The organism is Phocaeicola coprocola, from assembly GCF_041333015.1.
Taxonomy (GTDB): Bacteria; Bacteroidota; Bacteroidia; order Bacteroidales; family Bacteroidaceae; genus Phocaeicola; species Phocaeicola coprocola.
In genome coordinates this window covers 346,028-403,698 of the sequence record NZ_JBGKGM010000004.1, presented here as the reverse complement: position 1 = coordinate 403,698, position 57,671 = coordinate 346,028, and the positions used below count along the sequence as shown (strand labels likewise).

The 57,671-nt window shown below is 40.8% G+C and carries 51 protein-coding genes and 3 pseudogenes (2 of these 54 running past the window's edge); 30 read left to right on the top strand and 24 right to left on the bottom strand.

The features are described 5' to 3' along the window. A protein-coding gene (gene erm(F) / locus ACDG22_RS12405) for a 23S rRNA (adenine(2058)-N(6))-methyltransferase Erm(F) (RefSeq protein ID WP_004295323.1) crosses the window boundary here: on the top strand, positions 1-585 show its 3' portion. The gene continues 216 nt to the left of window position 1, outside the view; the window shows 585 of its 801 coding nt (coding positions 217-801); its start codon lies off the left edge, out of view; the stop codon is at positions 583-585. 202 nt (positions 586-787) lie between these two features. Here erm(F) and ACDG22_RS12400 read toward each other — a convergent pair whose 3' ends face one another. Further along, positions 788-1,612 carry a class D beta-lactamase OXA-347 gene (locus ACDG22_RS12400; RefSeq protein ID WP_004295324.1) on the bottom strand — a complete coding sequence of 275 codons (825 nt, stop codon included), beginning with the start codon at positions 1,610-1,612 and terminating at the stop codon, positions 788-790. Between the two features lie 240 nt (positions 1,613-1,852). Here ACDG22_RS12400 and ACDG22_RS12395 point away from each other — a divergent pair, with 240 nt between their 5' ends. Together ACDG22_RS12395 and ACDG22_RS12390 are read left to right on the top strand one after the other, a co-directional pair. Continuing rightward, on the top strand, positions 1,853-3,199 hold the full coding sequence (locus ACDG22_RS12395) for an IS1380-like element IS616 family transposase (protein WP_004295325.1): 1,347 nt from the start codon (positions 1,853-1,855) through the stop codon (positions 3,197-3,199). 271 nt (positions 3,200-3,470) lie between these two features. Then, a complete protein-coding gene (locus ACDG22_RS12390) occupies positions 3,471-5,207 on the top strand; it encodes a YqiA/YcfP family alpha/beta fold hydrolase (protein ID WP_022124928.1) in 1,737 nt (578 codons plus the stop codon). Positions 5,208-5,388: 181 nt separating this feature from the next. On the opposite strand, the gene ACDG22_RS12385 is transcribed toward ACDG22_RS12390, so the two are convergent. The 4 genes from ACDG22_RS12385 to ACDG22_RS12370 form a co-directional block, all read right to left on the bottom strand. Next, positions 5,389-5,820, bottom strand: coding sequence for a hypothetical protein (locus tag ACDG22_RS12385; RefSeq protein ID WP_022124929.1), 432 nt, complete (start codon positions 5,818-5,820; stop codon positions 5,389-5,391). A gap of 112 nt (positions 5,821-5,932) precedes the next feature. Then, positions 5,933-7,270, bottom strand: a complete 1,338-nt coding sequence (locus ACDG22_RS12380; RefSeq protein ID WP_118484550.1) for an MATE family efflux transporter — start codon at positions 7,268-7,270, stop codon at positions 5,933-5,935. Positions 7,271-7,285: 15 nt separating this feature from the next. Further along, on the bottom strand, positions 7,286-7,774 hold the full coding sequence (locus tag ACDG22_RS12375) for a pyridoxamine 5'-phosphate oxidase family protein (protein ID WP_007571796.1): 489 nt from the start codon (positions 7,772-7,774) through the stop codon (positions 7,286-7,288). 145 nt (positions 7,775-7,919) lie between these two features. Next, positions 7,920-9,092 (bottom strand): iron-containing alcohol dehydrogenase, encoded by a 1,173-nt coding sequence (locus ACDG22_RS12370; protein WP_022124931.1) that lies wholly within the window; start codon positions 9,090-9,092, stop codon positions 7,920-7,922. A 124-nt stretch (positions 9,093-9,216) separates the two neighbouring features. On the opposite strand from ACDG22_RS12370, the gene ACDG22_RS12365 reads away from it, so the two are divergent. Both ACDG22_RS12365 and ACDG22_RS12360 read left to right on the top strand, forming a co-directional pair. Continuing rightward, positions 9,217-10,884, top strand: coding sequence for a formate--tetrahydrofolate ligase (locus ACDG22_RS12365; protein WP_022124932.1), 1,668 nt, complete (start codon positions 9,217-9,219; stop codon positions 10,882-10,884). 67 nt (positions 10,885-10,951) lie between these two features. After that, a pseudogene (locus ACDG22_RS12360) lies at positions 10,952-11,927 on the top strand (IS982 family transposase). A gap of 86 nt (positions 11,928-12,013) precedes the next feature. Here ACDG22_RS12360 and ACDG22_RS12355 read toward each other — a convergent pair. The 4 genes from ACDG22_RS12355 to ACDG22_RS12340 form a co-directional block, all read right to left on the bottom strand. Continuing rightward, the gene (locus ACDG22_RS12355) at positions 12,014-14,887 is read right to left on the bottom strand and encodes a PD-(D/E)XK nuclease family protein (RefSeq protein WP_178269824.1); all 2,874 of its coding nucleotides are present in this window, start codon (positions 14,885-14,887) and stop codon (positions 12,014-12,016) included. Positions 14,888-14,909: 22 nt separating this feature from the next. Continuing rightward, positions 14,910-18,152 carry a UvrD-helicase domain-containing protein gene (locus ACDG22_RS12350; protein WP_370858902.1) on the bottom strand — a complete coding sequence of 1,081 codons (3,243 nt, stop codon included), beginning with the start codon at positions 18,150-18,152 and terminating at the stop codon, positions 14,910-14,912. A 376-nt stretch (positions 18,153-18,528) separates the two neighbouring features. Continuing rightward, positions 18,529-19,158, bottom strand: a complete 630-nt coding sequence (locus ACDG22_RS12345; protein WP_270213128.1) for a hypothetical protein — start codon at positions 19,156-19,158, stop codon at positions 18,529-18,531. Between the two features lie 52 nt (positions 19,159-19,210). Continuing rightward, the gene (locus ACDG22_RS12340; RefSeq protein WP_007566541.1) at positions 19,211-19,840 is read right to left on the bottom strand and encodes a hypothetical protein; all 630 of its coding nucleotides are present in this window, start codon (positions 19,838-19,840) and stop codon (positions 19,211-19,213) included. 48 nt (positions 19,841-19,888) lie between these two features. Between ACDG22_RS12340 and ACDG22_RS12335 the strand changes: the two are divergent. Next, positions 19,889-20,744: pseudogene (locus tag ACDG22_RS12335) on the top strand (IS982 family transposase); the annotation flags it as partial. Positions 20,745-20,773: 29 nt separating this feature from the next. On the opposite strand, the gene ACDG22_RS12330 reads toward ACDG22_RS12335, so the two are convergent. Then, the gene (locus ACDG22_RS12330; RefSeq protein ID WP_270245051.1) at positions 20,774-20,974 is read right to left on the bottom strand and encodes a hypothetical protein; all 201 of its coding nucleotides are present in this window, start codon (positions 20,972-20,974) and stop codon (positions 20,774-20,776) included. A 55-nt stretch (positions 20,975-21,029) separates the two neighbouring features. Here ACDG22_RS12330 and ACDG22_RS12325 point away from each other — a divergent pair, with 55 nt between their 5' ends. Then, positions 21,030-21,767: a restriction endonuclease subunit S domain-containing protein gene (locus tag ACDG22_RS12325; protein ID WP_270213111.1), complete on the top strand. Its 738-nt coding sequence runs from the start codon at positions 21,030-21,032 to the stop codon at positions 21,765-21,767. On the opposite strand, the gene ACDG22_RS12320 is transcribed toward ACDG22_RS12325, so the two are convergent. After that, positions 21,760-22,323 carry a restriction endonuclease subunit S gene (locus ACDG22_RS12320; protein ID WP_270230974.1) on the bottom strand — a complete coding sequence of 188 codons (564 nt, stop codon included), beginning with the start codon at positions 22,321-22,323 and terminating at the stop codon, positions 21,760-21,762. The two genes, ACDG22_RS12325 and ACDG22_RS12320, sit on opposite strands and share 8 nt — an antisense overlap. Positions 22,324-22,385: 62 nt before the next feature. Between ACDG22_RS12320 and ACDG22_RS12315 the strand changes: the two are divergent. Together ACDG22_RS12315 and ACDG22_RS12310 are read left to right on the top strand one after the other, a co-directional pair. Beyond that, positions 22,386-23,304 (top strand): annotated as a pseudogene (locus tag ACDG22_RS12315) (tyrosine-type recombinase/integrase). 196 nt (positions 23,305-23,500) lie between these two features. Continuing rightward, on the top strand, positions 23,501-23,695 hold the full coding sequence (locus ACDG22_RS12310; RefSeq protein ID WP_270230975.1) for a hypothetical protein: 195 nt from the start codon (positions 23,501-23,503) through the stop codon (positions 23,693-23,695). Positions 23,696-23,922: 227 nt separating this feature from the next. On the opposite strand, the gene ACDG22_RS12305 is transcribed toward ACDG22_RS12310, so the two are convergent. From ACDG22_RS12305 to ACDG22_RS12255, 11 genes are all read right to left on the bottom strand, one after another. Next, positions 23,923-24,336, bottom strand: a complete 414-nt coding sequence (locus ACDG22_RS12305) for a hypothetical protein (RefSeq protein ID WP_270213109.1) — start codon at positions 24,334-24,336, stop codon at positions 23,923-23,925. Next, entirely contained in the window at positions 24,320-25,309 is a 990-nt protein-coding gene (locus tag ACDG22_RS12300) for a hypothetical protein (RefSeq protein WP_270230976.1), read from the bottom strand. Before ACDG22_RS12300 ends, ACDG22_RS12305 begins: the two co-directional genes overlap by 17 nt. 89 nt (positions 25,310-25,398) lie before the next feature. Next, positions 25,399-26,001 carry a hypothetical protein gene (locus tag ACDG22_RS12295; protein ID WP_270230977.1) on the bottom strand — a complete coding sequence of 201 codons (603 nt, stop codon included), beginning with the start codon at positions 25,999-26,001 and terminating at the stop codon, positions 25,399-25,401. Between the two features lie 211 nt (positions 26,002-26,212). After that, the gene (locus ACDG22_RS12290) at positions 26,213-26,761 is read right to left on the bottom strand and encodes a hypothetical protein (RefSeq protein ID WP_270213106.1); all 549 of its coding nucleotides are present in this window, start codon (positions 26,759-26,761) and stop codon (positions 26,213-26,215) included. Continuing rightward, the gene (locus ACDG22_RS12285) at positions 26,761-27,402 is read right to left on the bottom strand and encodes a hypothetical protein (RefSeq protein WP_270230978.1); all 642 of its coding nucleotides are present in this window, start codon (positions 27,400-27,402) and stop codon (positions 26,761-26,763) included. The genes ACDG22_RS12290 and ACDG22_RS12285 overlap by 1 nt, the downstream gene beginning before the upstream one ends. Next, on the bottom strand, positions 27,399-28,106 hold the full coding sequence (locus ACDG22_RS12280; RefSeq protein WP_270230979.1) for a hypothetical protein: 708 nt from the start codon (positions 28,104-28,106) through the stop codon (positions 27,399-27,401). Before ACDG22_RS12280 ends, ACDG22_RS12285 begins: the two co-directional genes overlap by 4 nt. 105 nt (positions 28,107-28,211) lie before the next feature. Continuing rightward, positions 28,212-28,634, bottom strand: coding sequence for a hypothetical protein (locus ACDG22_RS12275; protein WP_270230980.1), 423 nt, complete (start codon positions 28,632-28,634; stop codon positions 28,212-28,214). A gap of 316 nt (positions 28,635-28,950) precedes the next feature. Further along, positions 28,951-29,385 carry a hypothetical protein gene (locus ACDG22_RS12270; RefSeq protein WP_270213186.1) on the bottom strand — a complete coding sequence of 145 codons (435 nt, stop codon included), beginning with the start codon at positions 29,383-29,385 and terminating at the stop codon, positions 28,951-28,953. A gap of 1,078 nt (positions 29,386-30,463) precedes the next feature. After that, complete coding sequence (locus ACDG22_RS12265) at positions 30,464-31,540, bottom strand: transposase (protein ID WP_370858901.1); 1,077 nt, start codon at positions 31,538-31,540, stop codon at positions 30,464-30,466. Further along, on the bottom strand, positions 31,479-31,925 hold the full coding sequence (locus ACDG22_RS12260; protein ID WP_370858900.1) for an ISAon1 family transposase N-terminal region protein: 447 nt from the start codon (positions 31,923-31,925) through the stop codon (positions 31,479-31,481). The genes ACDG22_RS12265 and ACDG22_RS12260 overlap by 62 nt, the downstream gene beginning before the upstream one ends. Positions 31,926-32,080: 155 nt before the next feature. Continuing rightward, complete coding sequence (locus tag ACDG22_RS12255) at positions 32,081-32,251, bottom strand: glycosyltransferase family 2 protein (RefSeq protein ID WP_270212210.1); 171 nt, start codon at positions 32,249-32,251, stop codon at positions 32,081-32,083. Between the two features lie 415 nt (positions 32,252-32,666). On the opposite strand from ACDG22_RS12255, the gene ACDG22_RS12250 reads away from it, so the two are divergent. Further along, positions 32,667-32,819, top strand: a complete 153-nt coding sequence (locus ACDG22_RS12250) for a hypothetical protein (RefSeq protein ID WP_370858899.1) — start codon at positions 32,667-32,669, stop codon at positions 32,817-32,819. Positions 32,820-32,921: 102 nt separating this feature from the next. Then, positions 32,922-34,268, top strand: a complete 1,347-nt coding sequence (locus ACDG22_RS12245; protein ID WP_004295325.1) for an IS1380-like element IS616 family transposase — start codon at positions 32,922-32,924, stop codon at positions 34,266-34,268. Between the two features lie 374 nt (positions 34,269-34,642). On the opposite strand, the gene ACDG22_RS12240 is transcribed toward ACDG22_RS12245, so the two are convergent. Beyond that, entirely contained in the window at positions 34,643-36,307 is a 1,665-nt protein-coding gene (locus ACDG22_RS12240; protein ID WP_370858898.1) for an AMP-binding protein, read from the bottom strand. Between the two features lie 154 nt (positions 36,308-36,461). On the opposite strand from ACDG22_RS12240, the gene ACDG22_RS12235 reads away from it, so the two are divergent. The 19 genes from ACDG22_RS12235 to ACDG22_RS12145 all read left to right on the top strand — a co-directional run bounded on the left by ACDG22_RS12235 (position 36,462) and on the right by ACDG22_RS12145 (position 54,933). After that, entirely contained in the window at positions 36,462-36,767 is a 306-nt protein-coding gene (locus tag ACDG22_RS12235; protein ID WP_022125360.1) for a DUF4286 family protein, read from the top strand. Next, positions 36,764-37,333: a crossover junction endodeoxyribonuclease RuvC gene (gene ruvC, locus ACDG22_RS12230; RefSeq protein ID WP_007569012.1), complete on the top strand. Its 570-nt coding sequence runs from the start codon at positions 36,764-36,766 to the stop codon at positions 37,331-37,333. The genes ACDG22_RS12235 and ruvC overlap by 4 nt, the downstream gene beginning before the upstream one ends. Before the next feature lie 31 nt (positions 37,334-37,364). After that, positions 37,365-39,341: a type I pullulanase gene (gene pulA, locus ACDG22_RS12225; RefSeq protein WP_370858897.1), complete on the top strand. Its 1,977-nt coding sequence runs from the start codon at positions 37,365-37,367 to the stop codon at positions 39,339-39,341. Between the two features lie 12 nt (positions 39,342-39,353). After that, positions 39,354-40,805 carry an ATP-binding cassette domain-containing protein gene (locus ACDG22_RS12220; protein ID WP_007569010.1) on the top strand — a complete coding sequence of 484 codons (1,452 nt, stop codon included), beginning with the start codon at positions 39,354-39,356 and terminating at the stop codon, positions 40,803-40,805. Between the two features lie 164 nt (positions 40,806-40,969). Continuing rightward, complete coding sequence (locus ACDG22_RS12215) at positions 40,970-42,238, top strand: MFS transporter (protein WP_040312037.1); 1,269 nt, start codon at positions 40,970-40,972, stop codon at positions 42,236-42,238. Continuing rightward, entirely contained in the window at positions 42,235-42,810 is a 576-nt protein-coding gene (locus tag ACDG22_RS12210) for a bifunctional nuclease family protein (protein WP_270212213.1), read from the top strand. The genes ACDG22_RS12215 and ACDG22_RS12210 overlap by 4 nt, the downstream gene beginning before the upstream one ends. Before the next feature lie 19 nt (positions 42,811-42,829). Further along, positions 42,830-43,528, top strand: a complete 699-nt coding sequence (locus tag ACDG22_RS12205; RefSeq protein ID WP_007569007.1) for a 16S rRNA (uracil(1498)-N(3))-methyltransferase — start codon at positions 42,830-42,832, stop codon at positions 43,526-43,528. An 11-nt stretch (positions 43,529-43,539) separates the two neighbouring features. Continuing rightward, the gene (locus tag ACDG22_RS12200) at positions 43,540-45,078 is read left to right on the top strand and encodes a DUF4836 family protein (protein WP_270212214.1); all 1,539 of its coding nucleotides are present in this window, start codon (positions 43,540-43,542) and stop codon (positions 45,076-45,078) included. 6 nt (positions 45,079-45,084) lie between these two features. Continuing rightward, complete coding sequence (locus ACDG22_RS12195; RefSeq protein WP_370858896.1) at positions 45,085-45,729, top strand: ATP-binding cassette domain-containing protein; 645 nt, start codon at positions 45,085-45,087, stop codon at positions 45,727-45,729. 11 nt (positions 45,730-45,740) lie between these two features. Next, a complete protein-coding gene (locus ACDG22_RS12190) occupies positions 45,741-46,928 on the top strand; it encodes an ABC transporter permease (RefSeq protein ID WP_370858895.1) in 1,188 nt (395 codons plus the stop codon). A gap of 14 nt (positions 46,929-46,942) precedes the next feature. Beyond that, positions 46,943-47,353 (top strand): secondary thiamine-phosphate synthase enzyme YjbQ, encoded by a 411-nt coding sequence (locus ACDG22_RS12185; protein WP_022125368.1) that lies wholly within the window; start codon positions 46,943-46,945, stop codon positions 47,351-47,353. A gap of 313 nt (positions 47,354-47,666) precedes the next feature. Then, a complete protein-coding gene (atpD, locus tag ACDG22_RS12180) occupies positions 47,667-49,193 on the top strand; it encodes a F0F1 ATP synthase subunit beta (RefSeq protein ID WP_007570482.1) in 1,527 nt (508 codons plus the stop codon). Between the two features lie 17 nt (positions 49,194-49,210). Next, the gene (gene atpC / locus ACDG22_RS12175) at positions 49,211-49,456 is read left to right on the top strand and encodes an ATP synthase F1 subunit epsilon (RefSeq protein WP_007570480.1); all 246 of its coding nucleotides are present in this window, start codon (positions 49,211-49,213) and stop codon (positions 49,454-49,456) included. Positions 49,457-49,930: 474 nt separating this feature from the next. Beyond that, positions 49,931-51,022 (top strand): F0F1 ATP synthase subunit A, encoded by a 1,092-nt coding sequence (atpB, locus tag ACDG22_RS12170; RefSeq protein WP_370858894.1) that lies wholly within the window; start codon positions 49,931-49,933, stop codon positions 51,020-51,022. A 51-nt stretch (positions 51,023-51,073) separates the two neighbouring features. After that, entirely contained in the window at positions 51,074-51,328 is a 255-nt protein-coding gene (atpE, locus tag ACDG22_RS12165) for an ATP synthase F0 subunit C (RefSeq protein WP_007558852.1), read from the top strand. A gap of 12 nt (positions 51,329-51,340) precedes the next feature. Next, positions 51,341-51,844, top strand: a complete 504-nt coding sequence (atpF, locus tag ACDG22_RS12160) for a F0F1 ATP synthase subunit B (protein ID WP_022125370.1) — start codon at positions 51,341-51,343, stop codon at positions 51,842-51,844. A gap of 6 nt (positions 51,845-51,850) precedes the next feature. Further along, a complete protein-coding gene (locus ACDG22_RS12155) occupies positions 51,851-52,405 on the top strand; it encodes a F0F1 ATP synthase subunit delta (RefSeq protein WP_118484718.1) in 555 nt (184 codons plus the stop codon). Between the two features lie 51 nt (positions 52,406-52,456). Beyond that, positions 52,457-54,049, top strand: a complete 1,593-nt coding sequence (atpA, locus tag ACDG22_RS12150; RefSeq protein ID WP_007570470.1) for a F0F1 ATP synthase subunit alpha — start codon at positions 52,457-52,459, stop codon at positions 54,047-54,049. A gap of 5 nt (positions 54,050-54,054) precedes the next feature. After that, positions 54,055-54,933 (top strand): F0F1 ATP synthase subunit gamma, encoded by an 879-nt coding sequence (locus ACDG22_RS12145; RefSeq protein ID WP_118484716.1) that lies wholly within the window; start codon positions 54,055-54,057, stop codon positions 54,931-54,933. 73 nt (positions 54,934-55,006) lie between these two features. Here the strand turns inward: ACDG22_RS12145 and gcvP are convergent, their stop codons facing one another. Continuing rightward, positions 55,007-57,671: the 3' portion of an aminomethyl-transferring glycine dehydrogenase gene (gene gcvP, locus ACDG22_RS12140; RefSeq protein WP_270243205.1), read on the bottom strand. Its footprint extends 185 nt past the window's final position; only the last 2,665 of its 2,850 coding nucleotides appear in the window; the start codon falls outside the window, past its right edge — the gene reads right to left on this strand; its stop codon occupies positions 55,007-55,009.

Sequence of the window (57,671 nt, the reverse complement as noted above, 5' to 3'; positions counted from 1 at the left end):
AAATTATTTTCTGATGCCCGAAATGTTCAAGTTGTCGGTTGTGATTTTAGGAATTTTGCAGTTCCGAAATTTCCTTTCAAAGTGGTGTCAAATATTCCTTATGGCATTACTTCCGATATTTTCAAAATCCTGATGTTTGAGAGTCTTGGAAATTTTCTGGGAGGTTCCATTGTCCTTCAGTTAGAACCTACACAAAAGTTATTTTCGAGGAAGCTTTACAATCCATATACCGTTTTCTATCATACTTTTTTTGATTTGAAACTTGTCTATGAGGTAGGTCCTGAAAGTTTCTTTCCACCGCCAACTGTCAAATCAGCCCTGTTAAACATTAAAAGAAAACAGTTATTTTTTGATTTTAAGTTTAAAGCCAAATACTTAGCATTTATTTCCTGTCTGTTAGAGAAACCTGATTTATCTGTAAAAACAGCTTTAAAGTCGATTTTCAGGAAAAGTCAGGTCAGGTCAATTTCGGAAAAATTCGGTTTAAACCTTAATGCTCAAATTGTTTGTTTGTCTCCAAGTCAATGGGTAAACTGTTTTTTGGAAATGCTGGAAGTTGTCCCTGAAAAATTTCATCCTTCGTAGTTCAAAGTCGGGTGGTTGTCAAGATGATTTTTCTGGTTTGGTGTCGTCTTTTAAGCTGCCGCATAACGAAAAATGGTAGCCGTAGTTGCCGGATTTACAGCACTTTCGTATCAATTTAGCACTTCGGTTCGTTAAAAGCACCAAAGTATCAAGTTGGCACGAAAGCCGGCAATTATCGGCTACCATATGTTAGTGGCATTTATCATTTCATTATATTCATTTGCTTTAACGCATTTTTTGTTACATTAATTCTCGATGAAATAAAATCATCAACATTCAATCCGTCTGTCGGAATTACATTTGTTGCAAAAAAATAAACATTAGATTTTGTTTCAACATAACCAACAAACCAACCATTATATTTTTCTTCTATCGAACTTAATCCAGTCTTACCGCTTAAAATGTAATTTTCAGTTCGCTCAATTTCCATAATATTTTTGACAATCTTTATTGTCCTATCAGAAATTGGAAATTTTGAAAAATAGAATTTCCTTAAAAAGTCGATTTGTTGTTTTTGAGATATTTTTGAATTTCCTTCAAGCCAAAAATTGTCAATCGTTAAACTGTCAAAAATCATATTTTTATACTCAAATTTTTCTAAATATTCTTTCATTTTAATTGTTCCGATTTTCCTTGCAATTTCCTGATAGCAAGGAACACAGGAAATTCTAAAAGCATCTTTAAATGATAAATCTTTTTCCCAAATATCCATTTTTCTCTGCTCGCCATTCCATTTTAAAATAGTTGTATCATTTTCAATAATGCCTAATTCAACAGCAATTATAGAATTTGGAATTTTGAATGTTGATGCAGGTAATTTTCCGTTTTTAGCCCAATCAAAGTCATTTGAGTAAAAAGTATTCTTGTCGTTATCATAAATTAGAATTGAACCATTTACTTGAAAACTATCTAAAATTTTGTCAAAATCAGAAATTTCTGTTTCAATTATGTTTTTATTCGTTGTTGTGTTACAGCAAACAAATAAAAATATCATTGAAATAAAAACTACAAATAAAATATTTTTCATTTATTGTCTAATTATCGTTTGTTTTTGTTGCCACTAACGGGAAACGCATTGGCGAAGTGGCGGATAAATTGGACAAAAAGTTCAATTTAGCAGTGACGTAGCCGATGTGTTTCCACAGAAGCTAAATTATTAACCTGAATAATTCATAGTCTCCACAAAAAAGAGAACGCCCTTCTTGTATATTTGCAAGAAAAGCATTAACTTTAAGGTGTTAAAAATAAACTTAATACCGGCGTTCTCATGTGCAAAGATACAACAAATAACGGAGTCAGTCAAGAGAAAAATCTTTTTTCTTTTCAAGACGTGCTTCCTGACAGGAAAATTCAGGTCGATTTCAATGCCCCGGACATCTCGTCCAATGGAGGACTGGTGCTTGTCGGTCTAATGAAAGACAGCATAGCGCGAAAGATAGCGCGCCTAATTCCGGATTATCGAAATCAACTTTTCGTACAGCATTCCTACGAAGAGATGGTCTGCCAGCGTGTCGGACAGATAATGTGCGGCTACGAGGATGCCAACGACTGCGACCGCCTGCGCCACGACAGTGCCCTTAAGATGAGCGTGGGCCGCAAGGCATCGGATCCCGGCCTGTGCTCACAACCGACGATGACACGGCTTGAGAATCATATTGACAAAAGGACCTTATGGAAAATAGCAGAACTGTTTGTCAAGGACTACATCTCATCCTTCGACAAAGCTCCGCGTAAGATTATTCTTGACGTTGACGATACAAATGCCAACACATACGGGGCGCAGCAGCTGTCGCTGTTCAATGATTACTATGACGAATACTGCTACATGCCGATGGTTATTTTCGACGGTATGAACGGCAAGCTGATACTTCCTCTACTGAGACCGGGACGACGCAACAAGTCGCTGAACATCTTCGGTATACTGCGCAGAGTCATTGAATACATCCATAAGGAATGGCCTCACACAATAATAGAACTCCGCGGGGACAGTCATTTCTGCAGCCATGAGTTTATGGACTGGGTCAAGACACATCTTTATGTGAGATTTATCACAGGGCTGTCGGGCAATCCTGCGCTTATGAAGAAAATCGACAAGCAATTGCGCCGTGCCAAGGGGGATTTCGAACTTCACCATGAGGATGTACGCCGTTACTACAGCTTTGAGTACAAAGCCAAATCATGGAAATACAGACAGAGGGTGATTGCAAAAATCGAAGTCTCCGACAAGGGTGTAAACGTCCGCTTCATAGTCACAAGCAACCGTAACAACAAGCCCGAGACAGTATATCGACGTTACTGTAAGCGCGGCACAATGGAGCTATGGATAAAAGACCTGAAGTATTTTCGAGCCGACAGGATGTCGTGCAGTTCTTTCAGAGCCAATATGTTCCGGCTGTTTCTATATGGCGCGGCATATGTGACCGCATACCGTCTCAGGTCGAAGGCTTTCTCCAATACAGAGGTCGGCGCCTTCACGATGGACAGCTTCATGAAGCGGATTATGCTGAGTGCCGTCTTCATAGTCGAAAAAAAGACTTTTATAAGGTTCAGCTTTTCCCCACACCATCGACACCTTGAAGCTTTGTCGCAAGCCTTGACGAGACTCTCTGCCTGACAAGTGGAATAATCTGAAATCAACCTGAGTCCGATTCTGTAATCGGACTTATAAGTCATATCCGCTCCATAAAAATGGACGTGATAATCAGACCTGAGCATGCCGAAATCAAGGCTTCGGACAGGATTATAACTCTACATCAAGCGGTCATTCGATGATAGACATTAGTTGGAGGCTTCAGATTGTCCCCATATCTGTTTTGATAACCTGAAATGAATCCACTATGAATAATGTAGGTTAGATAAAGTTATATTAAAAAAATCAGCGAAATATGAGAAATAAAATTCTATACATACACGGACTTTCATCTTCCGGTTCTTCTTCTACGACAAGAAACTTGCAGGCTCTTTTGCCCGATTATAGTGTGCTGTCACCCGATTTGCCTGTTGCTCCTCAGGAAGCTTTGGACATGCTGTGGCATTTATGTGAGCTAGAACAGCCTCAACTTATTATTGGAACCTCCATGGGAGGTATGTTTGCCCAGCAACTTAGAGGATATAAAAAGATCTTAGTGAACCCGGCTTTTCATGTATCCGAATTTATGCGTACACAGATTGGGGTACATGAGTTTCTGAATCCTCGTCGGAACGGTGAAACTCATTATGAGATAACTTCTGACTTGTGTGATGCTTACCAAAAGGTAGAGAAGGGACAGTTTTCGGACATTACGGAGTTCGATAAAGAAAATACTTATGCTCTGTTTGGCACAAAAGACACATTGGTGCATGGATATGACGAGTTTATGTCGCATTATGAAAAGGCTTCATGGTTTGAAGGGGAACATAGGCTGAATCTTGAGGTTATGCGGAGTAGTGTTATACCATTAATAGAAAAGATTATGGCGAAGGGTTTCAAAGAAGCCCTTAGGACTTCACCACTATTTAATTTGTCCTTGTGTTCAAAGGAGTTATTCCACAGTAATTTTTTATATTGGTTAGGAACAACACATTGTGCTCTATTTGTTGCTGTATGCAAAGAACTAGGATGTAAGGTTAATTGGAATGCTTCTCCGGAAAATATTAAAAGAGAATATTGTAACCTTGATCTTTGTGCATGTTGTGATGGACAGATAACATTTATTTTAGAGAATAAAGTAAAAAGTATTCCTCAGAAAAGTCAGCTGGACAGGTATGTGAGGGAAAACAACCCACAGACAGACGATTTGATTTTATTATCATTGGCTACAGAATTTCCTGATAAAGAAAATATTCTTAACGATGGGTTGTGGAAAATACGCAGTTATAAAGATTTATGTGAGGCTATAAGTAAACATAAAAACCTACTTGAGGGTGATTCTTATGCATTAGCATTGGTAGAAGATTATTGTTCGTTCATCAATAATCTGCATCAGCTGTCACAGACTTGGCTTTTGAAAAAGGAAAGTTATTTTTTATTGCCAAAGGATGAAAAAAAGGAAATTGAAGAATTGCGTATAGGAGATTTGATGGATAAAATATGGTATTCCCAACTTTGTGCTAGTCTGAATAAATATATAATGGATAAATTTCATCTTGAAACTGTATCGGGATATGGAATTGAGGCTATTGCTAAAACAGGAGGAAATATACTGAATACGGTATATACTAATTGGGGATTTACTCATGGACAAGGTCTGTTGGAGGCTAAATTGAAAATAAATAATGACTATGTATTGCTTATACAAATTCAAGGGAATAGATACGAACATGGTATAGAGTGGATTTGTGAAAGAAACTGCTCACACTCTGAATTCTGGAATAGAACTCAAAGTCTTGATTTGACTTGCGAGCTATCCTTCTTGCAATTTAGTGAAGCTGAAACAGCCTCGTTTCCATCAGTCTGCGTAAATGAGCCTATTACAGCCCGGAAAAAGAAGGGAGAAGTAGAGAAGCGTATTTATAATAAGTATAGCGACAGATTTTTATATCAGTCCAAAAAGATAAAAGAAAATGCCTTTGCTATAGATGTATTATATGCTATATCGGAAGAAATAGGGTATATAGTTGAAAAAGCAAATAATGTAAAATGATAACCGTCTGAAAAGATGCTGAAGAACCAGTGTTTTTTTGTACAAAATTTTAGAAAAGATGCTGATGCTTTACTAAAAACATGCTGAATTTTTTCATAAAAATTCCCCTTTTCCGTATTTCGTGCTTCTCACAGCATGAAAATACGTAAAAGGGGATGTGAGAGAGAGAATGAAAAGTTTCTTATTTTCCAATGAAATAAGCGGGATAGCCATCCAGCAGGCAGTTCAGCTGGTTTCCTCCCATTGCAATATTTTCCATGTACGAATATCTGTTGCCGTAATTGAGACGGATGCTTGTGTAGTTGCTGTCCCACCAGTCCCATCCGAAATTAAGGCTTGATTCTTGCCGGTTCCCGTAGCGGTCTTGTGAATATAAATAGTCTACTCCCGTATTGTTCGGGTAAAAACAAATTTCCTGATAGTAGTAAACACCATATTCATCTGTCCATTCATCAGTCCAGATACGGCTGCATAAATAATCGGTACTTTCGTGATAACTGTTCGTGCCGTTTCCGATTTCTATTCCCAGACCTACATATTCGCATGAACTCAATGTAAAGATTAAAGACAGCACTGCTGCTATATAATAGAATTTACGTTTTATTGTCTTCATAACTACCTCCTTTGTTTTTTGATATGACAAAGATAGGCCGGGAGTCTGATACCCACAATTAATTTCTCCTAATCGTAAAGGGGAATATTCCTACTTATGATAGGGAAATTCCTCAAATACGCTTATGTTGCCAGTTTGCCTTCCTGATATACAGATAACTGGCTATACCGATACAGATAGCATATAAGTGCTCGGCAGTCCAACATATGGCAACGTCGGCTTTCAAACCTGTAATTACGATGAGGATGTATATGGTATACAGTGCCAGGGCAATGATCTCAAGAATGAAAGCAGCACGTGTGTTACCCGTTCCTGATACCGACTGAAAATAAATAAAGCCTGGAATACTGACGATATAGGTAGAACATAATACCCATAAAGTAGGAATACTTGCTGTTATCAAGTCGGGTATATTGGTATATATACGCAAGACTGTCGAGGGGAACAACGCGATAAGTCCTATCAGTGGAATGACAAAGAAAGAACATAGGCGTATATGTTGGTTGATTAATGCCGGAACTTCTTTGCTGTGTCCGGCACCAATCTGGTTGCTTACCAGTGAACTGCAAGTTGATGCGAAAGCCATGACCGTCATAAACGGTATGCTCGATACACTTCGTATGATATTGGAAATGGCGAGCGGACGTTCTCCCAGATGTTCGATAAATATGAAGAACAGGAACCATGTAGACAGTGATATAAAGTTTTGTATCATTGTCCATAGTGAAATATGCATGATTTGTGACAATGCTTTTGTACGGATGCCGGGAATGCGGTTTAATCCATACTTGCGATAGTCTATTTTCCGGTATGTATAACTTATAAAGAATAATACGGATACCAGTTCGGCCAGCGACGAGCCTATAGCTGCTCCGGCAATTCCCATGGCAGGAAATCCGAATTTACCGAAAATAAGTGTATAGTTGAATATTACATTGGCAGCTACCATCACGATGGAATTCAGGGTGAGGGTACGTGTCTGCGTAGTTCCTACAAAAAAGGCTCTGAACATGGCTCCTATAAAGGAGAAGAAGAAACCATACACACGCCAGCGTATATAGTCAGTTGCTGCACCTACTATACGGTCCGAACTGACTAACATTCCCAGTATTTGTTCGGAAAAAACTTGTGAAAGGATAAAAATAACCAGACTCATCAGCATCAGGAAATAGATACCCTGATAGAAGATGTTCCCTATAGCACGGTAGTTCCCTTCACCGTTTCTTCGGGCTATCAGTATTTGCGAACCGACTGTAAAGCCGAATCCGATCATGAAGATTGCCAGATAATATACACCGGCTATGGCAGATGCTCCTAGTTCTATCTCACCTACATGCCCAAGAAATGCAGTATCGGTGATACCGATCATTTGCTCCATAATCAGGCTGATGAGAATGGGATAGGCAATGAGCCAGATATCTTTATAGGTATAACTTGTAGTTGACTTCATACTTTGGTAGAAAGATTAGAAACGGTTCTTGCTTTTTGCACTGATTTCTTCTATGTCCAACCGGATGATTTCTGTACGGTGAAAGGATTTTTGTGCATATTCCAGCCCTTTTATTTTGTCGTTGGGGCAGTATTTGCTTAAAAACAGTGACAGGGCAGACATACGTTCTGCTTCGTGCAGACTGTGATGTGCCGTACAGCGAAGTACGATGCTTTCGTATGCAGTGGTAAATTCTCCGGGAATGACTTTTGTGCGTCCTACTACGCAGAAGGAAACATTTGTGCATGCGTCTATGCAATTCAGTTTTCTGCCTACTGGGGCGCAATGGATATAAATAGAGTTTCCTCTGTCCCATACATAACTTAGTGGAATGCCATAGGCTCCTTCACCGTCTTCTGTACGCATGGAGAGTACGCCGTATTCTCCTTCTTTCAGGATTTCGTAAGCACGAGCTTCGCTGAGCAGTCTGTCTTGTCTGCGGATTTGATTGTTATTGAATTCCATAATGAATGTATCGTTGATGTGGTTGGTTTATTATTATTTTCTGGAATGTTTGAGGACAAAACAGGCGGACTAACATTGGTCTTTGTATGTACGCAATGTTAATCCGTCTGCGTGGTATGTAAGTAATCGGTTATGTGAGGTTGATTTATCTGGCTAATTCGTATATCTCACGGCTTGCCTGGCTGTCAAGATGGACATAATTGCCTGCCACTTTTCCTTTATCTTCGTGGAATTTTCTGACCAGTAAGTCAATGTCCGGGTTTTCTATTCCTAATTCTCTGAGGGTAACAGGCATACCTATGCTGTGCAGGAAAGCCTTAAATCTTGCTATTCCTTCCATAGCTACGGCTTGCAGGTCGTCTGACTCCGGTACGTCCCATACGCGTACTGCATATTGGGCAACCTTACCTACATTATGTTTGGCTGCGTAGGTCAGCCATGCAGGGAATATAACGGCAAGTCCTGCTCCGTGAGTTACGTCATAAATTGCACTGATTTCGTGTTCCAGACCATGGGAAGCCCAGTCTTCTTCACAGCCTACTCCACATGTACCGTTATGAGCTACTGTACCCGCCCACATGATATTGGCACGTGCATCATAGTTATCCGGTTCGCTCATTACGCGGGGAGCTTCGTTTACGATTGCTTTCATTACTCCTTCACACATACGGTCGGCTATTTCCACACCTTGAGTGTTGCTGAAATAACGTTCCATGATGTGTGCCATCATATCCGTAATGCCGCTGGCTGTTTGCCACGCCGACAATGTATAAGTCAGCTCCGGATTCATTACGGCAAAGACTGGCCGGAGAATTTCCGGAGTGCGTATACCTAATTTTCTTAATCCGTCGAGCTTGGTGATTACAGCGTTGCCCGAACCTTCACTTCCGGCTGCCGGAATAGTAAGTACAACTCCGATGGGCAATCCTGTCTGTGGTATGGATTTTCCGATAAAGAAATCCCAGAAATCTCCTTTATAAGGAATACCTATTGCAATGGCTTTGGCCGTATCTATTACAGAACCTCCTCCTACGGGCAACATGAAATCTACATGCTCCTTACGACCTAGTTCGATACCTTCGTACACCTTCGGGTCAGTGGGGTTAGGTTGGATACCTGCCAGTTCTACATAATCTATTCCAGCAGCTGTAAGCGATTGCTTCACCTTATCCAGTAATCCGCTTCGTACTACCGAACCGCCTCCATAAACAATCATGGCTTTTGTGCCGTGATATTTTTTAACCAGCGTTCCTGTTTGTGCTTCTGTTGCCTTCCCGAATACAAATTCGGTAGGGCTGTAAAATGTAAAATTATTCATAAATCAGAACTTCTTCTTTTTTAATTCGATTCTAAGTTGTGTGTGACAAATCCTGATAGTGGAATGTGATGCCGCAAAGTTATGGAATTTTTCTTATCTTTGCGCTTTCATTTTCAAAATCACTATGAAATCAGATATCGAAATTGCACGCAGTATTGAACTGACAAAGATTAAACAGGTAGCACGTGATTATGATATACCTGTAGAGGAAATCCATAACTATGGACGTTATATCGCAAAAGTTCCTGAAACTTTGATCGATGAGGAGAAAGTAAAACAAAGTAATCTTATTCTGGTAACTGCCATAACACCTACTAAAGCGGGTATCGGAAAGACTACAGTATCAATCGGTCTGGCACTCGGACTTACAAAGATAGGCAAGAAGGCTATATGTGCGCTTCGTGAGCCTTCACTTGGTCCCTGCTTCGGAATGAAGGGTGGAGCTGCCGGGGGAGGATATGCTCAGGTTCTTCCGATGGATAAGATTAATCTGCATTTTACCGGAGATTTTCATGCGATTACTTCGGCACATAACATGATTGCTGCCTTGCTGGATAATTATATGTACCAGAATCAGGACAATGGATTCGCTCTGAAGGAGGTACTTTGGAATCGTGTTCTTGATGTGAACGACCGTGGCTTGCGCTATATCATTACTGGATTAGGAGGAAAGACAAACGGTATTACCCGTGAATCTGGATTTGATATCACTCCGGCTTCTGAAATTATGGCTATTCTCTGTCTGGCAAAAGATGAAGATGACTTGCGTCGCCGTATCGAAAATATTTTGCTGGGCTTTACTATCGACAATAAACCTTTTACAGTAAAAGATTTGGGAGTAGCTGGGGCTATTACTGTTTTGCTGAAAGATGCTATTGCTCCTAATCTGGTACAGACCACAGAGCATACTGCTGCTTTTGTACATGGCGGACCGTTTGCTAATATCGCTCATGGATGTAACTCGGTGATGGCAACAAAACTGGCTATGACTTTTGGTGATTATGTAATTACAGAAGCTGGTTTCGGTGCAGATCTTGGCGCAGAGAAATTCTATGACATCAAATGTCGTAAGTCTGGATTACAGCCGAAACTGACCATTATTGTAGCTACAGCACAGGGGCTGAAGATGCACGGTGGAGTTAGTCTGGATCAGATTAAAGAACCTAATGCTGAAGGATTAACTAAAGGTCTGGCTAATCTGGATAAGCATATCGAAAATCTTCGTTCGTTCGGTCAGACTGTAGTTGTAGCATTTAACCGCTATGCTAACGATACTGAGGAGGAAATCGATCTGGTTCGTCAGCATTGTGCTGCTCAGGGTATTGGATTCGCTGTAAACAATGCTTTTGTTGAAGGCGGTAACGGAGCGGTAGAACTGGCAAATCTGGTTGTTGATACTATTGAAAACCAGCCTTCGGAGCCATTGCGTCTGGCATATAATGATGATGACACAGTGGAAGAAAAGATTTCGAAGGTAGCATGCAATCTTTACGGTGCTAATATGATTACCTATAGTGCTGCGGCCAAGAAGAAACTGAAAAGAATCCAGGAGCTGGGTTATGGACATTTCCCAATCTGTATTGCTAAAACACAGTATTCGTTCTCTACAGATCCGAAACTTTATGGTGTGGTGAAAGATTTTGAATTCCATGTTCGCGATATTGTTCTGAATGCCGGAGCTGAGATGCTGGTGATTATTGCCGGAGAAATTATGCGTATGCCGGGATTGCCGAAAGAGCCTCAGGCACTGCACATTGATATTGTGAATGGTGAAATAGAAGGTTTGTCTTAAGTATAAAGACTCTATCAGTTATTCTTGATAGAAAAACCTATTGGCGGAATTAAATTATAAAAGATTTATGTTTGAAAAGTTGTGCATATTGTTGATATTTAGTAAATTAAAGGTGGCCAAACTTTTAGTAGACAAATATCGTATGCACAACTTATATGCAATATTCGCAAAATTACTGAACATATGCAAGCAAATTGCCGGCAATTTAGTCAATGAATCTGGGAATGTGCCAAGACGAGGAGTCGTCCCTAAATTCTCAGACCTTGAAGTAGTGGCTTTGAACATGGCATCAGAGGCTGCCCCGTATTGACAGTGAGTTTCTGTTGTTTGCAAAGCTACAGGAATATAGGGTTGAAATACCCAACCTTATTTCCCGCCGACAATACAATGACAGGCGTAAAACAACTTCCTCCCTATGTAATGCAATCCGAGAAAGAATGGTTTCTGAAATGGATGGTGGTGAAGACTGTTTCTGTATTGATTCGAAGCCGATAGAAGTATGTCGTATTGCCCGTTCCAAACGTTGCAGTATGGGAAAGAAGGATTTTAGTAAAGCACCTGGGGTAGGCTACTGCGCATCACAAAGCATGTATTATTATGGGTATAAACTCCATGCAGTCTGTGGGTTAAGTGGTGTCATCCATTCCTTTGACCTCACTTAGGCAAGTGTGCATGACATTCATTACCTGAAGGATGTGAAAGTGGATTATAGTAATTGTACAGTCATAGGGGACAGAGGATATATAAGTGCCCAAGTGCAATTGGATCTGTTTGAAACTGCCAATATCAGATTGGAGGTACCATACAGATGTAATCAAAAAGAATGGAAGCCAACATTCCCAGCTTTTGCCAAAGCGAGAAAAAGAATTGAAACCATATTCTCGCAATTGTGTGACCAGTTTATGATTATAAGGAATTATGCGAAAGATACAGATGGATTGTTTGCCCGGATTATCGGGAAGATTAGCGCACTTACAATCCTCCAATATATTAACTACAAAAATGAAAAGCCTATTGGCAGAGTTAAATATGAGCTATTTTAATTCCGCCAACAGGTTAGTTTAATTGTGTTTAAATTTAAGGAGGGCTCTTCTGAGTTACAGAAGAGGCCCTATGGTGAATATAGTTGTTATTTTTTGCAAAGTGCCCTAAAGTCACAATAGGCACATTTGTCTTCTATTTCAGTCTGGGTGAAAGAGATATCTGGATTGAATATATCTTCCAACAATGTCTTCAGATTTTCTCTGAAGTCTCCTTCATGTTGTGCAAAGTTGTCTACCGGTTCTTTAGGTTTTCTAGGTTCTCCCATTTGGATAACAGGAGAGTACTTCTCAGAAGCTGCCCGATGTATGTAAAGAAGAGCCGGAGCCACCAGGCGGCTGTCATTTTTTTCTCTTAGTTTTTTGCAAACAATAGAAGCATAGAGGAATGTCTGGAAAACATAGTTCGAACGTTTCTTGTCTGGAATGAAGAGTGACTGTACATTGGCTGGCGTATCGGCATCTCCTCCTGTTTTATAATCTACAATTCGCAGACTTTCTCCTTTGGAATCAATTCGGTCGATGATACCTCCGATGCGGGATTGGATATCCCCGGTTGAAGTGCATATCTCTATATTTTCAAAAATACGTTGCTCGGAACCGATGAATGTAAAAGGAGCATATCGCAGGTCGTTACGGAGAAGTTGCTGGATGTATTTTACAATTACTGCCGAGTTGATCAGCTGAATACCGTTGTATTCAGGTTGCTCGTTGGGAGGCAGATTGAAAAATAATTCCTTAAAGCCATTGTCAACGTATGTTTGCAGACGGACTTCATCTTTAAGCAGCGTTTCCAGGTTCTCTCTGCTGATTAGTTTTCCGTGTGCGGTAAGATCTTTATATATATGTTCTGCTGCATAGTGGAAGATACTACCGAATTTTGCTGAGTCAATGTCTGCCGTAACTTCGTCTGGCGCACTGAGTAATGCTACATATTTGTAATAGAATTTTAAAGGACAATCCAGGTAGCAATTTAGTGCAGACGGTGATATAAGAGCTTTTGGGTTGTTCCGGATATCAAACACAGACTTCATCCGCTCCATGACATCGGGAGTTTTCTCAATGATGATAGGAGCTGAGCTTTGAGGTGACTGAGCTGCTTCCAGTTGTTTGCGTAGGACTGGATATCCCCATTCTATCAGAAACTGGAGCATGAAGCGGGAAAGTTCTCCCCGGTTAATTCCATCAGTAGCTGTATTGTAAACTAATGTTACCTTTTCTGCCCGTTGCATAAGACGGTAGAAATAGTAAGCATATACAGCGATTTTATGGTCGATTGTTGTCATACCGAAAGCTTTCCGTAAGTTGTAGGGAATGAAAGAAGAATCACCTCCGGCTTTGGGTAACTGTCCTTCATTTACCGAGAGCATGATAAGATGCCGGAAGTCGAGATTACGAGTTTCCAGAACTCCCATTACCTGCATGCCGATGGCCGGTTCGCCGTGGAAAGGTATGCTTGAGGATGACATGACGCGGGTAAGCAACCGCTGGAAAGTGCCTGCCTGTACGTTGAGCTCTTTGCTTTCAATCAGTGTATGAAAACGGTTGACCAATGTATAGGTTTTGAATAATGATTCACGGTACAACTGGTCGAATGCATCGGAATGTGATGCTGCCTGTTGCTGGTAAATTACTGCAACTTCTTTTAATGCCTCCGATAGCATACTGCATAAATCGAGGTTGTTTCTGCGTGGAGTAAAAAGTAATTCCAGCACATTGTCTTGTTTCAGTTCCGACGGGAGCGGGTAGAAGCGGTTATCCCGGGTGAGAGTTTGTTCCAGTTTTTCCGCTTCGGGCGACAGTTGTCGGGTATAGGGATGTTTCAATACACTGATAACCTCTGCGAACAGATACCGTCCGTTATTCGGGTTATATCCCGAAGTATGAAGTTCCATCAGTGCGTTGACAAAACTGTATGCAGGAGTCTGTGAAAGCGGAAATCCCATTGTAATGTTTATATGCTTTACATTGTCGGGCAAAGCATGCAATACGGGCTGGAGCAATGCTTCATTACATAGTACAACGGCAGTTTCTTTTTCCTGGGAAGTAAGATTTTCCCGAATCCATTGAGGCAAGTATCGTACTTGTCCGTTTTCTGTCGGCGACTCGATAAAAGTTACTTCTTTAGGCTGATTCAGGTTGTCGAAAAAAGAAGCGGGCAACTCTGATGGAAAATCCCGTAGATTGCGGCGGATAAATTCTCCGGCCTCATGAGGAGTCTTATTGAGATAAAACGTGTCGTAATCCCAATAGAACATGGCTTTCCCTGCTTCATTCAGTTTCTTAAACAGGGTATGCTCTACTTTATTCAGTACATTGAAACCTACGAATATGTATTTATTGTAAGGAAGAGCTTCTACATCCAGTTGTTCTATGACTTGCCTGTACAACATACCTTCGTATGCGATTGACTGGCTTTCCAGCAATGCTTTGTATTCCGCATAGATATCACCCAGTACATTCCACATGGAGATAAAGCGCTGTTTCAGTTCTGTTACCTGATTGATTGAGAAATTATGAAAGAACTGACTTAATGCCTCCTTTTGTCCTTCCTCCAGAAAGTCATAGTTATCCATCAATTCATTCAGATCTTTGAGGTTGCTGAACAGTGCATGTGTGTCGGCCATGTTCTTGTCTGCATCGTCAAAGTCGGCAATAAGCATTTCTCCCCAGAAATAAAAATCGTCGAGTGTCTCTTTACTTCCAGTAGCTTTTTGAAAAACCTTATAGAGATCGCATACCAGTTTTATCGGATCGGCAATCGATAAGTCGGATGATTGGCGGAACAGTTCGCTGATGCTGACATAAGTCGGCGACCAGATAGGACGATCGCTTTCCTGAGCCAGATATTCATTGAAGAACAGACTGGCACGCTTGTTTGGGAATACAATTGCAACTTTAGTAAAGTTACCTTCGGTTTTGTTATATAAATCGTGTGCTACTTGTTTCAAAAAAGTTTCCATATATCCAGATGGCTTTTGTCGTTTATTTAACTTCTTCCAGTTCATTGGCAAAAACATACCACAGATAACCTTTTATCTGTTCATATCCCATGGCAGATAAAAGATCCATGTATTCGCTGACTTGCTGGCGGTAACCGTCTTTGGGTTTTCCGAATTTGAAATCGACTACAATAACTTGTCCGTCTTTCATCATCACGCGGTCCGGACGGCGGGTCTGCATGATGCCTTCATCGTCTGTATAGATAATGCTGCATTCATTGTATAACTCCCATTCGCCGCTGTACCAGTCTTTCACTTTGGGGTTTCCCAGTGCCCATTGGGCCAGCTTATAAATCTGTTGTTCTTGTTCGGCTGACTCAAGAATACCTTCGAAGCGCAGTCGCTCGATAGCCTGCGGTAAGTCGCTTTCCTGTCTGATGGAAGCGAAGACATTGTGCAGTAACTGTCCTTGACGGATGTAGCGGCCTGTCTTGTCATCCTCTTCATCGCCCCGAATAAAATCGGCAGAACGGTTGGACTGCTTGAACTCTATTTCTGTTTCTATCGACTCTATGCGGACCGGAATGTTTTCGGACTGTGCAGCCAGCGGATTTTCCGTTTCTTTTTTCTTTTTCTCTTCCGATACGCAAAGCTCTCCGAATTCATATATTTCGGAGTTGGTTTCGCCGGAGCTTTCATTTTCTTCTGCTGCTTCCGGAGATGTTTCCTCCATTGTCAGTGATACGTGTGGCAAAGCTTCCAGAAGCAGTTCGGAAACAGTACCCTTTTGCTTGGCTTTTCCCCATACAATAAGGTTTTTGCATGCACGGGTAAAGGCAACATACAGCAGATTCAGATTGTCAACCCAGAGTTGAAGCCGTTCTTCCAGATAACTATCGCGGTAGACTGATTCTGCCATTGCACCCGAATAGTTTACCGGAACGATATCCAGTTCGTTGAAAGGCGGACGGTCTGTATTCTTCCCTGTTCCTGCTACCGAACACCAGATGAGATGACTGTTGGTTTCATTCTCCATTTTCCAGTCGCAGAAGGGAAGTAAAACCGTATGATACTCCAGACCTTTTGACTTATGGATAGAGAGAATCCGAATCCCTTCTATTTCTCCCGAAGGAATTGTCTTTTCGTGAAGGCGTTCGTCCCAGTATGAGATGAAAGCGGTAAGTTCGGAAGAATTATTCTGCATATATTCTGTTACGGCGTCATAAAAAGCACAGATGTATGCATCCTGTTTTTCGATGAGCTGCATGTCGAACAGTATGAACAGTTTTTCCAGAAGCTCGTATAAAGGCATCAGCCTTAGTTCTTCCCGCAGGAGGACAAAACCTGCCGGCAGGTAACCTTCTACTTGATTCAGCAGAACCGTATTTAAGTCGATATTGCGTTTCAGTACTTCACGCTGATAGGCAGTTGCCAGTCTTGCCAGAGCTATATGATCGTCGGGAGATGTCAGATAGCGTAATCCGTCTATCATCATGCAGATGGCAAGAGAAGCATCCAGCCGGAAAGCCTCATCCGATACAATCCTGTAAGGTGTATGCTTGTCGAAATAATCAGCTATGGCAGGGATTGTCTTGTTTTTACGTACCAGGATGGCAATATCATTTGTACGGACTCCCTGATTAATGAGTGAAACAACCTCCGATGCCAGTTCATCCAGCATTGTTTCGGCATATGGATGTTCCTTTTCATCCGAAAGAAAACTTAGCTTTACATATCCTTTTTCGTCCTTTTTGGCTGTCTGCTGGCATACATCGCTGTAAGCGTGCTGAAGCTGTATGCAGGGTTCTCCCATTTCATCTTCGTAGCGTTGGTTCAGTACCTTGCAGGCAGCGGTAAATATTTCGTTGTTGAAGTGGATGATGCGTGCTTCACTTCGCCAGTTAGTCCCGAGGGTACATTCGCGCACACGTAAAGTTTTATCCTCACCCAGTCCGGCAAGAATCTTCCAGTCACCGTTTCTCCACCGGTAAATACTTTGTTTGATATCGCCCACGATGAGACTGCCTTCTTTTTGGGCAAGGCTTTCTTCGAGCAGCAGATGGAAGTTTTCCCATTGCATGCGTGAGGTATCCTGAAACTCATCAATCATTACCGTGTCGATGGTTGTACCGATTTTCTCGTACACAAACGAGGCATCTCCTTCATGAATCAGTCCGTGCAACAGTGCATTGGTATCCGATAATAGAAAACGATTGTGCAACTGGTTTTGCAGGCGTACTTCTTCATCGATATTGGCAAGCAGACGGAGATTGTTCAGATAACGGAGCGAAAGGTCGCAGGAGTTTACCAGTATATTGTTTTTCGGTCGGAAATCTTCCGCAGTTTTCAGCAGAGGAATCAGCTCATTTGCTGCCAGTGAACGAATTGTGTCACGGTAAGCAGAAGTCTTTGTTGTCCAGTTCTCTTCACTTTCCAGACATTTTTCTACAGTTGCGTTGCGTACGTCACTTCCCAGATAACCATTTCCGATTTTATTGAAATAGCTTCCTATGCCTCGAGAACCGTTTTTCAGGTCAGCGGGGGTCAGACCGTTTACTTCCAGTACACCAAGAAACTGTTCGTTGAAGCCTTTCATCTCTTCCAGTGCTTCCGTACGGATATCCTGTAGCTGTTTACGGTAGGTAGGAATGAATTGGGAATCTGCCAGTTTTTTTCTCAGTCCGGCGCCTTTTTCTACATAACCTTCATCGAAAATATTACGGCCGAATCCCTTGATTTCGTTGGAAACATTCCAGCGTTTGTCGTCGGCAATACGTTCTTCTATATATTCGAGTAACCAGTAAAGAACCGGTGAACGCCGGTCGAGCTTTTCAATCATGGCATCTACTGCATCCGAAAGGACGTCGGCATTATTCAGTTCAATAGACATATTAGCTCCCAGTTCCAGTTCACGGGCAAGGTTGCGCATGACCGACTGGAAAAATGAGTCTATGGTTTCGATGCGAAAACGACTGTAATCGTGAATGATGTTTGTCAAAGCCTCACGTGCAGCATGCCGTATTTCGGCCTCATTTTTTGACGTAATTTTCAGCAGCTCTTCCAGATAGCTGTCCGAGCTCTTTAAGCCATTTGCCAAACCAAAAAGTTGCTCCAGTATACGTTTTTTCATTTCGGCAGTAGCCTTATTGGTAAACGTTACGGCAAGAATGCGGCGATAAGCGTGAGTATCTTCAATAAGTTGTTTGATATATTGTACGGCAAGAGTAAATGTTTTTCCCGAACCTGCCGAAGCTTTGTAGACCAGTAATTGTGGATAATCTGTCATTTTTTTACGTTGTTTCCAGTTCGTAAAAACAAAGATAGAAAAAAGAAATAACAGATTAAGGGAAGTGTTGTGAAAGTAATAAAAAAACATGCTGAAGTTTTAGGTAAAATATGCTCAAGTTTTACTAAAAACTTCAGCATGTTTTTTTATTATTCTTTGACGGTTTAGATACTTTTAATTTTTAATATAAGTACGCTTATTAAACTGTTGAAAAATATTGGAATGCAATACGAATAGTTACAAGCGAAGTTGATATTAATATTTCATTCTGTTGGATGAAAATCTTCAGAATGCGCTGATGGGGAAAATAGACTAATTTGATGGATTTGATACTCAATTGACTGTTTTGCTATCTTTTTGTATATGAAATTCATCCTCAATCAGCTTCCAAATAACTGACAGAGGATTGATTAACTCCATTATAAAAATACTTGAACGCATCCTTCATCATTTGTACATCTTCCGGATGGCAGTCTTTATGCAGTTCCACTAACCGGTTCAGCTCTTCTTCAATGGTCTCTACCGCTATGATGTTTGAGAAATAAAATTCCCAAAACTCAAACCGGTGTCCTTTACGTAGCGGAGCCAACGCATTCAATATTTCTTCGGAATGGTTAATCATGTGATCCTTTACGCAGCCTTGTAGATAACTGGGTGCATCAGCATCTTTTCTTGCTCCGATGGCAATGTTTACCAGCTTTTTGTAATATGAAGAATCTGGAATGAGATTCAGTTTATATTCAAAAGCATGCATATGTTTGTGTCCTAAAGAATACAGATTTTTTCTTCCTTCTTTATCATCCGGAACAAACTGATAGGTTACGATATATTCCATCCATGTATTTGGGAAAGCCTCGAAATAAGCCATCTGCGCTTCCTTGCTCTCCGGATGCTTCAGCAATTCACGGTAAGTTGCATTGAGCTTAACCGTGTCTGCCATGAAATATTGTGCGTATAGGTTAGCTGTCGCTATCGCGAACAGGATAACAAAAAATAGGCGTTTCATAGTGTTATTTTTTTGTTTTGCTATTGTTTCGCGCATTGGTAAAACACAATTCTTAATCGGCATCCAAATAACCGTGAGAGAAAAAGTTTACTCCATTGTAGAAATACTTGAAAGCATCCTTCATCATTTGCACGTCTTCCGGATGGCAGTTCTTATGCAGTTCTACTAATCGATTTAACTCTTCCTCAATGTCAGCTGATTTTACAATATTCGAGAAGTAAAATTCCCAAAACTCAAATCGGTGTCTTTTACAAAGCGGAGCCAATGCATTCAATATCTGTTCCGAATGGTCAATCATGTGACTTTTTACGCAACTCTGTAGATAATTGGCAGCATCGGCATCTATTCTACCTCCGATTGCAATGTTTACCAGTTTCTTGTAATATAAAGAATCCGGAATTAGATTCAGTTTATATTCAAAAGCATATACATGTTTGTGTCCTGCAAAATATAGATTTTTTCTTCCTTCTTTATCATCCGGATCAAACTGATAAGTTACGATGTATTCCATCCATGTATTTGGGAAAGCCTCGAAATAAGCCATCTGCGCTTCCTTGCTCTCCGGATGCTTCAGCAATTCACGGTAAGTTGCATTGAGCTTAACCGTGTCTGCCATGAAATATTGTGCGTATAGGTTAGCTGTCGCTATCGCGAACAGGATAACAAAAAATAGGCGTTTCATAATGATATATCTATTAACCTATTGGCGGAATTAAATTATAAAAGATTTATGTTTAAAAAGTTGTGCATATTGTTGATATTTAGTAAATTAAATGTGACCAAACTTTTAATAGACAAATATCGTATGCACAACTTATATGCAATATTCGCAAAATTACTGAACATATGCAAGCAAATTGCCGGCAATTTAGTCAATGAATCTGGGAATGTGCCAAGACGAGGAGTCGTCCCTAAATTCTCAGACCTTGAAGTAGTGGCTTTGAACATGGCATCAGAGGCTGCCCCGTATTGACAGTGAGTTTCTGTTGTTTGCAAAGCTACAGGAATATAGGGTTGAAATACCCAACCTTATTTCCCGCCGACAATACAATGACAGGCGTAAAACAACTTCCTCCCTATGTAATGCAATCCGAGAAAGAATGGTTTCTAAAATGGATGGTGGTGAAGACTGTTTCTGTATTGATTCGAAGCCGATAGAAGTATGTCGTATTGCCCGTTCCAAACGTTGCAGTATGGGAAAGAAGGATTTTAGTAAAGCACCTGGGGTAGGCTACTGCGCATCACAAAGCATGTATTATTATGGGTATAAACTCCATGCAGTCTGTGGGTTAAGTGGTGTCATCCATTCCTTTGACCTCACTAAGGCAAGTGTGCATGACATTCATTACCTGAAGGATGTGAAAGTGGATTATAGTAATTGTACAGTCATAGGGGACAGAGGATATATAAGTGCCCAAGTGCAATTGGATCTGTTTGAAACTGCCAATATCAGATTGGAGGTACCATACAGATGTAATCAAAAAGAATGGAAGCCAACATTCCCAGCTTTTTCCAAAGCGAGAAAAAGAATTGAAACCCTATTCTCGCAATTGTGTGACCAGTTTATGATTATAAGGAATTATGCGGTAAACTTCCAATTTTAGGGTATCCCCTTTTAGACGGGTGCCGACTGGCGCCCGTCTAAAAGGGGATACCCTAAAATTGGAAGTTTACAACAAAAGCTATTCAGATAGACTTTTTCCTTACCAAGATATACAGAACCTATACCAACTTCTTCAGGTGTTTCCGATGACAGCGTGAATAATACATCACCATATTCAACAACATTCTGTTTCTCATTATCTCTGATTGCCACAAATTGGAAATCTTTTTCATTGATGATATTGTTAGAATATACATTCAAGTAAGTTATGTATGGTTTTCCACAACCAAAGTCTTGCGCTGATTTGCCAGACAAACCAGAATATGAAAGACCGATACTTGAAAAAGAAGTCAAGATATCATCGCCATATTGGGCATATAAAGAATCATTTAGTCCCCTGATTAAGGATTGTTCGGCTTATAGGTCTGCGATTATTGAAAAATTATACTCAAAAATCCAAGGCAAAGAATACTCGTATGGACAATTATTTGAGGTTATCAATGAACGCAACAAACAAATGGAATATTCCAATATCCTTGCTGCAAGCCAAGAAAAAGGTATGGTGAACAGGGATGATCTAAATTTGGATATCCAATTTGAGCGAAGCAATATCGATATTTACAAAATTGTAAGAAAAGGTGATTATGTTATTCATTTGCGCTCATTTCAAGGAGGCTTTGCTTTTTCAAACATGACAGGTGTGTGCAGTCCAGCATATACAATACTGCGCCCGAGTACGCTTTTGGAATATGGGTATCTTTCCTATTACTTCAAGTCTTACGGATTTATAAAATCTCTGATTATTGTAACTTATGGCATTCGAGATGGACGTTCTATAAGTGTTGAAGAATGGCTTAATTTGAAGATTTCAATCCCGTCCAAAGAACACCAACTTCATATTCTGAAAGTTCTCAGAAGCTTTGATTTGAAGATAGAAAACGAAGAAACATATGCAAGTTGTTTGTCAAATCAAAAGCAGTATTTGCTTCGCCAAATGTTTATATAAACATCTGGCGAAGTAGATGTTGTTTCTCTGATTGCATAGCAATTAAGATGTCTGCTTCTATTTGGGCTTTTCTTTCAATTGATGACAGAAAAGTTGAGATTGTCATTTGCTGCTCTAATGTCGGTACTATTATTTTGAACATTGCCAAATCTTTTTTCTGAATATTAGGCAAACCTGAACCGATGCGTAGTTTCATTATGTTATCTTCATTCGATTTAAGATAATGGTACAAATACAGATTATCAACATTTCCTGTCACATTCTGAATGGAGTAACAATGCCCACCGCTCCAAAAAGGAAAGGTGTTGAATTGCACATATCCGCAAGAGTTGCCACCTTCACTTATTGAAATAGTATTGGCTTCTACATTGTAATCGCTATAATAACCAGATGGCTCTGTACCACCGTTCATTACATAATATCTACCTCTCTCAGAGAGATTTTCCCCATTGATTTGTTTACCCTTAACAATGTCACATATATCGGACAGCAGAACAATAGAACCTTTTACGCTTTTGAAAAGTCTTTCTGAAATCGCAGACTTTAGTTTCTTCAAGTTGGGACGTTAGAGTTTGATTTTCTCTAATTTATAGATATAACCCTATAATTAAGGATTACATGACAACAAAAACAATTAGAGAAATTGCGTTAGCTTGGAAGAGTGATAAGCAACGTTATGTAAAGCAGTCAACTTATGGTGTTAATTCTAGAGAACCATCTTTTACCATCATTTGGTGATTATGACTCTCTCAGTGAAAAACTGGTACAGGAGTTCGTCCTACAAAAATTGGAGAATGGGCTCAGTGTTAAAACGGTAAAGGACATACTCATCGTTCTCAAAATGGTAATGAAATTCGGTGTGAAAAATGAATGGATGAACTATTGCGAATGGGATATCAAATACCCGACATCTGAAACCAATAAAGATTTGGAAGTACTGACTATAGCTCACCATAAGAAGATCCTTGATTTCATCAAAGAGAATTTTACGTTTCGTAATCTCGGTATCTATATTAGCTTGACTACCGGGCTACGTATCGGTGAAATCTGTGGATTAAAATGGTCGGATATAGATGTTTGCAACGAAACTATAACCGTAAGACGTACGATTGAACGTATCTATATGGTTGAAGGCGATTGCAAACATACCGAATTGGTAATCAATACTCCCAAAACGAAAAATTCCTGCCGGGAGATTCCGATAAATAAGGAGCTATTGGCTATGGTTAAACCACTCAAGAAAGTTGTAAACAACGAGTTCTATGTATTGACAAATGAAGAGAAGCCAACAGAGCCTAGAACTTATCGTAATTATTATCACCGTTTGATGAAGCGTTTGGAGATACCTCGTTTAAAATACCATGGATTGCGACACAGCTTTGCAACCCGTTGTATTGAAAGTAACTGTGACTATAAAACGGTCAGCGTATTACTCGGCCATGCCAACATAACGACAACTCTTAATCTGTACGTACACCCTAATATGGAGCAGAAGAAACGCTGCATCACCAAGATGCTTAAATCCCTCAGAAAATGATTTTCTTTTGACGGCAAATAACCTAGTACTGATTTTCAAAATAGGTAAACTATATTATTTGTAATAAGGTAATAAAGAAAATGAGTCATATTGTAATATTTATGATTTTTCATATAGTAATTTGTATGTATTATTATAGATCAGCATCCGGTTTGCTCCATGTCTGCGACACCAAACAAAACTCGGCTGAGTGGCTTTGGCTACCAGTGAAGGACTTCATTCCAATGCCACAGAGAGAAACAGCAGGGTTTCACTACGCTCCACTCAGCTGTTTCTCACAGTGTCAATGAGGTTGGGAAGCTGGTCTTCAAACGATGATTTGCTCGATGGTTCTACCGAACGCAGGCTGACGCTTGCGGAAGTAGAGCCATCGAATGGTTTTGGAGGTTAGCTCACGGATGTTGGTCACCACTTCCGACTTATCGTATTTTATGCGATGCCGGAAGTGACGACCTTTTGGGAAGGATATGCCATCCGTTTTGCTCCGTGTCTGCAACACTAATCTAACTTCATGGTTATTGATTTTCTGTAACTATGCAATTTGTATTACGATTCAAATACTGTACAAATGTACACAGATACTTGCTACAAGAAGAGTTAAAGCTTGAATCAATTGGATTATAAGTTTTTCATTTGATATTTTTGAAAAAGATAAGAGCCTATTGCAACGGGTAAAATGGAGAATACTGATGCCATGAAACTGCCCGATAAAAATACCAATCCGGTCATACCATCTTTTATAAAGATACATATCCATCCAAAAACTGCTACAGATAGCAACAAGATGACAAGGAAAGATATTATTACCGCTCTTTGCCACCATGCGGTAACTTTTCGGAAAGAGAACCAGACACAACAGCCGGCAAGGGGATATACTATGATAAATAGAAAAAAATACAATCCAGATATATAATTTTCCCAATAGACATCTGGCCCAAATGTATATAGCAAGGGATTTATTACTATAGAAATCATACCACACAGTAGCATCAGCGCTTCAAATTTCCAAAATCGTTTATCTGTCAATTTCATGTCCCCAAAAAATTATAGAGAATAAACATATATAGACTATGATTACAAAAGCCCAGGCACAAATTTTCCATCTTAACCTTGTTCTGTCGGATAGTTGACCGAAACGGATATAGTATCTTTCGCTCCGCTTCCCATAGTCCACGAAACAAACAAGGATGCAATAAATGGCATATATACAAAAAAACACCGTGAAATTCTGCCAGAACAATAGTATAGGAAGGCATAATAGCATCACAAGACCATAATCTAAAAGCCTGACATCCCAAGCACTGGGCATGATGTCTTTTTTGTTATTCTTACCGAGTGCCATTAATGCATATGCCCTTGTCTTAACAAGGCTATTGAAAATGGAAACAAAAATATTCCTTATCCGCATGCAGGTTTGTTCCCGCTTGCACCATCGGCGGATATACGTGTAGCTGTCGCTAAACATTCCACTTTTGAACATACAGCAATGCTTGCTCTTACGAGCTTCCTTTATTATATCCAAGACCTCGTTCTTCTTGCCGTTGTGGATTAGGGTAATAAGATAAAGAAGTCTGTCAGGATCATGATCCATCCTCGATTCATCGGGATAGAAAAGGTTAGCATCAGGGTTATCAGTCAGAAATTTCGACATTACAGTAGCTGCGCCTTGAAATACCTGCTCAAACAGATTGCTAAGCTCATCCAAGTTGGTTGTTTTGGGGATTTCATATGAAGCCAAAACTTGCCCCGACAGAGAATAAGCGCCGGTTCCACGCAAACTCAACGGCTCCATTTTGTTTTCAGACGCGCCCCATATATTCCACCACAAGTCATCGGCATACATCGGTTTGACAGTAAGTTTGGCTTCATTAGTATGAAAATACAGACAGAAAAAATAGCCTCCTTCAACCTTAAAGTTGATGTAGGAACTCTGGCGAAAGCCATATTTACGACTCACGCCACGTCTTGCATCTGCAACCATCTTATGGTATTCCTTACTGTTCATCCTTGAATTATTCAAAGTGGATTATTACAAAGTCTATTGTATTCGTCTCTTTTAATGAAAAGTTTAATAACCGGGCTTTGTTTACCCTGTTATTCTAGTTTGGCTTTACCCTTTATGATAGGAATATTAAAGAAACCATTTTGGAAGGTGAAGGTATATCTGTCACCAATTTCAGCTTGCTTGTAGAAGTCGTTGCCAAAATCAAACGTTCTTACTCCAAACTCTTTATTTACAAAATGAAATTCTATATCGAAATGAAATCCTGCTCTATAAAGAGAACTGAAATCTTTGTTAATTATAGTTGCTGATTCATTGTAATATTTATACTCGGACGGAATATAGTAATTCGCTATTTCAACACCAAAGATTAGCAGCACACCTATTATCAATCCCATTGCCGAATGTATAAAAGAATAGAAAATAGCACCCAAGTATTCTTTCCAATTCCAACTGATTTCTTTATCTCGAATAAGTCGTATTATACCAATAGCCAAACCAATTATGGCACAGAGAATGTACCACCACCATCCAACCTCAATCAGAGTATTTTGATTTATTTTTATCCCCCATCGGCAGAAGAAGAGGATTGGCAAGAGAAGCCATAATGACAAGTATTTGGAGGTAGTTTCTGATGATTCTACCTTTTTACGGCATTTTGTTGCATTTTCCTTTTTCGTACGTCGTTTATGCATGGTTTCTATTTTTTCTTTGATTAGTTTACAAATCTACAAAATAATACCATTCATTAGTCTGTAATTATCAGCTTTTCTTTTGTGATTCAGTTATATAGATGGCTTGTTGCTATATCCATCTATTTTCGTATCTTTTCCATTGTTTGTTCCAAACCTTACCTGAATTTCCCCTTTGCTCCTAACCATCCAGTTATCGGTAAATTCATAGTTGTCAAGGAACTTTTGGATTGAATTTCATTATCATAATGGTCGATATCATAAACACAATCACTACACCGACAAGAGCACACGCACTCGCTATTCCCACCGTTTCAAGGTCGCTGGATTCATGATGAAACCATAAGAAACCAACCATTTGATTGGCCCATATAGTAGAAAACATCAAATTGGAGCAGCCTGTACATAAGTCCGTTATACTCTGGGAGAATTTGGATATCAAGAAGCCAAATGTCAGTTGAAATACAGGCAATGTCACACAAATGACAACACCCCATTCATAAAACAGAGAACAGTAGGATATTTGAAGATAGGTCGCAGCGCATACGATAAAGATAGAAAGCATAGTCTTACACTTACCTCTATTATGCTTTATCAATATCGCCAGACTTATCATTAGTGCTAAGGATAAACCAAGTACTAACTCTACCTGTACGCTAATTTCATCTGCATTGGCTTTGGGAACAATGCAAAACATGATTATTGCTTCCAATAGGAATAATCCTACTAATAACAATCTATCTTTTATAGTTAATCTTTCCATTATGCAGATATTTTGCCGACTATAAACCATAAAAGAAATACTACCCATAATGATATGACAAATGCAATACTACCCAAAGGAATAACCCACGACCAACTTTTGTAATAAAACGCCTCCAAGTGAGTCAATCCTGTTAGAAGGGTCGGATCATTTTCATCAGCTTCCCGAAATGATTTGTATTGTGTTATGATGCCGGATTTACTGTCAATGACAAAGTAGTATTCGCTTCCCGGAGCTTCGTTTACGAAATACCGCTCTCCATAAATAGAGTCGCCTGAAACCTTGATTTTAGTTACCCATTCAATGACATCCTTCCCATCTTTGCGAATATACCCTGTAAAATATTCACGGTCAAAGTCATCCGAAATAGTTTCTAATTCATAGCCGTTTGGTAACGTTGCGTGATAATACCCATCTATACCGCAACCTGTACCAAAAACTGAAGAACAGGTAAAACCACCTATCATGCAACCGAAATAGAAAGTATATATGAACACGAACGGAGATATAAATGTCAATATTGCATTCCGTTTTTTGTTTTTCTTGCTTCGCCAACATACGATACCAACCAATGGCAATGCAATCACTATTGCCAGCAATGTAAAGACAATTAATTGTATTATAATGCCAAGTAGTATCATCTTTTGTGATTTAATTGTTTTATTTCTGCTTTCCAGGAATCAATTTCTTTTCCTTGCTTATAATCTTCTAAATAGTCTGAGTATTCGTCGTCACTTGGAGCTATTACTGTAACACTTTCGTATAGTTCACCGTACCCTTTGGGAAGGACTTCAAAAACGATCAATCTTTCATCCGACAATTTAATAATGTGATTTGCAAGTCCTATTGTTTCACGAATACTATTAATAGTAGCTATATTTATTTCAAGATTATCGAATTTATCAAGCTTTGCATCATCAATGACAACTTGACTGAAAGAGCTATTCGCATAACAGATTGCCGTTTTGTCTTTTCTGACAAAATAGACTTCCATACGTTCAATGCCACTGTTATCGGTGGCGACTCCGATACGGCAGTAAGCTCTCTCAAAAGTGAAGGGTATAATTATTTTTTCTACTGAACTGGGTTTAATGGGCGAAGGATAAGTTTTGTTCATTCCTTTCCGCCATAAACATATGAATAAGAATATGGCTAACGATAAATTCATCCACATACCCAAAGACAATCCGTCGATATACATGTAGCTTTGTTCAATAAGCAAGTCATTGTCTGTTGGCTCCACCACATATTTTAAGTATACATAAGTATTAGCCCATGTAAGAAGTTCATATAGTGTTATAAGAAAAAATATTATGAGACCTGCTATTTTCTGCCACTTTTTCATAAGTAAAATATTAAGCACAGCTGCACAAATTTACAAAAACCATCTTTTATATCAATAATGCAAAGCCAGATGTTTTTGTTTCATTTAAGTCCTTGGTTAGTACCGCTATTCATTACATTGGATGTTTGAGCAAATTTGCATATAAATAGAATTTATGGTTTCAAACTCTTCTTTATTTGAGAACTGTCCTGTGATTGAAAGAAAAGAATCATCATCGTAAAGGATTCTGAATGTTCCAAAATCAACCTCTAATTTATAGATTGAAAAAGACTCTCGATCTTCAATTTCTTTTAAATAGTTGAATAAGGGTTTCAAATCTGCAGCAGAATGAGGAAAAATCTTATAGATGTCCTTATTGTCGTAATAACAATCTTTTTGAGGATTATCATCATCGGGGAAAAAACCTAAGTTTAAATTCTTAATTTGGTGTATGGGGAGATGCCCAAAAGTAGATTCTAACGAATAAAAATCAACAGGAATAAATGACATCTCAAAATGGTTATTAGTAAAATCTACATGTATTTCCATCTTTTGTAAGGCATTAAGATTATGTATATAGAATTTAGTTAGCTATCAATAACAAGATTATAGCCAATACAAGAAATCCTAAAAATCCATTGGATAAGTTGTTGTCTGCATGGTCTATAACACTGAAATCATCAGAACCATAACGAATATCTTTATATGATATTTTTTGTTTTGGTCGGAATATCCGTAAGCTTCCATAACGAAGTCCAGCTCCAAGATGCAAAATCACCGAGCGAGGCAAATAAAACAACTTGGTAAATAATACAATTATCACGAGAATAATTTTGGCTATACAAATCAATATTTTTTTCATTATTTATTTTTCGTTTTTGGGGAACAATAATCGTTTGGCAAAATATGAAATGGCGCAAGAGAGTATAGGAACGAATATAGTCCATAACAGCATTATAATTCCGACCAGTTCATTAGCAGTAATATAAGATCCTTCGTCAGGAGGAATATTCGCGGGGCGTCCACCATTATCATTCCAATCCCACACAAAGCAGAACAGTCCAAAGGAAAGAATTGCCGTTGTAATTAGGAACAAGTATCCAGCCAATTTCCACCATTGGTTGCCTTTATATAGTTTCCATGACGCTGCTCCGCCAAAAAGCATAAGGCAACAAAATCCAAAGGATGCTAAACCAAACAGCACCAACCAATGTTTCATCCATAATATGAAAATGCAGATGATTGTGCATATCAGTACTATTGCCTCAAATATCCAAAATCGTTTATCGGTCAGTTTCATTCTATAACATAAGTTTCGGCTGTTAATACATCAATGATATGCTCAGTCGTGCTTATCGTATAGTGCCTTACATTAAGTAAAGAGCCGTACAATTCTCTCATTCCTGTCATTAACATTTCACTCAGATATGCGGAATTTTCAACTTCATATAATGGTTGGGAGGTCAAGCCGTCCATTACTTCGCATATTCTAAAATGTTCAAGAGTGACACGATACGTATAGACATTCTTAAATCTAATTGCAACTGTCTGATTGTTGTCAAATCGATCAAGAACGATGACAAGGTCTGTAGCATCGTAGTCGATTGAATTTACCGAACACTCGCAATCAATAGCATTTATAGGGTGATATATTTCGTTTTTCAATTCTTACCTCCTTTCCGCCAAAGACACATGAACAAGAATAGAGCAACAATATAATTGGTATGTACAAGATAACTAATATTTTTTATAGCGTACCGTGAATGAGTTCGCATTATTTCAATAGCATCTTGTGTGCTTCCTCCTGGTTCGAAATACATTGAAGTTGCGTATTCTAAATAATATACACATAGAATAATATTGAGAACTGCCAAAACTACTAATGTAATGGTTCCTGCTATTTTCTGCCACTTTTTCATAAGTAAAATATTAAGCACAACTGCACAAATTTACAAAAACCATCTTTTATATTAATAATGCAAAGCCAGATGTTTTTCTATTATTTAAAATCTTGATTAGTACCGCTATTCATTACATTGGATGATTGAGTAAATTTGCATATAAATAGAATTTATGGTTTCAAACTCTTCTTTATTTGAGAACTGTCCTGTGATTGAAAGAAAAGAATCATCATCGTAAAGGATTCTGAATATTCCAAAATCAACCTCTAATTTATAGATTGAAAAAGACTCTCTATCTTCAATTTCTTTTAAATAGTTGAATAAGGGTTTCAAATCTACAGCAGAATGAGGAAAAATCTTATAGATGTCCTTATTGTCGTTTTTGAGGATTACCATCATCGGGGAAAAAACTTAAGTTTAGATTCTTAATTTGATGTATGGGGCACAGTTGCATAAGTCCGTGGCAATATAATCATGTTATCCAAAGATTATGGACGCTCTGAACATAAAGAAAGGTAAATCCTGCACACCGCATAGTTGTGCTCTAAAGCCTTTCAACTTAGAGTTAAGAGATTCAGCATGAGCATTGGTTGATCTGTTTATGAAGTAATTTAGTACTTCTTCTTCCTTGTACTTGATGGCATCCCTTGCAGCCTTTACTTCACGCAACGTACAAACTGAAACCTTCTGATACCACTCATGCAGTTTAACCTTAGCAGTACCCCGGTCGATAGACTTGTTGCTAAACACGCTTCTTAGGCTACAAATCAAAGTATATGCATCCTTTATCTTTGGGAACATCCTGAAAAGTATCTTTGCACGTGTTTTCTGCCTGTCAGTCCATTTTTCACCACTCACACTCAGCAGATACTTGCTTCTTGTCAGTAGTTCTATGACAGTTTCGCCATTGGCAAGCATGGTTGGCCTGAAGCGTTTGTTCAACCTCTGTGGCTTGCGTCCCCGCTTCTTGCCTTTGTATTTCTTTGGATGTTTCTTGCGGTAGTATTTACGGCTCTTTACCAGCTGTTCAAGTTTCTTTTTGAACATGGCCTTCTCCTTGTTTTGTGCTTTCTGTGCTTCTCGTTTAGCTTTGAGGCGGAGTTCCTCCACTGCTTCGATACAACGTTTGACGATATGGAAGCAGTCAATGACTATGGCTGCATTGGGAAAGGCTTCTGTGACGACAGCAAACATGCTGTCAGAGAAGTCCATGGTAACTTCCTCGACCTGCTCTCGCTGTTCCTGCGGTATCTGCATAAGAACATTGATAATGTCTGATGCCTTAGTGCCTTTTACAGCTGCTATTAAGGTGTGACGTTTGCCATGCCCTTCTTTGTTGGTCAAGAATGTCATCAGGCCCTTGTGGAGCATGGTCTCGTCAATGCCCAGCCGTTTGCCTATGTTCTTAGGATGCAGCACCCAGTCCTCTGCATGACTGGCTTGTTCCCAATTACGGAAACCGCTCAGATGATCCTTGTAAGCACGCTCCAGGTTATTGCCATCTACCGTAAAGTATAGCCCCGGCGAGCGGGCCGTTATCGGGTAGGTATCCAAATATTTTTTTTAAGACATCAGCAAACTCCTTAGAGTAGCCGGTGTTATCAGCAAGCAACGAGTACCTGTCAAGGATTATGTTTCTGCCTTCTGCCGTTAACCATCTGCGACGTCTGACATGAAGAACGACCTTGTGATCACGGATAGGAAAGTCGTTAACCTGACGGCTTTCCGTGAAACCATTGGGCTTAAGGTCGTGCCACTCTTCTTCCCGTGCATCTTTTTCGTCAAGATAGATGTGAAGAAGGACGCGCTCATTACCAGTCTCTTCAATAATGCCAGTGTGGTCTTCGTTAACGGCTGTAACGTCGAAGAACTTAAGTATGCCTTTGGGAAGAAGGTAACTTGCCAGAATCTTATAGTCAAATGCTGATTGCTTACTCATGAGTGCAAAGGTAATGCTTCTTATAAACATTTAAGCATTAAACAAGAAAATATAGACCTATACTACAAAAATAAGCCACGGATATTTGCAACTGTGCCGAATAAATAAGCAATATGCTCATAACTTTCCTGTTATTAAAGTTGAAGTACTATTGTTTAGTGCAGGTAATCGGATATATACAGTTCTGTATCATCAGTAGAGCCATCATTGACAATGATTAACTCCCATTCTGAATAGGTTTGCCTTTGGAGACTGGCAATAGCCCTTCGTATAAAAGCCGCCTGATTATAGGTAGGCATTATAATGGAAAAACCTGTATGCCTCATAGTATTATTGGTTTATGAAGTGGCTCAATTTTGTACTAGATTCTTTTAAAACATAGTATACAGTCTGAATAACTTCTTATATCAATGAATGACTAAATTCATATAAAGTAAGTCCTATGTATTTTATGCTTGATAAAGATACGAAAAAGTATCTATTTTTCTTATATTGCTATCCAAAAAAATGTAAAGCCACAAAATAGGATTGACTTCATTGGCGAGGTCAGCCCATTTTCATTAGATTTTTGTCGTCAAACAAGAAAATCTAATTATGAGCAAAGCATACTTTTATGCGGACGAATATTCTACAGTCTGGTTATAAAATTACTGGATAAGCTAAAAATCTTTCAGATAAGCCGTAAACGTGGTGGTGAATACTATGTAAAAACGATTCGATGGCTGGACATGTTTTGTCGTTATGCTCTATGCTGTCATCATGCGTTTTGATTCCTTGCGTGAGATAATGCCGTCCATACAGGCAGAAGCCCGCAAACCATACAGGCAGAAGCCCGCAAACTTTGTCATTTCTCCAATATCCAGTTCAAGGGTGTGGAACGTCATCCTAACCTGAATAATTCATAGTCTCCACAAAAAAGAGAACGCCCTTCTTGTATATTTGCAAGAAAAGCATTAACTTTAAGGTGTTAAAAATAAACTTAATACCGGCGTTCTCATGTGCAAAGATACAACAAATAACGGAGTCAGTCAAGAGAAAAATCTTTTTTCTTTTCAAGACGTGCTTCCTGACAGGAAAATTCAGGTCGATTTCAATGCCCCGGACATCTCGTCCAATGGAGGACTGGTGCTTGTCGGTCTAATGAAAGACAGCATAGCGCGAAAGATAGCGCGCCTAATTCCGGATTATCGAAATCAACTTTTCGTACAGCATTCCTACGAAGAGATGGTCTGCCAGCGTGTCGGACAGATAATGTGCGGCTACGAGGATGCCAACGACTGCGACCGCCTGCGCCACGACAGTGCCCTTAAGATGAGCGTGGGCCGCAAGGCATCGGATCCCGGCCTGTGCTCACAACCGACGATGACACGGCTTGAGAATCATATTGACAAAAGGACCTTATGGAAAATAGCAGAACTGTTTGTCAAGGACTACATCTCATCCTTCGACAAAGCTCCGCGTAAGATTATTCTTGACGTTGACGATACAAATGCCAACACATACGGGGCGCAGCAGCTGTCGCTGTTCAATGATTACTATGACGAATACTGCTACATGCCGATGGTTATTTTCGACGGTATGAACGGCAAGCTGATACTTCCTCTACTGAGACCGGGACGACGCAACAAGTCGCTGAACATCTTCGGTATACTGCGCAGAGTCATTGAATACATCCATAAGGAATGGCCTCACACAATAATAGAACTCCGCGGGGACAGTCATTTCTGCAGCCATGAGTTTATGGACTGGGTCAAGACACATCTTTATGTGAGATTTATCACAGGGCTGTCGGGCAATCCTGCGCTTATGAAGAAAATCGACAAGCAATTGCGCCGTGCCAAGGGGGATTTCGAACTTCACCATGAGGATGTACGCCGTTACTACAGCTTTGAGTACAAAGCCAAATCATGGAAATACAGACAGAGGGTGATTGCAAAAATCGAAGTCTCCGACAAGGGTGTAAACGTCCGCTTCATAGTCACAAGCAACCGTAACAACAAGCCCGAGACAGTATATCGACGTTACTGTAAGCGCGGCACAATGGAGCTATGGATAAAAGACCTGAAGTATTTTCGAGCCGACAGGATGTCGTGCAGTTCTTTCAGAGCCAATATGTTCCGGCTGTTTCTATATGGCGCGGCATATGTGACCGCATACCGTCTCAGGTCGAAGGCTTTCTCCAATACAGAGGTCGGCGCCTTCACGATGGACAGCTTCATGAAGCGGATTATGCTGAGTGCCGTCTTCATAGTCGAAAAAAAGACTTTTATAAGGTTCAGCTTTTCCCCACACCATCGACACCTTGAAGCTTTGTCGCAAGCCTTGACGAGACTCTCTGCCTGACAAGTGGAATAATCTGAAATCAACCTGAGTCCGATTCTGTAATCGGACTTATAAGTCATATCCGCTCCATAAAAATGGACGTGATAATCAGACCTGAGCATGCCGAAATCAAGGCTTCGGACAGGATTATAACTCTACATCAAGCGGTCATTCGATGATAGACATTAGTTGGAGGCTTCAGATTGTCCCCATATCTGTTTTGATAACCTGAAATGAATCCACTATGAATAATGTAGGCTAAGGCCGGCAAAAAGAAGGAGGTATATTTTTGATGGGACTTGGGATAACAAAATACCGCTCGACCATTATATATTCGATGGTTGAGCGGTATTTTGTATATTAAATTGATTTTGTCGGACAACAATGTTTTTTTATTATTCTTTGATATCCTGATAAAGAAAACGTTTGATGCTCTTTTTAGCTGTTTTCTCGAACTCTTCAGGATAGAGTTTGATACGGGTAATTTGTGAATAAGCCGGCAGCATTTTGTTAAGCTCTGTACGGTTGACCTCAATGGCTGCTTCCAGCACTTTTTTGTCCATACCTTGTGCAAAGGCTTCTTCATTGTCTGGATAAACCAGTGCGATAAGCTTGTCTCCAGCCAGAATGACAAGCGATTCGTTTACGAAAGGCATGTTGTTCAAACGGGCTTCAATTTCCTCAGGGTAAATGTTTTGTCCGGAAGCTGTAAGCAGCATGTTCTTGCAGCGTCCCTTAATGAAAATATTTCCCTCGGCATCCTTGATGGCCATATCGCCTGTATGAAGCCAGCCATTGCAATCGATGGCCTGTGCTGTGGCTTCCTCGTTCTTGTAATAACCCAGCATGACATTCATTCCCCGGCATACCAGTTCTCCCGGGATGCGTTCCGGATCGGATGACAATACCTTTGTTTCCATATTCGAAACTGTTTTTCCACACGATGTGTACTGTATTTCATCCCAGCGACTGTGGCAGATAAGCGGAGCGGCTTCTGTCATTCCGTAGGCAATGGTGTAGGGGAAGTTGATTTTTCGTAAAAATGCCTCTACCTCAGGATTGAAAGGTGCACCTCCGATTACTATTTCGATAAAGTTACCTCCAAATACCTCCATAGCCTGTGTGCGGATCTGTTCTTTTATCTTATCACTGACGATAGGCAGTTTCAGCAGGAGTTTCCCCAGTTTGTTGTCTACTTTAGGCAGAATATTCTTCTTGAAAATCTTCTCGACGATGAGAGGAACACATGCTATGACACGCGGACGTATTTCAGCAAATGACTCGGCAATGATTTTAGGTGAGGGCATGCGTGTAAGGAACCATAAGTGCGCGCCCACGGTTACTCCATAAATAAAATCGAAAACCAGGCCGAAAATGTGTCCTAACGGCAACATTGATACCACATTGTCGCCAGGTTTCAAACCTACTTTTTTATGAATGTGTACTACATTCGAGATAATGCTGCGATAAGGAAGCATTACTCCTTTCGAATATCCGGTTGTACCCGATGTGTAATTGATGACAGCCAGCTCTTCCGGTTCTTCGCGGCGATAAGATACATTCTCCGCACGGAAGCGGCAAGGATAACGTTTTCCGAATTCTTCATTCAGATGTTCACGGGCATAGGTAAGACGTTGCGAGCGTGAAACAACCAGATCGAAGTTCTTCAGCTCGATGATACCTTCCAGATGAGGCATGGCAGCTTCGTTGAAATTTTCCCACACCTGATCGCCCACGAACAGCATACGTGCTTCCGAATGGTTTACTATATTATGTACATTATCGGCTTTGAATTCGTGAAGGATAGGGACGGCTACTGCTCCATAAGTGATAACACCGAGAAATGTTGCAGTCCAGTTTGCGCTGTTTCTACCGCAGAGCGCGATTTTATCTCCTTTTTTTATACCTGCATGTTCGAATAGAATATGCATCTTTTCTATTTTGCGCGCTACATCTTTGTATTGTAAGGTAGCTCCCTTGTAGTCTGTCATTGTATCCAGATTCCAGTTTTTACGGATGCTTTCTTCAATAAGTTGTATTAAACTGCTTGTTGTTTCCATTGTTTCATTGCACACTAATCGTGTTAATGTGCGCAAAAATAATAAAAGTTGTCCGAACAACTGGTATATTCACTGAATTATTTTCTGTCAGACAGGGGATAATCTCCAATAATTGCTAACTTTGCCAATAAAAATAGATAAACAAAATATAGTTATGCTGATTTATAATACAACCTTTCATGTGGAAATGAACGATGCGAGAAATTTTGTAATTTGGTTGAACGAATGCTATATTCCTGAAGTCGAACAGTCGGGAGAACTGCGTAATCCTCGCATATTACGTATATTAAGCCATAAGGAGCAGGATAGCGAATGTTTTTCTTTACAATGGGAGGTAGAAGATAGTGCAGCGCTTCATCGCTGGCATACCAAGCAGGGTGCACGCTTGAATGAAGAAATGCTGAAGATATTTAAGGATAAAGTGATTGGCTTTCCCACATTAATGGAGGTGGTCAAGTGATACAGCCTGTAAAGGAAAAGATTATTTTGGGAATAGATCCCGGTACAAATATCATGGGCTATGGAGTGCTGAAGGTGACAGGAGTAAAACCTCAAGTCGTGGCCTTGGGAGTGATAGACCTGAGAAAATGTACTGATCCGTACTTGAAATTGAAGCATATTTACGAACGGGTGCAGGGAGTGATTTCCTCTTATCTGCCTGATGAGCTGGCTATCGAAGCCCCTTTCTTTGGAAAAAATGTACAGTCGATGTTAAAACTGGGACGTGCCCAGGGTGTGGCTATTGTGGCTGCTTTATGTCGGGATATTCCTGTAACGGAATATGCTCCTCTGAAAATAAAGATGGCGATAACAGGAAACGGTCAGGCCAGTAAAGAGCAGGTGGCCGATATGCTGAAGCGTATGCTGCATATTCCCGAGTCGGAAATGGGGCCCTTTATGGATGCTACCGATGCATTGGGGGCTGCATATTGTCATTATTTGCAAATGGGCCGTCCGGCTATGCCGAAAGCGTATTCAAGTTGGAAAGACTATATACAAAAGAATCCCGATAAAGTGAAAAAATAGAAAAATCATGAATGCAAAACACCTTTTAGCTATGTTGACCTTAGCAACGGCAGTTGGCTGCAATTCTATCCAGAGAAGTTCATTCGATTCGTTTGATGAATACCCTGTATATGAAGGTAAATGGGAAGAAATGACTTACTCGCCGGCTGGAACGCATTTTTCTTTGTGGGCTCCTACAGCTCAGGAAGTACGTGTCATGTTATACGAAAAGGGACAGGGCGGAGCTGTCCAGCGGATGATAAGCATGCAGCAGGCAGCCGACGGAATGTGGCAGGCTGTGGCAGAAGGTGATTTGAAAGGTAGCTTTTATGCATTCAATGTAAAAATAGATGGCATCTGGCAAGGTGATACTCCCGGTGTTATGGCAAAAGCGGTGGGAGTAAATGGCGACCGTGCTGCCATTATCGATATGAGAGAAACTAACCCTCAGGGATGGGAAAAGGATGTACGTCCGCCCTTAAAAAGTTTTTCTGATATCATTATTTACGAGATGCATCATCGTGATTTTTCGATCGATACGGTTGCAGGCATCAAGCATAGAGGAAAATTTCTGGCTCTGACGGAAGACAGCACCCATACTTATCTGGGTGAGAAGACAGGTATTGCGCATTTAAAGGAGCTGGGAGTGACTCATGTGCATTTGTTGCCTTCATTCGATTTTTCGTCAGTCGATGAAACAAAGCTGAATAAGCCTCAGTACAACTGGGGATATGATCCGAAAAATTACAATGTTCCCGAAGGTTCGTATGCAACAGATCCTTATAAGCCTGATGTGCGTATTCGTGAATTTAAGCAAATGGTGATGGCTTTGCACCGTGCTGGAATCAGGGTAATAATGGATGTCGTATATAATCATACGGCTCTGACAAAAGGAAGCAATTTTGAACGTACAGTTCCCGGTTATTTTTACCGTCAGGATAGTGAAGGAAAGTTTGCCAATGCTTCGGGATGCGGTAATGAAACGGCGAGTGAACGTGCCATGGTTCGGAAATTTATCATAGAGTCTGTTTGTTACTGGGCGAATGAATATCATGTAGATGGTTTCCGTTTCGACCTAATGGGCATACACGACATCGTTACGATGAAGGAAATCCGAAAAGCTCTTGATGGAATAGATCCTACCATATTTATCTATGGAGAAGGATGGGCTGCCGGTACTCCGCAGCTTCCTGCTTCTGAACTTGCTATGAAGAATAATGTTTATCAGATGCCTGGTATTGCGGCTTTCAGTGATGAATTCCGTGACAGTCTGCGAGGTCCGTTTGGCAAGGATGAGAAAGGAGCTTTCGTTATAGGACGTCCGGGGCATGAAACTGGTGTGAAGTTCGGTATTGTAGGTGGAATTGCTCATCCGCAAATAAATAACGATTCAGTACGTCGTGTTCCTAAGATATGGGCGAATACTCCTTCGCAATTTATCAGTTATGTAAGTTGTCATGACGACTTATGCCTGACAGACAGACTGAAAGTTACTCTTCCGGGGGCTTCTGTTCCGGAATTGAAGGCTTTGCAGAAATTGGCCGAAACTGCTGTGTTTACATCGCAGGGAGTTCCTTTTATATTTGCCGGAGATGAAATATTGCGCGACAGGAAAGGTGTTGTAAATGCTTACAACAAACCGGATGAAATAAATGCGATAGACTGGCGCAATAAAACAGCTTATCGTGAAGTGTTCGACTATGTAAGGGGGCTGATTGCTATGCGTAAGGCTCATCCTGCTTTTCGAATGGGAAATGCAGATCTGATTCGCAAGCATCTGGAGTTTATTCATGTGCCGGCTACGAATGTTGTTGCTTTCCGTATAAAGGGAAGTCCTTGTGGCGATAAGTGGTTGAATACGATTGTAGTACTGAATGCTCGTACAGAACCGATAAAGGTTAATATTCCAGAAGGTAAATATTGGATAGCATGTCGTGACGGCAAGATTGACTTGATTTTGGGATTGGGCATGATTACCGGAAACCAGATCACAGTCAGTCCGCGTTCGGCCATGATTATCCATCAGTAATATACAAGAACAATGCAGAATATCATTACAATTAAAGACGGGGTGACCAGACATCCTTTATATCGACTGAATGAGCCGATTAATTTACAGATAGCAAAAGGAGAACATGTTGCTATCGTAGGTCCAAACGGGGCAGGTAAGAGTTTGTTGGTGGATACTATTATCGGACGGTATCCGCTACTGATGAACGAGGTAGAATATGATTTTTCGCCTTCAGAGTCGAACTTGGTATGTGATAATATAAAGTATATAACTTTCCGTGACTCGTACGGTGATTCTGACGGAACGTATTATTATCAGCAGCGCTGGAATTCTCAGGATCTGGAAGAAACTCCAGTTGTTCGTGATTTGTTGCCTGAATGTAAGAATCAGGAGCTTCGCACCGTATTGTATGATTTATTTGGGGTAGACACGATGCTTGACAAGCATATTATCTTGTTGTCTAGTGGTGAGTTGCGCAAGTTTCAACTTACAAAGACCTTACTCTCCAATCCGCGTGTGTTGATTATGGATAATCCGTTTATCGGTCTTGATGCCAAAACTCGCGACCTGTTGCATGAACTGTTGCAGAAACTTACAGAAGTAACTCCTTTGCAGGTTATTCTGGTTCTATCGAAAACGGACGATATCCCAGCTTTTATAACACATGTCATTCCTGTTGCCAACCGCTCTTGCGGAAAGAAAATAACCCGAGAGGAGTATTTGTCGATAAATGCCGGTGTTCCTGCCCATGTGCTGACTGAAGAAAAATATCAGCGTATCCTGACTTTGCCTTATGCTGATAATTTGTATCATACCGAGCATATTGTAGACTTGAATAAAGTAAGTATACGTTATGGTGAACGTACTATTCTGAAAGAACTTGACTGGACTGTGCTTTGTGGCGAAAAATGGGCATTAAGCGGAGATAACGGCTCTGGAAAGTCAACGCTGCTGAGTCTGGTCTGTGCGGATAATCCCCAAAGCTATGCTTGTGATATATCTTTGTTCGGGCGTAAGCGCGGTAGTGGAGAAAGCATTTGGGAAATAAAAAAACATATTGGATACGTAAGTCCGGAGATGCATCGTGCCTATTTAAAAAATCTGCCGGCTGTTGATATCGTAGCAAGCGGACTCCATGATTCTATCGGCTTGTATAAGAAAACCCATAAGGAAGATATTGCTATTTGTGAGTGGTGGATGGATATCTTTGGTATTAAAGAGCTGAAGGATCGTAATTTCCTGCAACTGTCGAGTGGTGAGCAGCGTATGGTGTTACTTGCCCGTGCCTTTGTGAAAGATCCGGAACTGCTGATACTGGATGAACCTCTTCATGGATTGGACATGTATAACCGACGGCTGGTAAAGGATGTGATAGAGGCATTCTGTCAGCGAAAAGACAAAACACTTATTATGGTGACGCATTATAAGGAAGAACTTCCTGCGTGTATAGATCATAGTTTGTATCTTGTACGAAACCGTTAAGGCTTGTTTTATTTGTGTCCTGATTGCCAGAAAGAGATTGTTGAATTGCTTTTGATGAAATCTGTGAGGAAATATTTTTGGTTTTTCGTTTCTTTTCCTATATTTGTTTAATTTTTAAGGAAGGGCTAAAAAGCCCTTTTATACATAACTAATATATGAAAACTATGAATATCAAGATTCGACTGATTATTATGAACTTCCTGCAGTTTGCTGTATGGGGAGCTTATCTGACCTCCATGGGGACTTATTTAACTAAAATTGGGCTGGGAAGCCATATTGGTATATTTTATGCCATGCAGGGTATTGTTTCGTTGTTCATGCCTGCTATATTAGGTATTATAGCTGATAGATGGGTTCCGGCACAACGATTGCTGGGATTGAGTCATTTGCTTGCAGCCCTGTTTATGGTAGGAGCCGGATATTATGGAATGACAGCAGGTGATGATGTTTCGTTTACTGTCTTGTTTTCATTTTATTCAATGAGTGTGGCTTTTTATATGCCTACACTTGCATTGTCAAATTCGGTAGCTTATACAGTGCTTGATAAAGCGGGACTGGATACAATTAAAGCATTTCCTCCTATCCGTACCTGTGGCACGATAGGTTTTATTTGTTCCATGTGGCTGGTAGACTTGTTAGGATTTCAGGCAAATTATATGCAATTCTTTACTTGTGCGGTATGGGGAGTGATTTTGGCTGTTTATGCTAATACATTGCCTCAGTGTCCGGTGACTAGAAATACCGGCGGGCAGAGAAAGTCGCTTGTTGAGGCTTTGGGATTGAAGACCTTTTTACTGTTCCGCCAGCGCAAAATGGCGATATTTTTTATCTTCTCAATGCTGTTGGGCGTTTCATTACAGATAACCAACGGATTTGCAAATCCGTTTATCACAAGCTTTAGTGCAATTCCTGAATATGCTGATACTTTTGGTGTGCAGCATGCTAATTTGCTGATTTCACTTTCACAAATCAGTGAAACATGCTGTATATTGCTTATACCTTTCTTCTTAGGACGGTTCGGTATAAAGAAGGTTATGCTGATTGCAATGATTGCCTGGGTTTTACGCTTCGGCTTATTTGGACTTGGTAATCCGGGTAGTGGAGTATGGATGTTTATTCTTTCCATGATTGTATATGGAGTGGCATTCGACTTCTTTAATGTTTCCGGTTCCTTGTTCGTTGATAAAGAAACAGATATTTCCGTACGCTCTAGTGCTCAAGGACTTTTCATTATAATGACTAACGGACTTGGGGCTACTATTGGTACGTTGACTGCGCAGTGGGTAGTAAACCAGTTTGTTGATTTCAGCAGCACGGAACCACAAGTTGAGGGCTGGACAAATGCCTGGTTTATTTTCGCTGCCTATGCGTTGATTGTAGCTGTTATGTTCAGTATTGTGTTTAAATATAAACATGAAGTTAAAACAGTATGAATGAGATAGAGATAAGAGTTTTTGATATGTCTGCTGTGCTCAAGCCTTCGGATGCTTTTGCATTGGTTCTGGAAGAACTTGGAGGAGGTTTCCGCAAACTGGCTCTCATAATCGGGAAACAGGAAGCACAAGCCATAAAAATGGGACAAATGTCGTATACTCCTCCGCGTCCTTTTACTCATGACCTGATGCTGAGCGTGATGGAAAAGGGAGGATTAGTGCCGGTAAAAGGAGTGATTTATGAGGTGAAAGATGGCATTTACAGTTCCTTTTTATTTGTACGCTGTGCGGATGAAACAATATTTCAGGCCGATGCTCGTACGACAGATGTTATCTCTCTTTCTCTCAGAAAAAAGTTTCCTCTGTATGTTTATGAAGATATTTTAGAAAGAGAACAGCTGCGTAATATCTCAGCTGATGGCTCTACATATTGTGTTTCAATAAACACTATAGATATTGATTCTCTGAAAAAAGCAATGGATGAAGCCGTGGAGAATGAGGACTATGAACGAGCATCACAGTTGCGCGATGAAATAAGAAAACGTGAGAAAAAAGAAGATAAATACAAGTAAACGATAATATTTAAAGAATATGCATGTATTTTATGCTCCGGATATAGCTGTTAATCCGGAATTGCCCGAAGAAGAGGCTGGACATTGCCTGCGAGTGTTGCGTTTGACGGTGGGTGATGAGATAATGCTGACCGATGGGAAAGGTTGTTTTTACCGTGCCGCTATTAGTGCGGCAACAGGTAAGCGTTGTCAGGTAAAAGTGAATGAGGTTATTCCCCAAGAACCTTTCTGGAAAGGCCATTTGCATCTGGCAATGGCACCTACCAAGAATATGGACCGTATAGAATGGTTTGTAGAGAAAGCTACGGAAATTGGTTTCGATGAACTCAGTTTTCTGAATTGTCGGTTTTCTGAGAGAAAGGTGATTAAGACTGAGCGCATCGAGAAGATTGTTGTTTCGGCTATAAAACAATCACTCAAAGCGCGAAAACCAGTTGTTAATGAAATGGTAGACTTTGGACGGTTCATGCAACGTGAATTTGCGGGACAAAAATTTATAGCTCATTGTTACGAAGGAGAGAAGCCTCTTCTGAAAGATGTTTTGCAACCTGGAGAAGATGCTGTGGTATTAATTGGCCCCGAGGGTGATTTCAGCCGTGAGGAAGTTGAAAAGGCTGAAGCGATGGGATTTCGTTCAATCAGTTTAGGTAAATCGCGCTTACGTACAGAAACTGCTGCTTTGGTGGCAGTACATACCATGAATTTATTTAATAGTTAATGGACGGAGATATGAAAAAGAATATATTAGGATATTGTTTACTGCTGGTTGCTGTACTGTTGGCGTCATGCAGCAAGAAGAACAATTATGAAAACGTGCTCCCCAAAGATGCTGCAATGGTTGTGTCTGTCGATCTGGTTTCGATGGCTGAAAAGAGTGGATTGAGTGGAGATGAAGGTGCTCCGGTTGTGGCACGGCTGAATGAAGCTTTGAAAAGCGGGGCTGAAGGAGCAGGTGAACTTATAGACAAGATCACGAAAGATCCTTCGGAGAGTGGCTTGGATTTAACTGAAAAGATTTATTATTTTATTGAATCTGGTGGCGTATCTACAGGTCTGGTTATAAGAGTTTCTGATCAAGATAAACTGGAAGACTTGTTGAATGCTTTGCATAACCAGCAGGTATGTGAGAAGCCTGTTGAAGCAGAGGGGTGTATGTGGACCTCTATGGGGCGTGTGCTGGTAACGTATACAGATGATGCATTCCTGGCTTTGCTTGACTTGAAAGGAGGGGAGGCAAAAGATATGCTTCATATGGCTTCAATGCTTTTGCGCCAGACTGAAAAGGATGGATTTACGGCAACTTCTGATTTTCAACAGATGAAGAATCAGAAAGGAGATATTGTTTTATTGTCTTCTTTGGATTTGCTTCCAGGAGAATACGTTACTCCACTTACTATGGGAGTTTCTGCTACACTGGATTTGAAGAATATAAAAGCGCTTTCTACGATATCTTTTGAGAAAGGGAAGATTGTGATGGATGTACAGGATATAACAACGGATAAAGTAATGACTTCATTGGTAGAAAAGCAGTTGCAAGCTACAAATCCGGTCAAAGGTACTTATCTCGATACTTTCCCTGCAAATACATTTTTCTGGATGTCTGGTAATGTAGATGGAAATAAAATCTATCAGTTGCTGTGTGAAAACCCGACTGTACGTCAGCAGTTCGAAAGCTCAATTATGCCTATCGATTTTGAGGCAATATTTGGTTCTATAAAAGGCGATGTGGCAGTGGCGGTAACTAATCCTTTGCAGAATGGTTTTATTGCTTATGCTGATGTCACGAACAGTCAGTTTCTGCAAACATTTGAAGATCTGAAGCCCTTGCTGGCGTTGACTAACGGACAAATGCAGCTGATAAACCGTGGTGCTGACAGTTATGAATTCCGTATGCGGAATGGCAGTATGATGGGACTTCGTGCAGGAAATGTCAGTTTCTGGTTTGGAGTGAAAAATAATCGCTTGTATTTTACCAATGATTATAATTTGGTAGATACTCGTGTTCCTGGACTTACTTTACGGGATTGTCCATGGGGACAAAAAGTGTCGGGAAAGCGTTGTTTTGTTGGGATGAATTTTACATCTGCTTCAGATCAGGCGAAGCAGCTTTTGGGTAATAACAGTCAATATGCTCCTGCTATAGGTGTGTTGCGCATTTTGGATTATATGACGGTAGAAACGGTAGATTATAAAACATCTCATATTGAGCTGACAACAAAAAGCAAAGATAAAAATGTACTTCAAACATTGTTAGAGGTATTTAATTAATGAAAAATGGAAACAATTGAATTACAACAAACTCTGCCGGAGGTATTTGCCGGCAGAGATAGTATCATTTCCGATGTTTGGCATCGGCAAGTTGCGTTTCAGAGGGGGAAGACTTATCTGGTAGAAGCCGTTTCGGGCACAGGTAAATCTTCCCTTTGCTGTTTTATTTATGGATATAGAAAGGACTATCAGGGCATTATCTGTTTTGACGGTGAAAATGTAAAGAATTTCTCTGTCGGCCGGTGGGTAGAAATCAGAAAACGTTCGTTGAGCATGTTGTTTCAGGAATTGCGTTTGTTCCCGGAGCTGACAGCATGGGAAAACGTACAGCTGAAGAATTCACTGACGGGACATTGCAAACGCAAGCAGATAGAAGATTGGTTCTCACGTTTAGGTATTTCAGACAAATGGGACCAGCAGATTGGAAAGATGTCTTTTGGACAGCAGCAGCGTGTTGCTTTTGTTCGTGCTTTGTGCCAGCCTTTTGATTTTATTTTTTTAGATGAACCGGTCAGTCATTTGGATGATGGCAATGGGAAGATTATGGCAGAGATCTTGCATGAGGAAGCTGAAAAGCAGGGAGCAGGTATAATAGTAACGTCTATCGGAAAACATATTCCGTTGAATTATGACAGGGTACTTTCTTTGTAAATACAGATATTATGATTTGGAAGTTATTAAGACAGCATATTAGTGTGTCGCAGCTTGCAGGATTTTTCCTGGCTAATTTATTTGGTATGATTATCGTCTTGCTGGGAGTTCAGTTTTATCGGGATGTATTACCTATATTTACTCAGGGCGATAGCTTTATAAAAAAAGATTTTGTAATTCTCAGCAAGAAAGTTAGTACGTTGGGAACTCTTGTTGGAAAAAGTAATACGTTTTCTGCGGGTGATATTGCGGAAATAAAGGAGCAGCCGTTTACTAAGAGTGTGGGTGGATTCCTTCCGTCGCAATTTAAGGTATCTGCTGGCATGGGAATGCAAGGAATACGTATGTCGACTGATATGTTTTTTGAGTCGGTTCCAGATGAATTTGTTGATGTGAAGTTAGATAAATGGAGTTTTAATCCGGCATCGGATATTGTTCCAATCATTATTCCACGTAATTATCTGAATTTGTATAATTTCGGTTTTGCACAAAGCCGTAACCTTCCTCAGCTTTCGGAAGGAGTAATGGGCATGATGAATCTGGACATCCGGATAATGGGGAATGGGCAAGTGAAGCAGATGAAAGGGAATATTGTCGGCTTTTCAAACAGACTTAATACTATTTTGGTTCCCGAATCATTTATGAATTGGGCAAATGAAGCCTATGGCGCAGGAGAAAAAGCTGAACCTTCGAGACTGATTGTAGAAGTTAACAATCCGGCAGATGAACGGATTGCTAAGTTTTTCCAGCAGAAAGGGTATGAAACAGAAGGTAACGGTTTGGATGCCGGTAAGGCAACTTGGTTCTTGAAAATCGTTATCGGTATTGTGTTGTCTGTTGGTTTGCTAATCAGTGTGCTTTCATTCTATATTTTGATATTAAGTATATATCTGTTGCTGCAGAAGAATTCTACAAAACTCGAAAATTTACTATTGATAGGATATAGTCCTGCCCGGGTAGCACGTCCGTATCAGTTGCTTACTGTTATTCTTAATTTGGCAGTATTGTTACTGGGCTGTGTTGTTGTTATGTCTGTAAGATCTCTATATCTTGATACGATAATGAATCTTTATCCGGGTGCAGGAGGGGGAAGTATGATTCTTTCTCTGGTTGCCGGATGTATTATTTTTATAGGAGTGTCTGTACTGAATATTGTGATTATACGTCGTAAAATAAATGCTATCTGGTTGCGGAAATAAAAAGGCTAATGAATATGATACAACAAATAGAATTTTCTTTAAAACCTCGTCGAAGAGGTTTCCATTTGATTACAGAGGAAGTGATGTCGCACTTATCTGCGTTGCCTGCAACCGGACTGGTAAATCTTTTTGTGAAACATACTAGTTGTGCACTCAGTATTAATGAAAATTATGATCCTTCAGTGCGTAGTGATATGGAACAGATTTATAATCGTTTAGTTCGTGAAAATGAAAGTTATTATCAGCATACAGATGAGGGAAGTGACGACATGCCCAGTCATGCAAAATGTAGCTTGACTGGAGTTTCGCTTACTATTCCTGTTACTGGAGGAAAACTGAATCTGGGAACTTGGCAGGGTATTTATCTTTGTGAGTTTCGTGATTATGGCGGTCCTCGTCGGATTGTAGCTACAATTATGGGATAGGAGTGTTCGGATATAGTTCGTTTGTTTACTAATTGTCGGGAAACAAAGAAAAATTTATTGGTACGTCTGTATGTGAATAAATGTTTATAGATGTCTTATACTGTAAAATGATATGTTCAAAAACGCTTGATTTGTGTCAGGAAACATAGTTTTACGGCTAAAAAATGTTACATAGGAGTACACTGTTGGCAGATTATTGTATAAATTTGCCATACCGAATAGTTAAACATTAAACTATTTTGATAAAGACTAAAAAGTAGATTTTTCAGGACTATTAAAAGAACTTTTAATTATACAATAAAAGATTAAGCTTATGTCAAAAATCGTTGGACACATTTCGCAGGTAATCGGTCCGGTTGTCGATGTTCGGTTTAAATTCGACGGTGTGGATGCAGAACATGCTTTGCCGAAAATTCACGATGCTATGACCATTAAAAGACATGATGGTCGTATCTTGGTAGTGGAAGTTCAGCAACATATCGGTGAAGATACTGTGCGTACCGTTGCGATGGACAGTACAGACGGGTTGCAGCGCGGAATGGAAGTCATGCTTACCGGACAGGCTATTACAATGCCTGTTGGTCCTCAAATTAAAGGACGAGTAATGAACGTAGTCGGTGAAACGATAGACGGTATGAAGGAACTGGATAAGACAGGAGGTTTTCCTATCCACCGCGAACCGCCTAAATTTGAAGATCTAGCTACTACGCAGGAAGTCCTTTTTACGGGTATTAAGGTTATCGACCTTTTGGAACCTTATCTGAAAGGAGGTAAAATTGGATTGTTTGGTGGTGCGGGAGTTGGAAAAACCGTACTTATCAAAGAGTTGATTAACAATATTGCCAAAAAGCACAACGGTTTCTCAGTCTTTGCCGGTGTAGGAGAACGTACTCGTGAGGGTAACGACCTGCTTCGTGAAATGATTGAATCTGGAGTTATCCGCTACGGCGATGAGTTTCTGAAGAGCATGGAAGAAGGAAACTGGGACTTGTCGAAAGTAGATTATTCTGAAGTAGAGAAATCGCAGGTTGCAATGGTGTTCGGACAGATGAATGAACCTCCTGGCGCACGTCAGTCTGTTGCATTGTCTGGATTGACACTTGCAGAATCTTTCCGTGACCGCCAGACTGGTGAGAATGGTCCACGTGATATTCTTTTCTTTATTGACAATATATTCCGTTTTACTCAGGCTGGTTCTGAGGTTTCAGCTTTGCTCGGACGTATGCCGTCGGCCGTAGGTTATCAGCCTACACTGGCTACAGAAATGGGACAGATGCAGGAACGAATCACTTCTACCAAGAATGGTTCTATTACTTCTGTTCAGGCTGTATATGTTCCTGCCGATGACTTGACCGACCCTGCTCCGGCTACTACTTTTACGCACTTGGATGCTACTACTGTATTGAGCCGTAAGATTACAGAGCTGGGAATATATCCGGCAGTAGATCCGTTGGAATCGACTTCTCGTATTCTGGATCCGTTAATTGTCGGTAAAGACCATTACGAAACAGCTCAGCGTGTAAAGCAGATTCTTCAGCGTAATAAGGAGTTGCAGGATATTATTTCTATTTTGGGTATGGATGAACTTTCGGATGAAGATCGTCTGACTGTGAACCGTGCTCGTCGAGTACAGCGATTCCTTTCTCAACCGTTTGCCGTAGCCGAACAGTTTACAGGAGTTCCGGGAGTTATGGTTTCTATAGAAGATACTATCAAGGGATTCAAGATGATTCTGGACGGTGAGGTTGACTATCTGCCTGAACAGGCCTTCCTGAATGTAGGTACGATAGAAGACGCAATCGAGAAAGGAAAGAAATTGCTTGAAGCTGCCAAAGGGTAAAGAAAACTCAACGAATTATGAAGGAAATGCATTTAGTTATCGTTTCACCCGAACGCATGTTGTTCGACGGAAAAGTTTCGCAAGTAACTCTTCCGGGAGAAATGGGGGAATTTCAGGTGTTGACAAATCATGCACCTATTATTTCTTCACTTGTAGCGGGTAAAATAAGTTATACGTCAGGGGCAGAAACTCAGTCATTACAAATTGCAGGAGGATTTGCCGACATAAACAATAATCAGATTTCAGTCTGTGTAGAACTTTGAGAAAAGTAATACAGGCGTAGAACTTAAACGTTTTTGGTAGTTTTTTAGAAAAACTGCACTATACTATGTTTTTGTTAACCATCAGAAAAAAGTTTATCAGAGAGTTGACTCTAATTGGGGTCGTGTTAACGGCTTTAGTAGCTGTAGTGTATCATATGTTCATACCAGACAGGTATTTTCTATGGTTCCCTTCAATCCCGATATTCTTTTATCTGTTTGGCTTATTTTACATAGCTATGTTTTCGTTCTACTATCGCATGGGACTGGAAAAACTGGTAATGTGTTATTTGTCATGCAAAGTTTTGAAATTTATCTTAAGTGCCTTGGTACTGATAGCATATGCTTTCTTTATCGGACATGAAGTTGTTGCTTTTATGTTGACTTATATATTTTTCTTCTTTGCATTTCTGATATTTGAAACTCGCTTTTTCCTTTGGTTTGAAATGAAACTGAAAAATAGTAAAAAGGTAAACAATGAAAAAAATACGGTACATAGCACTGTTTCTGCTTCTGTTGATGGGAACAACAGGAATGTTGATGGCGCAAAATGCTGATTCAACGGCGGTAGCTGCTTCTTCCGAACAGAACCAGACGGAAGATATAAGTGTTAACGAACTGGTTTTCGGACATATCGGCGATGCTTATGAATGGCATATTGCTACATTGGGCAATACTGTTGTCAGTATTCCGTTGCCGGTTATCGTACATAGCAGTACGGGATGGCATGTTTTCTCTTCTTCTCGTCTGGAAGAAGGAGAATATGAAGGACTGTATATAGCACGTGGCGGGGCATACGATGGAAAGATCGTAGAACGCAATGAAGCTGGTGAGGAAGTTCGTCCGTTGGACATTTCTATTACTAAAAATGTAATGGGATTATTTATCAACAGTGCAGTTTTGCTTGTCATCATGATGAGTTGTGTGCGTTGGTACAAGAAACATCCGATAGAACAGGGAGCTCCCAAAGGAGGAGTTGGGATGATAGAAGCACTTGTTCTAATGATATATGATGATGTCATAAAAGGATGTATCGGTGAAGACTATAAACGTTATGCACCTTACTTGCTGACAGCATTTTTCTTTGTACTGGTAAATAACCTGATGGGATTGATTCCTATCTTCCCAGGTGGAGCAAATGTTACAGGTAATATTGCCATAACGCTTGTGCTGGCAGTTATAACATTTTTGTTTACCAATATTTTTGGTACAAAGGAGTATTGGAAAGAAATATTTTGGCCGGATGTTCCCACTTGGTTGAAGGCTCCGGTTCCGATGATGCCTTTGATTGAATTCTTTGGTATCTTTACAAAACCGTTTGCACTGATGATTCGTCTTTTTGCCAATATTATGGCTGGACATGCTGCTATTTTAAGTTTGATAGCAATCATCTTTATTACCGTAAAGGTAGGACCTGTCATTAATGGTTCCATGACGGTAGTTGCCGTAGCATTCGGTATTTTTATGGATGCATTGGAAATTCTGGTTGCATTCATCCAGGCGTATGTGTTTACGATGCTGTCGGCAGTCTTTATCGGATTGTCGCGTGTAAAAGGACACGAAGCCTGATTATAGAATAAAAAAGTAAATAAAAGTATAACCATTTAAATTTTGAAGATTATGTTATTGTCAGTTTTATTGCAGGCTGCTGCAGGAGTTGGTATTAGTAAATTAGGTGCTGCTATTGGTGCAGGTATTGCTGTATTGGGTGCAGGTATTGGTATTGGTAAAATTGGTAGCTCGGCTATGGAAGGTATTGCTCGTCAGCCGGAAGCTTCAGGTGACCTGCGTATGAACATGATTATTGCAGCTGCATTGGTAGAAGGTGTCGCCTTGATTGCCATCGTAGTTTGTTTATTGACATTATTCTTATAATAATATTAGCCTATGGGATTATTAACTCCGGATCCGGGGCTACTGTTTTGGATGATTATCGTTTTTGGAGTCGTATTTTTTATTCTTGCCAAATACGGCTTCCCGGTAATCATCAAAATGGTAGAGGACCGGAAAGCATATATTGATAACTCGCTGAAAGCTGCGCGTGAGGCTAATGAGCAATTAGCAAATGTGAAGGCCGAAGGAGAAAAAATCCTTGCTCAGGCACACGAAGAACAGGCTCGTATTCTAGCCGAAGCTGCTGCTACACGTGATCGCATTATAAAGGATGCTCAGAACCGTGCTATCAGTGAAGGAGATCGTTTGATGATTGAAATCAAAAAACAGATTGAAACTGAAAAAGAAAGTGCGATTCGTGACATACGCCGTCAGGTAGCGGTACTTTCTGTCGGTATTGCAGAAAAGATTATGCGTAATAAACTTGCAGATGCCAAGGAACAGGAAGAGCTTATTGACCGTATGCTTGACGAAATGATAGAATCTTCTAAAAAATAACATACCATGAATACAGGAGTTGTTTCTATGCGCTATGCTAAAGCTTTATTGGCTTATGCTAAGGCGCAAAAAGTAGAAGATCGGGTCTATGAAGAAGTAAAAACACTTGCCGGACATTATGTAAGTCTTCCTGATTTACGCCGTGCGATAGAAAATCCAGTGCTCGACATGCAGAGTAAATGTGATTTGTTACGTGAGGCTTCGGGTGGAAAGGATGTCAGTCAGGAATTGATGCGCTTCTTCAATCTGGTGCTCGATGAAAGAAGAGAAAAATTCTTGCAATTCATGTTGTGGTCGTATATTGACTTGTATCGCGAAGATAAAAATATCCTTGTTGGTAAACTCACTACCGCAGTTATATCCAGACGTTTGGAAAAACATCTGGTTGAGCTGGTAGGAAGCCGTACCCAGGGAAAGGTAGAAATGGAAACACATATCGATCCTGAGTTGATTGGAGGATATATCATTGAACTGGAAGGTTATCGTCTTGATGCGAGTGTTGCTAATCAGCTGAAACGCATAAAGCAACAGTTTATTGCGAGAAACAGAAGAATTGTTTAAATAAGTAAAGAGGACAAATCCTGCTTTATTTATCATTTTAATTAAAAAATTATGCCAGAAAATACAATAAAACCCAGCGAAGTATCAGAAGTACTGCTGCGTCAGTTGCAAGGTATCGACAACTCACTGAAGTTCGACGAGGTGGGAACGGTATTGCAAGTCAGCGATGGTGTGGCACGTATTTACGGCTTGCGCAATGCAGAAGCTAATGAACTTTTGCAGTTTGAAAACGGTATCATGGGTACTGTTATGAATCTGGAAGAGGACAATGTGGGAGCGGTGCTTCTAGGTCCTACAGACCAGATTAAGGAGGGGATGATTGTAAAGCGTACCAAACGTATCGCATCTATCAATGTAGGTGAGAGCATGTTGGGACGTGTTATAGACCCTTTGGGTGTACCTCTTGACGGACGCGGTGAGATAGGGGGCGAATTGTTTGAAATGCCTCTGGAACGTAAGGCACCGGGAGTAATCTTCCGTCAGCCTGTAACAGAGCCTTTACAGACAGGTTTGAAAGCTATTGATGCGATGATTCCTATCGGACGCGGGCAGCGTGAGTTGATTATCGGTGACCGTCAGACTGGAAAAACCGCTATTGCCATCGATACAATTATCAACCAGCGTGCCAATTATGAAGCAGGAAATCCGGTATACTGTATCTATGTAGCCGTAGGACAGAAAGGTTCTACTGTTGCCAGCCTTGTAAATGCATTGCGTGAAAAGGGAGCAATGGATTATACCGTAGTTGTTGCTGCAACAGCTTCCGATCCTGCTGCCATGCAGTATTTTGCACCATTTGCGGGAGCTGCTATCGGAGAATATTTCCGTGATACCGGTCGTCATGCTTTGGTTGTATACGATGACCTTTCAAAACAGGCTGTTGCATACCGCGAAGTTTCTTTGATTCTTCGTCGTCCGTCTGGACGTGAAGCATATCCGGGTGATATCTTCTATCTGCACTCTCGTTTGCTGGAGCGTGCTGCAAAAATTATCAGCCAGCAGGAAGTTGCCGAACAGATGAACGACCTTCCTCCTAGCTTGAAGGGAAAGGTTAAAGCCGGAGGTTCACTTACAGCGTTACCTATTATCGAAACACAGGCAGGAGACGTTTCCGCTTATATCCCGACAAACGTAATTTCTATTACCGACGGACAGATATTCTTGGAAACCGACTTGTTCAACCAGGGATTCCGTCCTGCAATTAACGTTGGTATTTCGGTATCTCGTGTAGGTGGTAGTGCACAGATCAAGAGTATGAAGAAGGTTGCCGGAACATTAAAGATTGACCAGGCACAGTACCGTGAACTGGAAGCTTTCTCAAAATTCAGCAGCGATATGGACCCGGTAACTGCAATGGCTATCGACCGTGGACGTAAAAACAACCAGTTGCTTATCCAGCCTCAGTATTCACCTATGCCGGTTGGTGAGCAGATTGCCATCCTGTATTGTGGTACTCACAGCTTGATGCGTGATATTCCTATCAGCAAGGTACGTGCGTTCCAGGATACGTTCCTGACCAATATGCGTGCTAATCATCAGGCTGATGTACTCGATGTACTGGCAAGCGGTAAGATTAACGATGAAGTAACAGCATTGATTGAAAAAGTTGCGGCAGAAACAGCCGGACAATATAAAGAAAGATAATCGTCATGGCATCACTGAAAGAAGTAAAAGGAAGAATAAACTCCATAAACGGAACGCTGAAAATTACGTCGGCGATGAAAATGGTTGCCTCTTCGAAGCTGCATAAAGCTCAGGAGGCAATAGAGAACATGCTTCCTTACGAACGAAGACTGCATCACATGCTTACTAACTTTCTGAGCTCGGAGCTTAGTGTGGAGTCACCTTTCGTCGTGAAACGTGATGTGAAGAAGATTGCCATTGTTGTATTTGCATCGAACAGTAGCTTATGCGGCGGCTTTAATGCCAATGTTATCCGTCACTTGTCTGGAATGATAGAAGAATATGTCCAGCAGGTAGGGAAAGATAATATCTTAGTCTATCCGATAGGGCGTAAAGTTGCCGATGCAGTAAAGAAGTTAGGTCTGACTCCGATGGGAGACTATCAGCATATGAGCGGGAAGCCTAATTACAAAGAAGCTTCCGATTTGGCTTCTGAACTGATGGAGCGCTTCCTCAACGATGAAATACAGCAAGTAGAAATGTTGTACAATCATTTTAAATCGACGTCTACCCAGATTCTGACACGTGAAACGTACCTGCCTATCAATTTCTCTCAGGCATCTGCTACAGATGAAGAAGATAAGGGTAAGCAAGTCGATTACATTGTAGAACCGTCAGCAGAAAAGGTGATGCAGGAATTGTTGCCCAAAGTATTGCGTATGAAGATGTATACGGCATTGCTTGATTCGAATGCGGCAGAACATGCTGCCCGTACGATGGCAATGCAGATTGCAACCGATAATGCAAATGAGTTGATTCAGGATCTTACGCTGATATACAATAAGAGTCGTCAGCAAGCCATTACCAACGAATTGCTCGATATTATCGGCGGTACGATGGCGTAACGGTCAAAGCATAAATAAAAAAATATCGGGACCATCCTTTCGGACGATCCCGATATTTTTTTATGTAGCCGGATCAGTCAAAACTTCCGTAACGGGTAGGCAACAGTTTACGGTCGCCTAGCGTATTATCTACACGTGCTACGTTTATCCAGAATTTATTTTCGCGTACACTTTCCATCGGATATACTGCCTTTTCGCGGCTGTATGTATGCTGCCAGTTGTCACTTACAGCCTCATATTCCGGATGTGGAGCATTGATCAGTACATTATCTTCTTTCGAAACTTTACCATCTTTCACTTCCTCTATTTCGTGCCAGATACTGAGCATGGTGTCAATAAAATTATCCAGTTCGTATAAGCTTTCGCTTTCTGTAGGCTCAATCATCAGTGTGCCATGTACAGGGAATGAGAGAGTAGGAGCATGATATCCATAATCCATCAGTCGTTTGGCAATATCATTTTCGGTAATTCCACTTTCCTCGTGAACCTTCCGGCATTCCAGAATCATTTCATGTCCTACAAATCCGTTTGTTCCGCGGTATACCGTACCGTATGTATCGTTCAGCGAAGCAGCAAGATAATTGGCATTCAGTATAGCTGTCTTGGTGGCTCTTTCCAGTCCTTCAGCTCCCATCATGCAAATATAGGCATAGGTAATAGGCAAGATACCGGCACTGCCGTAAGGAGCAGCAGAAACCTCATTCTGTTCATTTCCGAAAAGATTATGTCCCGGCAAGAAAGGAATCAGATGCTTGGCTACACAAACCGGTCCTACACCTGGACCGCCACCACCGTGAGGGCTGGCAAACGTCTTGTGCAAGTTAAGATGGCACACATCCGCACCAATTGTTCCCGGATTTGTCAGTCCTACCTGTGCATTCATATTTGCGCCGTCCATATATACCTGAGCGCCGCATCGGTGAATGATTTTACATATTTCGGCAATATCACTTTCGAAGATACCGTGAGTGGAAGGATAAGTAATCATCAGAGCGGCAAGCTGATCCTTATGCTCTTCTGCTTTCTGACGGAGATCTTCCACATCCACATTACCCCGTTCGTCGCAGGCACAAGTCAATGTTTCGTAGCCAGCCTGAACAGCAGAAGCCGGATTTGTTCCGTGTGCCGAAGCTGGGATAAGAATCAGGTTACGATGTCCTTGTCCGATGCTTTCCAGATAGCTGCGGATGATGCGAAGTCCCGTATATTCTCCGGCAGCCCCTGAGTTAGGCTGAAGCGTGATACCTTCGAATCCAGTGATCGTCATAAGCTGCTGCGAGAGATTTTCTATCAGTGTACGGTAGCCTTGTGCCTGATCTTCCGGAACCAGCGGATGCATGTTCATCCACGAAGCATTGCTTAAAGGAAGCATTTCCGAAGCAGCATTCAGTTTCATCGTACACGAGCCCAGTGAAATCATGGAGTGGGCGAGTGAAATATCCTTACGTTCCAGACGTTTGATATAGCGCATCATTTCCGTTTCGGTATGGTAACGGTTGAATACCTCATGAGTCAGATACGACGACCGGCGTCGCAGTTCTCTGTTCAGTGACGACGATTCAGGGATGTCATCTATCTCATGTACAGGCTCTTCGGCAGCAATACCGAAAATCATCAGCAGCAGGTTCGCATCTGCCACGGTAGTAGCTTCGTCGATGCTGAAGCCTACATCTCCATTTTCAAAATACCGCAGATTTACTTCCTTGCTTAATGCTATTGTGCGCAGTTTCTGTGCCGAAACATGATCGGGCAATCCCAGACGGAGTGTGTCGAAGAACAGCGAGTTACGTTCTATATATCCCAGACGGAGCAACTGTTTGTTGAGCCAGTTGGCAATACTGTGAATACGTTTGGCGATATCCTTTATTCCTTCAGCACCGTGGTAGACAGCATAGAAGCCAGCCATGGTAGCCAGCAGAGCCTGTGCCGTACAGATATTCGATGTAGCCTTTTCGCGCTTGATATGCTGTTCGCGAGTCTGCAAAGCCATACGGTAACAAATCTTTCCGTATTTATCCTTTGACAGTCCGATGATACGTCCCGGTATGTTCCGTTTATATTCATCACGCGTTGCGAAATAAGCGGCCGAAGGACCACCGTAGAACATCGGAATACCGAGGCGCTGTGTGCTTCCGAATACGATATCAGCTCCCCATTCGCCGGGAGGAACCAATAACGCAAGGCTCATGATATCCGCGTCTACCGCAACTTTACAACCAGCTGCATGGGCACGTTCGGTAAACTCACGGTAATCTTCTATATTACCGCTGTTGTTCGGATATTGTACGATACAGCCAAACACGTCGGGTGTAAATTCCAGTTCCTTATAGTCACCCACTTTCACCTCTATTCCCTGAGGAATAGCACGTGTACGTATTACTGCAAGGTTTTGAGGGAATATCTCACGGTCGACAAACAGTGTGTTGGCTCCCGCTTTCTGTTGTGCACGGCTTCTCAGTGCCAGCATCATTGTAGCGGCTTCGGCAGCGGCCGTTGCTTCGTCCAGCAGCGAGCAGTTTGCCAGCGGCATAGCGGTAAGGTCGCTTACTACCGTCTGGAAATTAAGCAAAGCCTCCAGACGTCCCTGCGATATTTCTGTCTGATAAGGAGTGTATGAAGTGTACCATACCGGATTCTCGAAAACATTGCGTTGGATGACAGCCGGAGTAATCGAATCGTACCAGCCAGTACCGATATACGATTTATATATCTTGTTCATAGAAGCCAGTTTCCCGATA

Excerpts from the sequence above, each read along its gene's own strand:
- ACDG22_RS12400 (WP_004295324.1), bottom strand. The coding sequence starts at position 1,612 with ATGAAAAATATTTTATTTGTAGTTTTTATTTCAATGATATTTTTATTT.
- ACDG22_RS12395 (WP_004295325.1), top strand. The coding sequence starts at position 1,853 with ATGTGCAAAGATACAACAAATAACGGAGTCAGTCAAGAGAAAAATCTT.
- ACDG22_RS12390 (WP_022124928.1), top strand. The coding sequence starts at position 3,471 with ATGAGAAATAAAATTCTATACATACACGGACTTTCATCTTCCGGTTCT.
- ACDG22_RS12385 (WP_022124929.1), bottom strand. The coding sequence starts at position 5,820 with ATGAAGACAATAAAACGTAAATTCTATTATATAGCAGCAGTGCTGTCT.
- ACDG22_RS12380 (WP_118484550.1), bottom strand. The coding sequence starts at position 7,270 with ATGAAGTCAACTACAAGTTATACCTATAAAGATATCTGGCTCATTGCC.
- ACDG22_RS12375 (WP_007571796.1), bottom strand. The coding sequence starts at position 7,774 with ATGGAATTCAATAACAATCAAATCCGCAGACAAGACAGACTGCTCAGC.
- ACDG22_RS12370 (WP_022124931.1), bottom strand. The coding sequence starts at position 9,092 with ATGAATAATTTTACATTTTACAGCCCTACCGAATTTGTATTCGGGAAG.
- ACDG22_RS12365 (WP_022124932.1), top strand. The coding sequence starts at position 9,217 with ATGAAATCAGATATCGAAATTGCACGCAGTATTGAACTGACAAAGATT.
- ACDG22_RS12355 (WP_178269824.1), bottom strand. The coding sequence starts at position 14,887 with ATGGAAACTTTTTTGAAACAAGTAGCACACGATTTATATAACAAAACC.
- ACDG22_RS12350 (WP_370858902.1), bottom strand. The coding sequence starts at position 18,152 with ATGACAGATTATCCACAATTACTGGTCTACAAAGCTTCGGCAGGTTCG.
- ACDG22_RS12345 (WP_270213128.1), bottom strand. The coding sequence starts at position 19,158 with ATGAAACGCCTATTTTTTGTTATCCTGTTCGCGATAGCGACAGCTAAC.
- ACDG22_RS12340 (WP_007566541.1), bottom strand. The coding sequence starts at position 19,840 with ATGAAACGCCTATTTTTTGTTATCCTGTTCGCGATAGCGACAGCTAAC.
- ACDG22_RS12325 (WP_270213111.1), top strand. The coding sequence starts at position 21,030 with ATGTATGGTTTTCCACAACCAAAGTCTTGCGCTGATTTGCCAGACAAA.
- ACDG22_RS12305 (WP_270213109.1), bottom strand. The coding sequence starts at position 24,336 with ATGAAATTGACAGATAAACGATTTTGGAAATTTGAAGCGCTGATGCTA.
- ACDG22_RS12300 (WP_270230976.1), bottom strand. The coding sequence starts at position 25,309 with ATGAACAGTAAGGAATACCATAAGATGGTTGCAGATGCAAGACGTGGC.
- ACDG22_RS12295 (WP_270230977.1), bottom strand. The coding sequence starts at position 26,001 with ATGCATAAACGACGTACGAAAAAGGAAAATGCAACAAAATGCCGTAAA.
- ACDG22_RS12290 (WP_270213106.1), bottom strand. The coding sequence starts at position 26,761 with ATGGAAAGATTAACTATAAAAGATAGATTGTTATTAGTAGGATTATTC.
- ACDG22_RS12285 (WP_270230978.1), bottom strand. The coding sequence starts at position 27,402 with ATGATACTACTTGGCATTATAATACAATTAATTGTCTTTACATTGCTG.
- ACDG22_RS12280 (WP_270230979.1), bottom strand. The coding sequence starts at position 28,106 with ATGAAAAAGTGGCAGAAAATAGCAGGTCTCATAATATTTTTTCTTATA.
- ACDG22_RS12275 (WP_270230980.1), bottom strand. The coding sequence starts at position 28,634 with ATGGAAATACATGTAGATTTTACTAATAACCATTTTGAGATGTCATTT.
- ACDG22_RS12270 (WP_270213186.1), bottom strand. The coding sequence starts at position 29,385 with ATGAAACTGACCGATAAACGATTTTGGATATTTGAGGCAATAGTACTG.
- ACDG22_RS12260 (WP_370858900.1), bottom strand. The coding sequence starts at position 31,925 with ATGAGTAAGCAATCAGCATTTGACTATAAGATTCTGGCAAGTTACCTT.
- ACDG22_RS12255 (WP_270212210.1), bottom strand. The coding sequence starts at position 32,251 with ATGAGGCATACAGGTTTTTCCATTATAATGCCTACCTATAATCAGGCG.
- ACDG22_RS12250 (WP_370858899.1), top strand. The coding sequence starts at position 32,667 with ATGCTCTATGCTGTCATCATGCGTTTTGATTCCTTGCGTGAGATAATG.
- ACDG22_RS12245 (WP_004295325.1), top strand. The coding sequence starts at position 32,922 with ATGTGCAAAGATACAACAAATAACGGAGTCAGTCAAGAGAAAAATCTT.
- ACDG22_RS12240 (WP_370858898.1), bottom strand. The coding sequence starts at position 36,307 with ATGGAAACAACAAGCAGTTTAATACAACTTATTGAAGAAAGCATCCGT.
- ACDG22_RS12235 (WP_022125360.1), top strand. The coding sequence starts at position 36,462 with ATGCTGATTTATAATACAACCTTTCATGTGGAAATGAACGATGCGAGA.
- pulA (WP_370858897.1), top strand. The coding sequence starts at position 37,365 with ATGTTGACCTTAGCAACGGCAGTTGGCTGCAATTCTATCCAGAGAAGT.
- ACDG22_RS12220 (WP_007569010.1), top strand. The coding sequence starts at position 39,354 with ATGCAGAATATCATTACAATTAAAGACGGGGTGACCAGACATCCTTTA.
- ACDG22_RS12215 (WP_040312037.1), top strand. The coding sequence starts at position 40,970 with ATGAATATCAAGATTCGACTGATTATTATGAACTTCCTGCAGTTTGCT.
- ACDG22_RS12210 (WP_270212213.1), top strand. The coding sequence starts at position 42,235 with ATGAATGAGATAGAGATAAGAGTTTTTGATATGTCTGCTGTGCTCAAG.
- ACDG22_RS12205 (WP_007569007.1), top strand. The coding sequence starts at position 42,830 with ATGCATGTATTTTATGCTCCGGATATAGCTGTTAATCCGGAATTGCCC.
- ACDG22_RS12200 (WP_270212214.1), top strand. The coding sequence starts at position 43,540 with ATGAAAAAGAATATATTAGGATATTGTTTACTGCTGGTTGCTGTACTG.
- ACDG22_RS12195 (WP_370858896.1), top strand. The coding sequence starts at position 45,085 with ATGGAAACAATTGAATTACAACAAACTCTGCCGGAGGTATTTGCCGGC.
- ACDG22_RS12190 (WP_370858895.1), top strand. The coding sequence starts at position 45,741 with ATGATTTGGAAGTTATTAAGACAGCATATTAGTGTGTCGCAGCTTGCA.
- ACDG22_RS12185 (WP_022125368.1), top strand. The coding sequence starts at position 46,943 with ATGATACAACAAATAGAATTTTCTTTAAAACCTCGTCGAAGAGGTTTC.
- atpD (WP_007570482.1), top strand. The coding sequence starts at position 47,667 with ATGTCAAAAATCGTTGGACACATTTCGCAGGTAATCGGTCCGGTTGTC.
- atpC (WP_007570480.1), top strand. The coding sequence starts at position 49,211 with ATGAAGGAAATGCATTTAGTTATCGTTTCACCCGAACGCATGTTGTTC.
- atpB (WP_370858894.1), top strand. The coding sequence starts at position 49,931 with ATGAAAAAAATACGGTACATAGCACTGTTTCTGCTTCTGTTGATGGGA.
- atpE (WP_007558852.1), top strand. The coding sequence starts at position 51,074 with ATGTTATTGTCAGTTTTATTGCAGGCTGCTGCAGGAGTTGGTATTAGT.
- atpF (WP_022125370.1), top strand. The coding sequence starts at position 51,341 with ATGGGATTATTAACTCCGGATCCGGGGCTACTGTTTTGGATGATTATC.
- ACDG22_RS12155 (WP_118484718.1), top strand. The coding sequence starts at position 51,851 with ATGAATACAGGAGTTGTTTCTATGCGCTATGCTAAAGCTTTATTGGCT.
- atpA (WP_007570470.1), top strand. The coding sequence starts at position 52,457 with ATGCCAGAAAATACAATAAAACCCAGCGAAGTATCAGAAGTACTGCTG.
- ACDG22_RS12145 (WP_118484716.1), top strand. The coding sequence starts at position 54,055 with ATGGCATCACTGAAAGAAGTAAAAGGAAGAATAAACTCCATAAACGGA.